Annotated in this window: 50 protein-coding genes and 1 pseudogene (1 of these 51 cut by a window edge); 29 read left to right on the plus strand and 22 right to left on the minus strand. The window is 72.6% G+C overall.

Going from position 1 to position 56,767, the window contains the following annotated elements:
• Positions 1–508 precede the first annotated feature (508 nt).
• The 7 genes from ACWC94_RS37050 to ACWC94_RS37080 all read right to left on the minus strand — a co-directional run bounded on the left by ACWC94_RS37050 (position 509) and on the right by ACWC94_RS37080 (position 4,889).
• A complete protein-coding gene (locus tag ACWC94_RS37050; RefSeq protein WP_450801681.1) occupies positions 509–1,894 on the minus strand; it encodes an 8-oxoguanine deaminase in 1,386 nt (461 codons plus the stop codon).
• Between the two features lie 75 nt (positions 1,895–1,969).
• Positions 1,970–2,233: a hypothetical protein gene (locus ACWC94_RS37055; protein ID WP_450801682.1), complete on the minus strand. Its 264-nt coding sequence runs from the start codon at positions 2,231–2,233 to the stop codon at positions 1,970–1,972.
• Between the two features lie 64 nt (positions 2,234–2,297).
• A complete protein-coding gene (gene pucL / locus ACWC94_RS37060) occupies positions 2,298–3,221 on the minus strand; it encodes a factor-independent urate hydroxylase (RefSeq protein WP_450801683.1) in 924 nt (307 codons plus the stop codon).
• Between the two features lie 3 nt (positions 3,222–3,224).
• Positions 3,225–3,632, minus strand: coding sequence for a hydroxyisourate hydrolase (gene uraH, locus ACWC94_RS37065; RefSeq protein WP_450801684.1), 408 nt, complete (start codon positions 3,630–3,632; stop codon positions 3,225–3,227).
• Positions 3,633–3,636: 4 nt separating this feature from the next.
• On the minus strand, positions 3,637–4,149 hold the full coding sequence (uraD, locus tag ACWC94_RS37070) for a 2-oxo-4-hydroxy-4-carboxy-5-ureidoimidazoline decarboxylase (protein ID WP_450801685.1): 513 nt from the start codon (positions 4,147–4,149) through the stop codon (positions 3,637–3,639).
• A 117-nt stretch (positions 4,150–4,266) separates the two neighbouring features.
• Positions 4,267–4,629, minus strand: coding sequence for a helix-turn-helix domain-containing protein (locus ACWC94_RS37075; RefSeq protein WP_450801686.1), 363 nt, complete (start codon positions 4,627–4,629; stop codon positions 4,267–4,269).
• Positions 4,626–4,889, minus strand: coding sequence for a hypothetical protein (locus ACWC94_RS37080; protein WP_450801687.1), 264 nt, complete (start codon positions 4,887–4,889; stop codon positions 4,626–4,628). The genes ACWC94_RS37075 and ACWC94_RS37080 overlap by 4 nt, the downstream gene beginning before the upstream one ends.
• 207 nt (positions 4,890–5,096) lie before the next feature.
• Here ACWC94_RS37080 and ACWC94_RS37085 point away from each other — a divergent pair, with 207 nt between their 5' ends.
• From ACWC94_RS37085 to ACWC94_RS37165, 17 genes are all read left to right on the plus strand, one after another.
• Positions 5,097–6,140 carry a lytic transglycosylase domain-containing protein gene (locus ACWC94_RS37085; RefSeq protein WP_450801688.1) on the plus strand — a complete coding sequence of 348 codons (1,044 nt, stop codon included), beginning with the start codon at positions 5,097–5,099 and terminating at the stop codon, positions 6,138–6,140.
• 174 nt (positions 6,141–6,314) lie between these two features.
• Positions 6,315–7,301 carry a sigma-70 family RNA polymerase sigma factor gene (locus ACWC94_RS37090; protein WP_450801689.1) on the plus strand — a complete coding sequence of 329 codons (987 nt, stop codon included), beginning with the start codon at positions 6,315–6,317 and terminating at the stop codon, positions 7,299–7,301.
• A 108-nt stretch (positions 7,302–7,409) separates the two neighbouring features.
• Complete coding sequence (locus tag ACWC94_RS37095; protein WP_450801690.1) at positions 7,410–8,339, plus strand: ABC transporter ATP-binding protein; 930 nt, start codon at positions 7,410–7,412, stop codon at positions 8,337–8,339.
• Positions 8,336–9,106 carry an MlaE family ABC transporter permease gene (locus ACWC94_RS37100; RefSeq protein WP_450801691.1) on the plus strand — a complete coding sequence of 257 codons (771 nt, stop codon included), beginning with the start codon at positions 8,336–8,338 and terminating at the stop codon, positions 9,104–9,106. Before ACWC94_RS37095 ends, ACWC94_RS37100 begins: the two co-directional genes overlap by 4 nt.
• A gap of 3 nt (positions 9,107–9,109) precedes the next feature.
• Entirely contained in the window at positions 9,110–9,925 is an 816-nt protein-coding gene (locus ACWC94_RS37105) for an MlaE family ABC transporter permease (RefSeq protein WP_450801692.1), read from the plus strand.
• A gap of 5 nt (positions 9,926–9,930) precedes the next feature.
• The gene (locus ACWC94_RS37110; protein WP_450801693.1) at positions 9,931–11,178 is read left to right on the plus strand and encodes an MCE family protein; all 1,248 of its coding nucleotides are present in this window, start codon (positions 9,931–9,933) and stop codon (positions 11,176–11,178) included.
• On the plus strand, positions 11,175–12,215 hold the full coding sequence (locus ACWC94_RS37115; RefSeq protein WP_450801694.1) for an MCE family protein: 1,041 nt from the start codon (positions 11,175–11,177) through the stop codon (positions 12,213–12,215). Before ACWC94_RS37110 ends, ACWC94_RS37115 begins: the two co-directional genes overlap by 4 nt.
• 230 nt (positions 12,216–12,445) lie before the next feature.
• Positions 12,446–13,456 carry an MCE family protein gene (locus ACWC94_RS37120; RefSeq protein ID WP_450801736.1) on the plus strand — a complete coding sequence of 337 codons (1,011 nt, stop codon included), beginning with the start codon at positions 12,446–12,448 and terminating at the stop codon, positions 13,454–13,456.
• Positions 13,453–14,562, plus strand: coding sequence for an MCE family protein (locus tag ACWC94_RS37125; RefSeq protein ID WP_450801695.1), 1,110 nt, complete (start codon positions 13,453–13,455; stop codon positions 14,560–14,562). Before ACWC94_RS37120 ends, ACWC94_RS37125 begins: the two co-directional genes overlap by 4 nt.
• On the plus strand, positions 14,559–15,833 hold the full coding sequence (locus tag ACWC94_RS37130) for an MCE family protein (RefSeq protein ID WP_450801696.1): 1,275 nt from the start codon (positions 14,559–14,561) through the stop codon (positions 15,831–15,833). The genes ACWC94_RS37125 and ACWC94_RS37130 overlap by 4 nt, the downstream gene beginning before the upstream one ends.
• Positions 15,830–17,104, plus strand: coding sequence for an MCE family protein (locus ACWC94_RS37135; RefSeq protein WP_450801697.1), 1,275 nt, complete (start codon positions 15,830–15,832; stop codon positions 17,102–17,104). Before ACWC94_RS37130 ends, ACWC94_RS37135 begins: the two co-directional genes overlap by 4 nt.
• Positions 17,101–17,589, plus strand: a complete 489-nt coding sequence (locus tag ACWC94_RS37140) for a hypothetical protein (protein ID WP_450801698.1) — start codon at positions 17,101–17,103, stop codon at positions 17,587–17,589. Before ACWC94_RS37135 ends, ACWC94_RS37140 begins: the two co-directional genes overlap by 4 nt.
• 59 nt (positions 17,590–17,648) lie before the next feature.
• Positions 17,649–18,446 carry a hypothetical protein gene (locus tag ACWC94_RS37145; protein WP_450801699.1) on the plus strand — a complete coding sequence of 266 codons (798 nt, stop codon included), beginning with the start codon at positions 17,649–17,651 and terminating at the stop codon, positions 18,444–18,446.
• 148 nt (positions 18,447–18,594) lie between these two features.
• On the plus strand, positions 18,595–19,434 hold the full coding sequence (locus ACWC94_RS37150; RefSeq protein WP_450801700.1) for a TIM barrel protein: 840 nt from the start codon (positions 18,595–18,597) through the stop codon (positions 19,432–19,434).
• 40 nt (positions 19,435–19,474) lie between these two features.
• Positions 19,475–20,365 (plus strand): 2-hydroxy-3-oxopropionate reductase, encoded by an 891-nt coding sequence (locus ACWC94_RS37155; protein WP_450801701.1) that lies wholly within the window; start codon positions 19,475–19,477, stop codon positions 20,363–20,365.
• Between the two features lie 183 nt (positions 20,366–20,548).
• Positions 20,549–22,012, plus strand: a complete 1,464-nt coding sequence (locus ACWC94_RS37160; RefSeq protein ID WP_450801702.1) for a catalase — start codon at positions 20,549–20,551, stop codon at positions 22,010–22,012.
• 410 nt (positions 22,013–22,422) lie between these two features.
• Complete coding sequence (locus tag ACWC94_RS37165) at positions 22,423–22,653, plus strand: hypothetical protein (RefSeq protein ID WP_450801703.1); 231 nt, start codon at positions 22,423–22,425, stop codon at positions 22,651–22,653.
• A 231-nt stretch (positions 22,654–22,884) separates the two neighbouring features.
• On the opposite strand, the gene gcl is transcribed toward ACWC94_RS37165, so the two are convergent.
• Complete coding sequence (gene gcl / locus ACWC94_RS37170; protein WP_450801704.1) at positions 22,885–24,672, minus strand: glyoxylate carboligase; 1,788 nt, start codon at positions 24,670–24,672, stop codon at positions 22,885–22,887.
• 205 nt (positions 24,673–24,877) lie between these two features.
• On the opposite strand from gcl, the gene ACWC94_RS37175 reads away from it, so the two are divergent.
• Positions 24,878–25,945 carry a hypothetical protein gene (locus ACWC94_RS37175; RefSeq protein ID WP_450801705.1) on the plus strand — a complete coding sequence of 356 codons (1,068 nt, stop codon included), beginning with the start codon at positions 24,878–24,880 and terminating at the stop codon, positions 25,943–25,945.
• A gap of 144 nt (positions 25,946–26,089) precedes the next feature.
• Here the strand turns inward: ACWC94_RS37175 and ACWC94_RS37180 are convergent, their stop codons facing one another.
• Together ACWC94_RS37180 and ACWC94_RS37185 are read right to left on the minus strand one after the other, a co-directional pair.
• Positions 26,090–27,682, minus strand: coding sequence for an AMP-binding protein (locus ACWC94_RS37180; protein WP_450801706.1), 1,593 nt, complete (start codon positions 27,680–27,682; stop codon positions 26,090–26,092).
• Positions 27,679–29,352, minus strand: coding sequence for an AMP-binding protein (locus ACWC94_RS37185; RefSeq protein WP_450801707.1), 1,674 nt, complete (start codon positions 29,350–29,352; stop codon positions 27,679–27,681). The genes ACWC94_RS37180 and ACWC94_RS37185 overlap by 4 nt, the downstream gene beginning before the upstream one ends.
• Before the next feature lie 175 nt (positions 29,353–29,527).
• Between ACWC94_RS37185 and ACWC94_RS37190 the strand changes: the two genes are divergently transcribed.
• The 3 genes from ACWC94_RS37190 (at position 29,528) to ACWC94_RS37200 (ending at position 34,413) form a co-directional block, all read left to right on the plus strand.
• Positions 29,528–30,298 carry a response regulator transcription factor gene (locus ACWC94_RS37190; RefSeq protein ID WP_450801737.1) on the plus strand — a complete coding sequence of 257 codons (771 nt, stop codon included), beginning with the start codon at positions 29,528–29,530 and terminating at the stop codon, positions 30,296–30,298.
• 152 nt (positions 30,299–30,450) lie between these two features.
• On the plus strand, positions 30,451–33,402 hold the full coding sequence (locus ACWC94_RS37195; protein ID WP_450801708.1) for a helix-turn-helix transcriptional regulator: 2,952 nt from the start codon (positions 30,451–30,453) through the stop codon (positions 33,400–33,402).
• Between the two features lie 219 nt (positions 33,403–33,621).
• Positions 33,622–34,413, plus strand: a complete 792-nt coding sequence (locus ACWC94_RS37200; protein WP_450801709.1) for a S1 family peptidase — start codon at positions 33,622–33,624, stop codon at positions 34,411–34,413.
• Positions 34,414–34,525: 112 nt separating this feature from the next.
• On the opposite strand, the gene dmpI is transcribed toward ACWC94_RS37200, so the two are convergent.
• Complete coding sequence (dmpI, locus tag ACWC94_RS37205; protein WP_450801710.1) at positions 34,526–34,708, minus strand: 4-oxalocrotonate tautomerase DmpI; 183 nt, start codon at positions 34,706–34,708, stop codon at positions 34,526–34,528.
• 92 nt (positions 34,709–34,800) lie between these two features.
• Positions 34,801–35,667 (minus strand): LysR substrate-binding domain-containing protein, encoded by an 867-nt coding sequence (locus ACWC94_RS37210; RefSeq protein WP_450801711.1) that lies wholly within the window; start codon positions 35,665–35,667, stop codon positions 34,801–34,803.
• A gap of 262 nt (positions 35,668–35,929) precedes the next feature.
• On the opposite strand from ACWC94_RS37210, the gene ACWC94_RS37215 reads away from it, so the two are divergent.
• Positions 35,930–37,078, plus strand: a complete 1,149-nt coding sequence (locus ACWC94_RS37215; RefSeq protein ID WP_450801712.1) for a magnesium and cobalt transport protein CorA — start codon at positions 35,930–35,932, stop codon at positions 37,076–37,078.
• A 116-nt stretch (positions 37,079–37,194) separates the two neighbouring features.
• Here ACWC94_RS37215 and ACWC94_RS37220 read toward each other — a convergent pair whose 3' ends face one another.
• Positions 37,195–37,836, minus strand: a complete 642-nt coding sequence (locus tag ACWC94_RS37220) for a phosphoribosyltransferase (RefSeq protein ID WP_450801713.1) — start codon at positions 37,834–37,836, stop codon at positions 37,195–37,197.
• Positions 37,837–38,014: 178 nt separating this feature from the next.
• Here ACWC94_RS37220 and ACWC94_RS37225 point away from each other — a divergent pair, with 178 nt between their 5' ends.
• A complete protein-coding gene (locus ACWC94_RS37225; RefSeq protein WP_450801738.1) occupies positions 38,015–38,782 on the plus strand; it encodes a polysaccharide deacetylase family protein in 768 nt (255 codons plus the stop codon).
• Positions 38,783–38,848: 66 nt separating this feature from the next.
• Entirely contained in the window at positions 38,849–39,289 is a 441-nt protein-coding gene (locus tag ACWC94_RS37230; protein ID WP_450801714.1) for an SRPBCC family protein, read from the plus strand.
• A gap of 110 nt (positions 39,290–39,399) precedes the next feature.
• On the opposite strand, the gene ACWC94_RS37235 is transcribed toward ACWC94_RS37230, so the two are convergent.
• The 5 genes from ACWC94_RS37235 to ACWC94_RS37255 form a co-directional block, all read right to left on the minus strand.
• Positions 39,400–40,551 (minus strand): XdhC family protein, encoded by a 1,152-nt coding sequence (locus ACWC94_RS37235; RefSeq protein ID WP_450801715.1) that lies wholly within the window; start codon positions 40,549–40,551, stop codon positions 39,400–39,402.
• A 121-nt stretch (positions 40,552–40,672) separates the two neighbouring features.
• Entirely contained in the window at positions 40,673–42,127 is a 1,455-nt protein-coding gene (locus ACWC94_RS37240; protein ID WP_450801716.1) for an NCS2 family permease, read from the minus strand.
• 209 nt (positions 42,128–42,336) lie between these two features.
• Positions 42,337–44,757 (minus strand): xanthine dehydrogenase family protein molybdopterin-binding subunit, encoded by a 2,421-nt coding sequence (locus ACWC94_RS37245; protein WP_450801717.1) that lies wholly within the window; start codon positions 44,755–44,757, stop codon positions 42,337–42,339.
• A 1-nt stretch (position 44,758) separates the two neighbouring features.
• Complete coding sequence (locus ACWC94_RS37250) at positions 44,759–45,346, minus strand: (2Fe-2S)-binding protein (RefSeq protein WP_450801718.1); 588 nt, start codon at positions 45,344–45,346, stop codon at positions 44,759–44,761.
• Positions 45,346–46,239, minus strand: coding sequence for an FAD binding domain-containing protein (locus tag ACWC94_RS37255; RefSeq protein WP_450801719.1), 894 nt, complete (start codon positions 46,237–46,239; stop codon positions 45,346–45,348). Before ACWC94_RS37255 ends, ACWC94_RS37250 begins: the two co-directional genes overlap by 1 nt.
• Before the next feature lie 342 nt (positions 46,240–46,581).
• Here ACWC94_RS37255 and ACWC94_RS37260 point away from each other — a divergent pair, with 342 nt between their 5' ends.
• Together ACWC94_RS37260 and ACWC94_RS37265 are read left to right on the plus strand one after the other, a co-directional pair.
• Positions 46,582–48,255: a PucR family transcriptional regulator gene (locus ACWC94_RS37260; RefSeq protein ID WP_450801720.1), complete on the plus strand. Its 1,674-nt coding sequence runs from the start codon at positions 46,582–46,584 to the stop codon at positions 48,253–48,255.
• Between the two features lie 176 nt (positions 48,256–48,431).
• Positions 48,432–49,199, plus strand: a complete 768-nt coding sequence (locus tag ACWC94_RS37265; protein WP_450801721.1) for a hypothetical protein — start codon at positions 48,432–48,434, stop codon at positions 49,197–49,199.
• 181 nt (positions 49,200–49,380) lie between these two features.
• On the opposite strand, the gene ACWC94_RS37270 is transcribed toward ACWC94_RS37265, so the two are convergent.
• Positions 49,381–50,181, minus strand: coding sequence for a GntR family transcriptional regulator (locus ACWC94_RS37270; RefSeq protein WP_450801722.1), 801 nt, complete (start codon positions 50,179–50,181; stop codon positions 49,381–49,383).
• A 376-nt stretch (positions 50,182–50,557) separates the two neighbouring features.
• Between ACWC94_RS37270 and ACWC94_RS37275 the strand changes: the two genes are divergently transcribed.
• Entirely contained in the window at positions 50,558–51,601 is a 1,044-nt protein-coding gene (locus ACWC94_RS37275) for a DUF2637 domain-containing protein (protein ID WP_450801723.1), read from the plus strand.
• Positions 51,602–51,780: 179 nt separating this feature from the next.
• Here ACWC94_RS37275 and ACWC94_RS37280 read toward each other — a convergent pair whose 3' ends face one another.
• Together ACWC94_RS37280 and ACWC94_RS37285 are read right to left on the minus strand one after the other, a co-directional pair.
• Entirely contained in the window at positions 51,781–52,254 is a 474-nt protein-coding gene (locus tag ACWC94_RS37280; protein ID WP_450801724.1) for an ATP-binding protein, read from the minus strand.
• 460 nt (positions 52,255–52,714) lie between these two features.
• Positions 52,715–54,685, minus strand: a complete 1,971-nt coding sequence (locus ACWC94_RS37285; RefSeq protein ID WP_450801725.1) for a protein phosphatase 2C domain-containing protein — start codon at positions 54,683–54,685, stop codon at positions 52,715–52,717.
• 289 nt (positions 54,686–54,974) lie between these two features.
• Between ACWC94_RS37285 and ACWC94_RS37290 the strand changes: the two are divergent.
• Together ACWC94_RS37290 and ACWC94_RS37295 are read left to right on the plus strand one after the other, a co-directional pair.
• Positions 54,975–55,380: pseudogene (locus tag ACWC94_RS37290) on the plus strand (helix-turn-helix transcriptional regulator); the annotation flags it as partial.
• Between the two features lie 64 nt (positions 55,381–55,444).
• Entirely contained in the window at positions 55,445–55,927 is a 483-nt protein-coding gene (locus ACWC94_RS37295) for a DUF456 domain-containing protein (RefSeq protein ID WP_450801726.1), read from the plus strand.
• A 245-nt stretch (positions 55,928–56,172) separates the two neighbouring features.
• Here the strand turns inward: ACWC94_RS37295 and ACWC94_RS37300 are convergent, their stop codons facing one another.
• A protein-coding gene (locus ACWC94_RS37300; protein ID WP_450801727.1) for an SGNH/GDSL hydrolase family protein crosses the window boundary here: on the minus strand, positions 56,173–56,767 show its 3' portion. It continues 593 nt past the right edge of the window; 595 of the gene's 1,188 nt are visible here — the last part of the coding sequence; the start codon falls outside the window, past its right edge — the gene reads right to left on this strand; the stop codon is at positions 56,173–56,175.

Consider the following 56,767-nt stretch of genomic DNA (forward strand, 5'->3'; position numbering starts at 1 on the left):
GACCCACCTCTCCGGTGGGCGGCCCCTCATCACGGGCCGTCAATTCCGGGCCGGGGGGGCGGCGCGGGGCGGGGGGCGCCCGCCCCCCCGGAACGGCTGCCGTGGACCCCGCTCGGGTCCACGGACCCCGGCCGGGAGCCGTCCCTCCCGTCCGGAGCCTTCCGACAGGCCGGCCACATGAGCCGGCCCGCCGAGACCTCCGGCGGACCGGCCACACGAACCGGCCCGCCAAGTCCTCCCGGCCGGCCGCCCTTACGGGGCGACCGCCGAGCCTTCCGACGAGCCACCCGCCAGGGGTGACCGCCAAGTCCTCCGGCAGGCCGCCGCACGAGCGACTCTGCCGAGATCTCCGGCGAACCGCCCGTACGGGGCGACCGCCAAGTCTGTCCGCGGGCCACCCGTACGGGGCGACCGCCAAGTTTGTCGGCGGGCCACCTGTGCGCGGTGGCCCACGAGTTCGTCCGGTGGGCCGGCCGTGGGACGGCCGGCTGCCGGAGCGCGTGGGGGATCAGGCCTGGGCGGCGATCCGGGCGAGGCGCTGGGCCTCCTCGCGGGTGCTGCGGGCGACGGCGTCCTCGTCGACGGTGAGCAGGCGGCCGTTCTCCACGATCTGCCTGCCGTTGACGAAGGAGGCCGACACAGGGGCCGCGGCGCCGAAGACCAGCGCGGTCACCGGGTCCGCGATGGACGCGTGGGCGAGGGTGTCCATCTTCCACAGGACCACGTCGGCCAGCTTGCCCGGCTCCAGCGAGCCGATCTGCTCGGCGCGGCCGAGGACCTGGGCACCTCCGTAGGTGCCGAGCCGCAGCGCCTGGCGGGCGTTCAGCGCGGCCTCGCGGTGCGCGCCGAGCCGGTTGATCAGCAGGGCGTTGCGCAGTTCGGTGTGCAGTTCGCCGGACTCGTTGGAGGCGGTGCCGTCGACGCCGAGGCCGACCGGGACGCCGGACTTCAGCATGTCGGGGACACGGGCGATACCGGCGGCGAGGCGGGCGTTGGACGACGGACAGTGGGCCACGCCCGTCTTCGTGCGGGCGAACGCGGCGATGTCGGAGTCGGTCATGTGGACGCAGTGCGCCATCCACACGTCCTCGCCGAGCCAGCCCGTGGACTCGAAGTAGTCGGTCGGGCCCATGCCGAACAGCTCGTGGCAGAACCTCTCCTCCTCCACGGTCTCCGAGCCGTGGGTGTGCAGCCGTACGCCGAGGCGGCGGGCCAGCTGGGCGCCCTCACGCATGAGTTCGGTGGAGACGGAGAAGGGGGAGCAGGGGGCCACGGCCACCTGGGTCATGGCGTCGAAGGAGGCGTCGTGGTGCTCCTTGACGGTCGCCTCGGTCGCCGCGAGCGCGCCCTCCAGCGTCTCGACGGCGAAGTCCGGCGGCAGTCCGCCGTCCTTCTCGCTGCGGTCCATCGAGCCGCGGGCCAGCGTGAAGCGGACGCCCGTCTCGGCGGCGGCCCGGATGATCGAGCCGGACAGGTCGCCGGAGCCGTGCGGGAAGACGTAGTGGTGGTCCATGGCGGTGGTGACACCGCCGCGGGCCATCATCGCGAGGGACCCCTGCGCGGCCGCGTAGGTCATCCGCTCGTCGATGCGCGCCCAGGTGGGGTAGAGCGCGACGAGCCAGTTGAACAGGTTGTGGTCGGTGGCCAGACCCCGGGTGATCCACTGGTAGAAGTGGTGGTGGGTGTTGACCAGACCGGGGGTGGCCAGGTGGCCGCTCGCGTCGATCCGGAGCACCACGTTCTCCAGACCCTCGGGGGCCTGACCGGCGCCGACCGACTCGATCCGGTTGCCGGCGAGGACGAGGTACCCGGAGGCGTACTCCGTGTCGCCCGCGTCCACGGTCGCGATCGCGCAGTTCTCGATGATGACGCGCTGGGCTGCCGATGGTGCCATCGTGCTTCCTTGTCTTTGAGTGGCGGGCCCGTGGACAGGGGAGGGGGAGGGTCCACGGGAGGGCACGGCAGGACCCTAGGAGGATTTGAGTGCCGGAGCCGGTTGGCGGCTCCGGGTGCCGAGGTGAGAGAAGAACAGGTGGGGCGGGACCGGGACGACGGGGGAGTTGTCGGCGATCAGCCGGGTGCGGGACGTGGTGGTGCGCCGGTGCGCGGCGGGGACGAGCCGCGGGACAGGAGGCTTCTCGTCCACCGGGTGCACGGACGCCGCGGCGTCCTCGCTGTGCACCGGCGGGGTGGAACAGGGGGCTTCGGCAAACCCCTGCGCACGCTGTGCCATGGTGTTCCCTCCGGTGTGGCGTGTCCCCGGCCCGGGCGGGCGGGACCGGGGCACGCGTCCCGCGTCAGAGGTTGGTCATGTCCACCGGGATCTTCGGCTCGCAGCCGTCCCGGAGGATGGTCGCCTCGATCAGGCCGTAGGGCCGGTCGGCGGCGAAGTAGACCTCGTTGTCGTTCTTGAGCCCGAAGGGCTCCAGGTCGACCAGGAAGTGGTGCTTGTTCGGCAGCGAGAAGCGGACCTCGTCGATCTCGCTGCGGTTGTTGATGATGCGCGCACCCATCTGGTACAGCGTCTGCTGCAGGGAGAGGGAGTAGGTCTCGGCGAAGGCCTGGAGCATGTGCTTCTTGACCTGCTCGTAGGACTTCTCCCAGTGGGGCATCTTCTGCTCGTCGTCGGTCCAGTTGAACCGCCAGCGGCCGGAGACCTGGGTGGCCAGGATGCGGTCGTACGCCTCCTGCAGGGTCGTGTACTTGTCCTTGACGTAACCCCAGAACTCCGAGTTCGTCGAGTTCATCACGACCAGGTCCTTCAGGCCGGAGACGACCTCCCACTTCTGCCCGTCGTAGGTGACCTGGGTGACGCGGATCTCCTGGCCCTTGCGGACGAAGGAGTGCTTGACCTCGTCGGCGCCGATGAACTTGGAGTTGGCGTCGGAGGTCTCGATCCGCTCCCAGGCGTACTCCTCGATGCGGATCCGGGCGCGGTGGATCGGCTCCTGCGAGGTGACGAAGTGCCGGGCGAGGTGGATGCCGAACTGCTCGGCCGACTCGATGCCGTACTCCTTGGCGAACGCGTACACCGTGTTCTTGGTGGTGTCGGTCGGCAGGCAGTTGGCGTTGGAGCCGGAGTAGTGGACCTCCTCCATGTCGCCGCTCAGCGCGACGGAGACGTTGAGGTCCTTGATGTGGTGGGTGGCGCCGTCCCGCGTGATCTTTACGACTCGGTTCTCGGCCTTGCCGTACTGGTTCTGTCCCAGGATGGTCGGCATTAGCTAGCTCCCTCGGTAAACGGAGTAGCCGAACGGGTTGAGCAGCAGCGGTACGTGGTAGTGCTCGCCCGGTACGACGGCGAACGTGATCGCCACCTCCGGGAAGAACACCGCCGGTCCGCTGTCCCGATTCGCGGGGGCGTCCTGCTGCGCATCGGCTTGCTTCTTCGCAGTTTTCTCTTCGAAATACGCCTCGACGGCGAAGTCGAGCCGTACGTGTGTGGTCCCCTCCGGCAGGGCCGGCAGGTCCTTGCACCGGCCGTCGGCGTCGGTCGCGGAGCCGCCGAGCGTCTGCCAGTCCGCCGCGCGCCCGGAGCGGGCGGAGAGCTGGACGGCGACCCCCTCGGCGGGGCGGCCGGCCGAGGTGTCCAGGATGTGTGTGGACACGGAGGCGGTGGTGCTGGTGCTCATGGTGTCAGGCGTCCTCTTCGACGAGTCGGGCCAGTCGGATTCGGTTGATCTTGCCCAGCTCGGCGCGGACGATCTCCCGCTCCTGCTCCGGCGTGTTCCCGATCCGCTCCTTGACCGCGTCGCGCATCTGCTCGCCGGTCCGGCCGGTGGCGCAGATGAGGAAGACATGGCCGAACTTCTCCTGGTAGGCCAGGTTCAGTTCGAGCAGCTCGGCCTTGAGCTCCTCGGAGGCGCCGGCCATGCCGCGCTGCTCGCGGGCGGAGGTCGGGTCGCCGGGCCTGGGCCGCCCGATCGGCGGATGCCCGGCCATCGCCTCCTCCAGGTCCGCGGTGCTCAGCTCGGCCATGGCGGCGTCGCCGGCGGCGTAGAGCGCGTCCGCGGTGGCGTAGGGGCGGGCGGCGAGCAGTCGCCGGACCCACTCGGTGGAGGCGCACGCCTCGTGGAGGGCGGCGAGGGCCGCGCGCTCCTCCAGGGCGTTGAACCGGGCCAGGCCCGGGGGCGTGGAAGTGGAAGTCACGGGAGCCTCCGTGGCCGGATTCGGCCTTCGTGCTGAACGGGCTGCCTGTAGCTAACGCTCTCCGAAACACCGCGTCAACACTTTGTTGAAAATTCGGGACGGCATCCCGAATGGCGGTCAGCCCTCTTTCACACGGTTGAGATAGTTGTAGACCGTGAAGCGGCTCACGCCGAGCGCGCTCGCCACGGTCTCCACGCCGTGGCGCACCGCGAAGGCGCCACGCGCCTCCAGTATCCGTACGATCTCCTGTTTGGACTTGCGGTCCAGGTCGGCCAGCGGCTTGCCGCGCCTGCGCTCCATGGCGGCCAGGATGTGGTCGAGGGAGTCGGCCAGCTGGGGCAGGCGTACGGCGACGACGTCGGCACCCTCCCAGGACAGGACGACATCCTCGGGTCCGGCCTCGTCCGGCGGGAGCATCTCCCCGCCCATGGCGTCGACCAGCGGCTTCACCGCCGCGATGAAGGGCTCGTCCCCGGTCATCCGTCGGTCTCCCCTCTCGCGTCCCCGATCACGTTGACCTGGAGCGAGACCCGGGTGGCGCCGGCCGCCAGCGACTTGCGCAGCAGGGCGTCCACGGCCGTGAGGACCGCGTCGGCACCGCCCTCCGCGGTGTTGCCGAACGGGCCGACGTCCACCGCGTCGAGCGTCGCCGCCTCGATGACCTCGCGGGCGACCAGCGCGTGCGCGGGCGCCTCGTCGAGGTCGAAAGGCTCGGTCGTGAACTCCACTCTCAGTCGCACTGTGCCCCCATGGCAGCTGTTCCGGCCCGCTGCGTTCCGGCGGGCCGGCGATCGGGGTCGGTGACCGCCCCGACCGCTTGGTGAGACCTTAACGGACACAGGTGCCGGTCCCGCTCCCGAAGAAGTCCGCTCCCCGATCCGTGCGACGGACCTGCCGTGCGGCCCCGTAGAACGGACGACGGATTCACCCGGGGAGGGGACTGCACAGTGACAGCGCGTGCACGCAACGGGGCACTGAGGGGTGTGCGGGGTACGGCGGTCGCGGCCGCGGCGATGGCCGCGATGACCGCGTCGCAGGCGCCGGGACCGGTCTCGGCCGAGGCCGCGGAGCCCCCGCCGACGGCGGCACCCGCCGGGCACGGACCGAGCGTGTCCGGCGACACCCCCTACCGCCCCGGACTTCCGCCGCTGCGGACGCGTGGGAGGGGCCCGGCACAGCGCACGACGGGCGGCGCCCTGCCGGCGAGCGTGTTCGCCGCGTACCGGCGAGCCGAGGAGCGGCTGGCGCACAGCGCGCCCGGCTGCCGGCTGCGCTGGCAGCTGCTGGCCGCGATCGGCCAGGTGGAGTCCGGGCAGGCGCGGGGCGGCCGGGTGACCGAGGACGGTACGGCCGTGCCGCCCGTCCTCGGTCCCCGGCTGGCCGGCGGCGCCTTCGCCGTCGTGGCGGACACCGACGGCGGCGTGTACGACGGGGACGCGGTGTACGACCGCGCGGTCGGCCCGCTGCAGTTCATCCCGTCGACCTGGGCCCGCTGGGGCGCGGACGGCAACGGCGACGGGCGGGCGGACCCGGAGAACGTCTTCGACGCGGCGCTCGCCGCCGGCCGCTACCTGTGCGCGGGCGGCCGGGACCTGTCGGACCCCGCCGGCCTGGACCGGGCGATCCTGGGCTACAACCACTCGGACGCCTATCTGCGCACGGTCAAGGCCTGGTTCGCGTACTACCTGACCGGACACCGCGTGGTGCCGGACGCGCCCGCGGGGTCCGGCGCCGAGTCCCCGGACCGGCCGAAGCCGTCCCGCCCGAAGGCCCCGACGCCCTCGCCGAGGCCGTCAAAGGACCGCGGGCCGGGCCCCGGGCCTTCGCACAAGCCGCCGGCGCCGCCCGCCCCGCCCTCGCCCGCCCCGTCCCGTACGGCCGCCGTCCCGCAGGAGTCCGGGGCGCCGCCCCTCCCGGTCCCCCGGCCCGCCCTCACGCTGCCCGGCGGCGGTGTGCTGCCCGACGCGGGGCCTGTGACCGGCGACGGCTAGGCCCTCTCGTTCGGACGCCGGGATGATCCAAACGAGAGGGCCCAGGTGCGGCAACGGCTGGAACACGATGGGCGCCGCCCCCTCCACAACCGCGGATACCCGGCGGTAATGTCGCCACCCGCCGGGAGCACAGGACCGGCGGGTGAGCGCGAAGGGGCCCTCATGGCGACGGACATGCCTGCGGACGCAGTGGCCGCCGACGAGCGGTGGCGGCACATGTGGAGCCACCGCGAGCAGTTGCTCAAGGTGGCCCGGCGGCGGTCGATGAGCCAGGAGGACGCCGAGGACGCCGTGCACGAGGCGATGCTGCGGGCCGCGGAGCGCCCGGACCTCGACGACGAGCGGCTGGGGGCCTGGCTGACGACGGTGACCATGCGGCTGTGCGTCGACCGGTACCGGCAGGTCAGCCGCGAGGCCGAGGTGGGCAGCCGTCCCACGCTCGTCGCGCCGGGCCCGGTCCCCGTCGAGGAGGCGGTGTGCGACCGGGCCGAGGCCAGGTGGCTCGCCGTGCGCAGCGGGGAGCTGCCCGCCCGGCAGGCGGAGGCGCTGCGGCTGAAGTCCGAGGACCTGGACGTGGGCCAGGTCGCGGTGCGGATGGGGCTCAGCTACCGGACCGTGGAGTCGCTGCTCGCCCGGGCCCGGCGGACACTGCGCGCCTCGCTCGCCGGGACGCTCGGCCTCGTCCTGTTCCTGGTCGGCCGCGGGCGTCCGCGCGGCGGCGGCAAGGTGCAGGCCGTGGCGGTCACCTCGACGGCGGCGACCCTGGCGGTGGCGGGGTTCGTGCTGCCGTACGCGCTCGGCGGGGGCGGCGGCGCGGCGGCGCGGGCGCCACAGCCGGCACGGTCCCGTGGGGTGGCGCAGGTGGTCAGGAACGACAGCGCCGGGCCGGCACACGCTCCGCGGACGGGCAGGACGCCGACGGCCCGGGGCCGTGCCACGGTCCGGCCGTCCACCGGCGGGTCCGCCGCCCCGCTGCCCGTGCCGCTCCTGCCGAAGGTCTCGACGCCCGGACTTCCGCGGCTGCCGGTGAAGTCCGCGGTGCCGTCGGTGCCGTCGCTCCCCTCGGTTCCCTCGGTGCGGGCGACGCCCGCGGCGCCCGCGCTCCCGTCCCCTTCCCGTCCCGCGACCGCCCCGAGCGTGCCTTCCGTGACGCTGCCGTAGCACGCCGCGAACGCGTCCGAAAAAATTTCCCGGTCGCCGCGACGGACGTCCCGCCCCTCCCCGTAGAGCAGGTGTCGAAGCTGCTCCACGGGCGAAGGGCGGGACCGGATGGGTGTGGAGATCTGTGTGGAAGGGCTGACCAAGTCCTTCGGCCACCAGGTCATCTGGCAGGACGTCTCGCTGACGCTGCCCGCCGGGGAGGTCTCGGTACTGCTCGGCCCCTCGGGGACGGGCAAGTCGGTGTTCCTCAAGACGCTCGTCGGGCTGCTGAAGCCGGAGCGCGGCTCGGTGACGGTCGCGGGCCGCGACATCACCCGCCTGCGCGAGCGCGACCTGTACGAGGTGCGGAAGTTGTTCGGCGTGCTGTTCCAGGACGGCGCGCTGTTCGGCTCCATGAACCTGTACGACAACATCGCCTTCCCGCTGCGCGAGCACACCCGCAGGTCCGAGAGCGAGATCCGGCGCGTCGTGCTGGAGAAGATGGACATGGTCGGGCTGATCGGCGCCGAGGACAAGCTGCCCGGCGAGATCTCCGGCGGTATGCGCAAGCGGGCCGGGCTCGCCCGCGCCCTGGTCCTCGACCCGGAGATCATCCTGTTCGACGAACCGGACTCGGGCCTGGACCCGGTCCGCGTGGCCTACCTCAACCAGCTCATCGTCGACCTCAACGCACAGATCGACGCGACCTTCCTGATCGTCACCCACGACATCGCCTCGGCCCGCCAGGTGCCCGACAACATCGGGCTGCTGTTCCGGCGCGAGCTGGTGCTGTTCGGGCCCCGCGAGGAGCTGCTCACCAGTGAGGAGCCCGTGGTGCGGCAGTTCCTGAACGGCCGGATGCAGGGGCCGATCGGCATGGCGGAGGAGAAGGACGCGGCCCAGGTCGAGCAGGAGCTGGCCCAGATCCACGAGGGCGGCCCGGCCGACGTGCTGACACCCCGCCTGCTGCCCGGCCCCGGCATCACCCGCCCGCCCCGCTGGGAGGCCATCGCGCGACGGGAGGCCCGGCTGCACGGGACGGCGGTGAGCGGCGCATGAGGCTGTCCCCGACGGGCGCGCTGCGGCACTCGGGCAACCTGTTCGCGATGGCGCTGGACGTCGTGCGGACCCTGCCCCGACGGCCCTTCCAGGCACGGGAGTTCATCCAGCAGGCGTGGTTCGTCGCGAGTGTCACGATCCTGCCGACGGCCCTGGTCTCGATCCCCTTCGGGGCGGTCATCGCGCTGCAGATCGGCAGCCTGACCCGGCAGCTCGGCGCGCAGTCCTTCTCCGGTGCCGCGTCCGTGCTCGCCGTGCTGCGCGAGGCCTCACCGATCGTCACCGCCCTGCTGATCGCGGGCGCCGGCGGCACGGCGATCTGCGCGGACCTCGGGGCACGGAAGATCCGGGACGAGATCGACGCGATGCAGGTGCTGGGCATCGACCCGGTCCACCGGCTCGTCGTACCGCGCGTGCTGGCCTCGATGACCGTGGCCGTCCTCCTCAACGGCCTCGTCTCGGTGGTCGGCGTGGCGGGCGGCTATTTCTTCAACGTCGTCCTCCAGAACGGCACGCCCGGCGCCTACCTGGCGTCCTTCACCACCCTCGCCCAGCTGTCCGACCTGTGGGCGGCCGAGATCAAGGCCCTGGTGTTCGGGGCGATCGCCGCGATCGTCGCCTCGTACAAGGGGCTGACGGCGCGGGGCGGCCCGAAGGGCGTGGGCGATGCCGTCAACCAGTCCGTGGTGATCACCTTCATGTTGCTGTTCGTGACCAACTTCGTGATGACCGCGGTGTACTTCCAGGTCGTCCCGCAGAGGGGTTAGCCGATGAGACTTCTCGACCGCCCCGTGCGCTCACTCGAGGAGCTGGGCACGCAGCTCTCCTTCTACGGCCGTTCGCTCGCGTGGACGGGCCGTACCCTGCGCCGCTACAAGAAGGAGGTCCTGCGGCTGCTCGCCGAGGTGAGCTTCGGCCGCGGGGCGCTCGCCGTCGTCGGCGGCACGGTCGGCGTGATCGCCTTCCTGTCCTTCTTCACCGGTACCGAGGTCGGCCTCCAGGGCTACGCGGCCCTCAACCAGCTCGGCACCTCCAACTTCGTGGCGTTCCTGTCGGCGTACTTCAACACCCGGGAGATCGCCCCGCTGGTGGCCGGCCTCGCCCTGTCCGCGACGGTCGGCGCCGGGTTCACCGCGCAGCTCGGCGCGATGCGGATCAGCGAGGAGACGGACGCGCTGGAGGTCATGGGCGTCCCGTCACTGCCGTTCCTGGTGACAACCCGGATGATCGCCGGCTTCGTCGCGGTGATCCCGCTGTACGTGATCGGGCTGCTCTCCTCGTACCTCGCCGCCCGCACCATCACCACCGGCTACTACGGGCAGTCGACGGGCACGTACGACCACTACTTCCACCAGTACCTGCCACCCGTCGACGTGTTCTGGTCCTTCGGCAAGGTGATCGTCTTCGCCGTGCTGATCATCCTGGTGCACTGCTACTACGGCTACCACGCGAGCGGCGGCCCGGCGGGCGTCGGCGTCGCGGTGGGCCGCGCGGTGCGGACCTCGATCGTCGCCGTCAACGTCCTGGACTTCTTCCTGAGCCTCGCGATCTGGGGCGCCACCACGACCGTACGGATCGCGGGGTGACAGCGGTGCGCACATGGAGACTCAGGCTGTACGGCATCGCGTTCTGTGCCGTGCTCGCACTGCTGCTGTCGCTCGCGGTGGCCGTCTACCAGCAGGCGTTCACCTCCGTCGTGCCCATCACCCTGGAGGCCGGCGCCCTCGGCAACCAGCTCGACCCGCGCGCCGACGTCAAGCTGCGCGGACTGCTGGTCGGCGAGGTGCGCGAGGTGCACGCCGACGGCACGAAGGCGACCCTCGACATCGCGCTCAAGCCCCGGTACGTCCCGTACATCCCCTCGGACGTGCACGCGCGGCTGCTGCCCAAGACGCTGTTCGGCGAGAAGTACGTCGACCTCGAGGCGCCCGCGCGTTCCTCGGCCCGGCCGATCCGCGCCGGGGACGTCATCACCCAGGACCGTACGAAGGCCGGCATCGAGGTGCAGCAGCTGATGAACGACCTGCTGCCGCTGCTGCGGACCGTCCGGCCGGGTGAACTCGACGCCACCCTCTCGGCGTTCGCCACCGCGCTGGAGGGCCGCGGCGACCGGATCGGCGGCAACCTCACCCGGGTCGAGGGCTATCTGCGCCGGCTCGACCCGCACCTGCCGTCGATCGAGGAGGACATCTCCCGGTTCGCCGACGTCGCCGAGGTGTACGGCGACGCCGCGCCCGACCTGATGCGGATCCTGCGCAACACGGTCACCACCAGCCGCACGATCGTCGAGAAGAAGGACCAGCTGGCCGCCGGGCTGCGCTCGACCACTGCCGTCGCGGGCACGGCGGACGACTTCCTCGCCGCGAACGGCGACCGGATGATCACCCTGGGCCGGGTCTCCCGCCCCACGCTGGAGCTGTTCGCCCGCTACTCCCCCGAGTACCCGTGCCTGTTGCAGGGCCTGGTCCGGCAGGAGCGGGCGTCCGAGGACGCGTTCCGGGGCGGGGAGATGCGGATCACCCTCGAGGTCGTCCGGCCGCAGGGGGCGTACCGGCCCGGTGAGGAACCGGTCTACGGCGAGCGGTCGGGCCCGGACTGCCGTGGGCTGCCGCATCCGCCGGTACCCGGGCCGAAACCCCGTCTCGACGACGGTACGTCCGCCGGATCCTCCGGCGGCGCGCTCCCCGGAGGTGCCGACATGTCCGCCACCCGGGCCGAGCAGCGGGCCGTCGGCTCGCTCGTGGCCCCCGTCATGGGCGTCCCCGCGGACCAGGTGCCGCCCGTCGCGACCCTGCTGTTCGGGCCGCTCGCGCGCGGGACGGCGGTGAGCGTCGCATGAGCAGGGCAGGAGCGCGGCAGACCGCCGCCCCGCTGATCAAGTTCAGCCTCTTCGCGCTCGTCACGATCGCGGCGACGGCCCTGCTCGCCGCCACCGTCGTCAACGTCTCCTTCACCCCGAAGGACACCTACCACGCGGTGTTCACCGATGTGACCGGGCTGGAGACCGGCGACGACATCCGCGTGGCCGGCGTGCGGGTCGGGGACGTCGAGGACATCAGGATCAAGGACCGGACCCTGGCCGAGGTCACGTTCACCGTCACCGCGGACCGGCCGCTGCTCGCCTCCACGCACGCGGTCGTCCGCTACCGCAACCTGGTCGGGCAGCGCTACATCGCGCTGACCGAGGGCACCGGCGACGCCACCGACAAGCTGCGGCCGGGCGGCACCATCCCGCTGCCCCGGACCCAGCCGGCACTGGACCTCAACGCCCTGCTGAACGGCTTCAAGCCGCTGTTCGCCGCGCTCAGCCCGAGCGACGTCAACCAGCTCGCCACCGAGATCATCCAGACCCTGCAGGGCGAGGGCGGCACGGTGCACAGCCTGCTGGCGCACACGGCCTCGCTCACCGGCACCCTCGCCGACCGCGACCAGCTGATCGGCTCGGTGATCGACAACCTCAACACCGTCCTGAAGACGCTCGACAAGCGCGGCTCGCGCTTCTCCGGGCTGCTCACGCAGCTGCGCCGGGTGGTCTCGGGGCTCTCCGCCGACCGCAGACCCATCGGGGAGTCCCTGGTGAGCATCGGCGGTCTCACGGACGTCACGGCGGGGCTGCTGAAGGACGCGCGTCCGCCGCTGAAGGACGACATCGCCGGGCTCGGCGAACTCACCGGAACCCTGAACAAGAACCAGAACACCGTGGAGGGCGTGCTGAAACGGCTGCCGAACAAGCTCGACAAGCTGACCGGGACGGCGTCCTACGGCTCCTGGTTCAACTTCTACCTCTGCGACTTCGACGGCCGGATCGTGCTGCCGAAGACGAAGCAGGTGATCACCCCGGAGCTGCACGTGGCGCGGGCGAGGTGTGGCGGATGAGCGTGCGTGGACCGGGGCGGCGCCCCGAGCCCCTGGTGAAGGTACGGGTCCTGCCGCCGAAGCCGCCGGGACTCCCCCGGCTGCTGCCGAAGCGCGAGGCTCGCCCCGAGCCCCTGGTGAAGGTGCGCGTCCTGCCGCCGCGTCTCCCGCGGCTGCCCCGGCCGCCCCGGCCGCCCCGGCGCACACCCCGCCCCCAGCCCCTGGTGAAGGTGCGCGTCCTGCCGCCGAAACTGCCCACGATCCGGCTGAGGCGCCCGCGCCCGAAGCCGTTCCGTGAGCAGAACCCGGTCGTCGTCGGCGCCGTCGGCCTCACCGTCCTCGCCCTGCTCACGGTCGCCGCGTTCCACGCGGACAGCCTGCCGCTGATCGGCGGCGGCGCCACGTACAGCGCGGCCTTCTCGGAGGCGGGCGGGCTCAAGCCCGGGGACGAGGTACGGATCGCCGGGGTGAAGGTCGGCAAGGTCGAGGACGTCGGCCTGGACGGCGACCACGTCAAGGTCACCTTCGAGGTGAAGGGCCACCCGGCGTTCGGCACCGACACGGGCGCGTCGATCCGGGTCAAGACGATCCTCGGCGCCAAGTACCTGGCCCTGCGCCCCGCCGGTCCCGGTCAGTTGAAGCCGGGCAGCGAGATCCCGCTCGGGCGGACGGTGTCGGCGTACGACGTCGTGCAGGCCTTCAGCGACCTGACGACCACCAGCGAGAAGGTCGACACGGACCGGCTCGCCAAGGCGCTGGACACGATCTCCGTCACCTTCCAGGACTCGCCGGCGGAGGTACGGGCGTCGATCAAGGGGCTGTCGCGGATCTCCCGGACCGTGGCCGCCCGGGACAAGGCGCTGCGCGGGCTCCTCGGCCACGCGAACGGGGTCACCCAGGTGCTGGCCGGTCACACGAAGGACTTCTCCGCGCTGGTGAAGGACGGCGACGCGCTGTTCAAGGAGATCGGCGAGCGGCGCACGGCGATCCACACCCTGCTCAGGAGTTCCGCGCTGCTGGGCATCGAGCTGTCCGGCCTGGTCGACGACAACGGCAAGGAGATCGGACCCGCCCTGAAGAACCTCGACACCTTCGTGAAGATGCTCGGACGCAACCAGGCGAGCCTCGACCGCAGTGTCCGGCTCCTCGCCCCCTACGTGCGCCTCTTCACCAACACCCTCGGCAACGGCCGCTGGTTCGACTCCTACGTGCAGAACCTGGTCGCCGCCCCGGTCATGCCGCGGACGGGAGGCACCCGGTGACCCGCAGACTCCTGGCCCTGTTCACCGCCCTCGCGGTCCTCGCCGGTCTCGCCGTCGTCCTGTGGCCGGGCCCCGCCCCCGTCCGCGTCACGGCGTACTTCCCCCGCACCGTCGGCATCTACCCCGGCTCCGACGTCCGCGTCCTCGGTGTCCGCATCGGCGAGGTCGAGAAGATCACACCGGAGGGCGGCCGGGTGCGGGTGGAGCTGGCGTACGACCGGGGCCGCAAGGTCCCCGCGGGCGCGCGGGCCGCCATCGTCAACTCCTCGGTGGTCAGCGACCGTTACGTGCAGCTGCTGCCGGTGTACCGCAAGGGCGCGGTCATGCGCGACGGCGACGTCATCCCCGAGTCCCGTACGGCCGTCCCCGTCGAGCTGGACCGGATCTTCGACAGCCTGCACACCACCGCCGAGGCGCTCGGCCCCGACGGCGCCAACAAGAAGGGCTCGCTGGCGCGGCTGCTCGGGGTGAGCGCGGACAGCCTCCGGGGACAGGGCAGGAACCTCAACCAGACCGTGGAGGACCTGTCGCGGGCGGTCACCACGCTGTCCGACGGCCGCGGCGACCTGTTCGGGACCGTGCGAAACCTCCAGGTGTTCACGGCCGCGCTGGCCGCGGACGACCAGAGCGTGCGCTCGTTCGACACGGACCTCGCCGGTGTGGCCGCCCAGCTCGCCGGGGAGCGCAAGGATCTCGCGGCCGCGCTGAAGTACCTGGCCGCCGCCCTCACCGACGTGTCGGGCTTCGTGAAGGGCAACAAGAAGGCGCTGACCTCGAACGTGCGGGACCTGGCCCGGGTCACCGAGGTCCTCGTCACCCAACGGGCCGCACTGGAGGAGCTGTTGACCGTCGCCCCCACGGGCCTGTCGAACCTGCAGAACGCGTACAACCCCGCCGCCGGCACCCTCGACACCCGCAACAACGCACAGACCCCGCAGGACCCGGCGTCCCTGCTCTGCTCGATCCTGAGGACGACCGGGGACGACCACGACGGCTGCGCGGGGCTGAAGGGACTCTTCGGCTCCCTGCCCGAGGTGCCGTCCGCTCCGGCGACGACGGGCACGGTCGACCGGACCCTCGGCGGAATCCTGGGGGCACCGGCATGAGCGTGCGACGCACTGCACGGGTGGCCGCCTGGACCGCGGCGGGCTCGCTGCTGCTGACGGGCTGCGAGTTCAACGGCTGGTACGACGTCCCGCTCCCCGGCGGCGCCGCCTCGGACGGCCACGCCTACCACGTCACCGTCGAGTTCCGGGACGTACTGGACCTGGTGCCGCAGTCGGCGGTCAAGGTCGACGACGTCACCGTCGGCACGGTCGAGAAGGTGCGGCTGGAGGGCTGGCACGCGCGCGTGCGGCTCAGGATCGCCGACTCGGTGAAGCTGCCCGGCAACGCGGTCGCCGACCTCAGGCAGACCAGCATGCTCGGCGAGAAGTACGTGGCCCTGTCCCCGCCGGCCGGCACGCGGCCCGTCGGCCGGCTCCGTGACGGCGACCGCATCCCGCTCTCCCGCAGCGGCCGCAACCCGGAGGTCGAGGAGGTGCTGTCGGCCCTGTCCGCGCTGCTCAACGGCGGCGGGGTGGCCCAGCTGAAGACGATCACCGTCGAGCTGAACCAGGCCCTGAACGGCCGCGAGGACCGGGTCAGGTCGCTGCTGAGGCAGCTCGACACCTTCCTCGGCGGCCTCGACGGCCAGCGGGCGCAGATCGTGCGCGCCCTCAAGGGCGTCGACCGGCTCGGCACACGGCTGCGGCGGGAGAAGAAGACGATCGCCCAGGCCGTCGACACCATGCCGCCCGCCCTGAAGGCCCTCGCCGACCAGCACAAGGACCTGACGAAGATGCTCACCGCCCTGTCCAGGCTCGGCACGACCGGCACCAGGGTGGTGAACGCCTCGAGGGACGACACCGTCGCCGACCTCAAGAAGCTCCGGCCCGTCCTGCAGGAGCTGAACAAGGCGGGCGACGACCTGCCCGACTCCCTGGAGATCCTCACCACTTACCCGTTCCCGCGCAACGCCACGGACGCGATCAAGGGTGACTACGTCAACCTGGGGATCACCGCGGACCTGGACCTCGCCGGCCTCTACGGCAACGTCACCCGCAAGCCGGGCAAGAGCGGGAAGCACCCGGCGCCCGGGGCTCCGCGCCTTCCCGGCGTCCCCACTCCCGCACCGCTGCCGTCCCTGCCGGACACCCCCTCCCTGCCCGCCACCCCGTCCGTGCCCCCCGTGCCCTCGAAGCCCTCCGACGGCAGCACCCTGCTGTGCCCGCCGGTGTGCACCGCGGCCTACGGCACCGGGGACGGCCCGCGTCACCCTGCGCCCGGGATCGACCTCGGCCTCGCCGAGCTGATGCTGAAGGGGATGCTGCCGTGATCACACGTACGGTCAGGGCCCAGCTGCTCGCCTTCGCGGCCGTCACCGCCCTCGGGGTGTCCTACGTGGGCGCCCGCTACACGGGCCTGGTGGACGACGTCCTGCACCGCGGATACACCGTGCGTGCCGACTTCGCCGAGTCCGGTGGCGTCTTCCCCGGCGCCGAGGTCACCTACCGCGGGGTGCCGGTGGGCCGCGTGGGCGATCTGCGGCTGACCGGCTCCGGTGTCTCGGTGGCCCTGAAGATCGAGGACGGCGCCCCGAGGATCCCGGCCGACACCCTCGCGGTGGTCGCCGACCGTTCGGCGGTGGGCGAGCAGTACGTCGACCTCCAGCCTCGCCGGTCGGGCGGCCCGTACCTCAGGGACGGCAGCCCCATCCCGCGCGGTCGCACCCGGACCCCGCTGCCGGTCACCGACCTGGTCCTCGGCCTCGACCGGTTGGTCAACTCCGTCGGCAAGGACGATCTGCGGGTCACCGTCGACGAGTTGGGCAAGGCGTTCTCGGGCACGGGCCCGCACCTGACCCGGCTGGTGGACTCCGGCAACGCGCTGGTGGAGTCGGCGTCCGCGTCGCTGCCGGAGACGACCTCGCTGATCGAGGAGTCGCGGAAGGTGCTCAGGACGCAGGCGGAGCAGGGCTCGGCCATCAGGTCGTTCTCCCGGGACCTGGCGAGGCTCAGCGAGCAGCTGAAGTCGAGCGACGGCGATCTGCGCCGGCTGATCGGCGCTGCGGTCCCCGCCACGCGGGAGCTCGACTCCCTGCTGAAGTCCACGCGGCCGCACGTGCCGGTCCTGCTGGCCAACCTCGTCAGCGGCGGGCAGATCACCGTGGCCCGGCTGCCCGGCGTCGAACAGGCCCTGGTCACCCTGCCCCTCACCGTGGCGGGCAGCTACACGGTGATCCCCGGCGACGGCACCACCCACTTCGGGCTGACCGTGAACGCCGACGACCCGCCCGCGTGCACCCAGGGCTACGGCACCCAGCGGCGCGACCCCGCCGACACCGCCACCCGCCCGGCGAACACCCACGCGCGCTGCACCGCACCGCGCGGGAGCGGCACCTCGGTGCGCGGCGCGCAGAACGCCCCCGGCGCGGCCACCGGTTCGGGCGGCGCGCGCCGGGCCGCGTTCGTGGCCCCGTACGACCCGGAGACCGGCACCGTGACCGGCCCGGACGGCACGCCCGTCGAGATCGGCTCGACGGGCGGCGAACAGACCGTGTTCGGAAAGGAGTCGTGGCAATGGCTGCTCGTGGGACCGATGGCATGAGAGGGCGGCGCACGAGGCTGCTGTCGGCGGGGCTCGTCACCTCGACCGTACTGACGACCGTGCTGTGTGTCTGGCTGGGCCTGAAGCTGGCCGACCAGCGCGCGGCGGACCAGCGCCGTCAGGACATCCTGGCGGCGGGCCGCCAGTCGGCGCTGAACTTCACCTCGCTCGACTACCGGCACTACGGCCGGGACAGCCGCACGGTGCTGAAGGGCGCCACCGGCGACTTCAAGAAGCAGTTCGCCGCGCAGACCGCGCAGTTGACGAAGCTCGTCGCGCGCAACAAGTCGGTGTCGCAGGGGCAGGTCCTGGAGGCGGGCATCGTGCGTTCCGACGAGCGTTCGGCCCAGGTCCTGGTCGTCGCCGACAGCAAGGTGACCAACACCGCCGCGCCCGAGGGCCGGGCGCGCACCTACCGGATCCAGCTCGACCTCGTGCGCGTGGCCGGCCGCTGGCTGACCTCCGACGTCGAGTTCGTGGGCTGACCCACGGGCCGCCCCACCAGCGCCGCCCCGAGCCCCGCCCCACCGTAAGGAGAGACACCGTGGCGAACCCGACCTCCCGCACCCGCGGCACCGGCTCCCCGGCCCGCCGCACCCTGACCGCGGCCGCCCGCGCGGCGGCCAAGCGCGCCGGGCGGCCGGCCCGCCCCGGGCGGGGTGCCGGCCCGGAGGAGAAGGCCTCGACCGGGCGCACCCTGCTCGTCGAGCCACCGGCGGACGGCTGGGACGACCCGCCGGAGCCCGCGGCGTCCGAGACGTCCGAGGCTCCTGAGGCCTGCGAGGCGTTTGAGGCCTCCGAGGCGCTTGAACCGGGGGAGAGCGCGCGTCCCCCCGGGGCCGGGCTGCGGGTGGTCACCGCGGTCCTGGGCGTCGTCCTCGTGGTGGCGCTGGTCGTGGCCGCCGTGCTCGGGTGGCAGTACCGGCAGGGACGGCAGGCGGAGCAGGCGCGCGGCGAGGCCCTCGCGGCCGCGCGGAAGGCGGCACCGGTCGTGCTGTCGTACGACCACCGGCACCTCGGCCGGGACTTCACCCGGGCCCGAGCCCTGCTGACCGGGCACTTCCGCGACCAGTACGGCAGGACCACGAAGACGGTGGTCGCGCCGACCGCGACGAAGTACCGGGGTGTGGTGAGGGCGACCGTGGCCACACCCGCCGGTGGCGGCGCCCCGGCGGTCTCCGTCGTGTCGGCCACGCCGGACAGGGCCGTCGTCCTGCTCTTCGTCGACCAGGTCACCGAGAGCACCCAGGTCCCCGAGCCCCGTCTGGACCTGAACCGGGTGCGGATGACGCTCACCCGCACCTCCCACGGCTGGCGGGTGAGCGGCGTCGACGCCCTCTGACCAGGCCTTGGTCAGTGCCCTCGCGCCACAGGCGCGGGGGCACTTTTTCGTGGGCTCTCTTGACAGCCCCACCCCCACACAGGCAGTCTTCCGTTAAGCAGAAATGAACTTCCGCAATGCGGAATACAGGGAAGGGAGCGCGGCCCCCGTGGGATTCGCAGACCAGCGCTTCAACGTCAACCTGTCGATCCTCTTCACGGAACTCCCGCTCCTGGAGCGCCCCGCGGCCGCCGCCGCGGCGGGCTTCACGGCGGTCGAGCTGTGGTGGCCCTGGGTCGACTCCCCCACCCCCGAGCAGTCCGAGCTCGACGCCCTGAGGAAGGCGATCGAGGACGCGGGCGTCCAGCTCACGGGGCTGAACTTCTACGCCGGACAGCTGCCGGGCCCGGACCGCGGCGCCCTGTCGATCCCGGGCGAGGAGTCGGAGAAGTTCCGCGCCAACATCGACGTGGCCGCCGACTTCGCCGCCTCCCTCGGCTGCGGGGCGCTCAACGCGCTGTACGGCAACCGCGTCGAGGGCGTGGACCCGGCCGAGCAGGACGCCCTCGCCCTGGAGAACCTCGCCCTCGCGGCCCGGGCGGCCGACCGCGTCGGCGCGATCCTGCTGATCGAGGCGCTGAACCAGCCCGAGTCGCCGCTGTACCCGCTGGTGAGCGCACCCGCCGCCATCGGGATCGTGGACAAGGTCAACGAGGCGACAGGCCTCGGGAACGCCAAGTTCCTGATGGACCTGTACCACCTGTCCATGAACGGCGAGGACCTGCCGTCGGTCATCGAACGGTACGCGGCGAAGACCGGCCATGTGCAGATCGCCGACAACCCCGGCCGCGGCGCCCCCGGGACGGGTTCGCTCCCGCTCCAGGAGCTGCTCGACCAGCTGAAGAAGGCCGGTTACGACGGCTGGGTCGGCCTGGAGTACAAGGCCGGCGACCGCCCGAGCGCCGAGTCCTTCGAGTGGCTCGCGCGCGCAACGCGCCCGGCACGCTGACCCCCCGACTTTGCAGAGCAGTCAGAGAGGCACCCCAGTCATGAGCACTCTTCCCAAGATCGCATGGATCGGCCTCGGCATCATGGGCTCCCCCATGTCCGAGAACCTGATCAAGGCGGGTTACCAGGTCACCGGCTTCACGCTGGAGCAGGAGAAGCTGGACCGGCTCGCCGCCGCCGGCGGCAGCGCCGCCTCCTCGATCGCCGAGGCCGTCCGCGACGCCGACGTGGTCATCACGATGGTGCCCGCCTCCCCGCAGGTCGAGGCCATCGCCTACGGCCCGGACGGCATCCTGGAGAACGCGAAGCAGGGCGCCCTGCTCATCGACATGTCCTCGATCACCCCGCAGACCTCCGTGGACCTGGCCGCCGCCGCCAAGGACAAGGGCATCCGGGTGCTGGACGCCCCGGTGTCCGGCGGTGAGGCGGGCGCGATCGAGGCCGTACTGTCGATCATGGTCGGCGGCGAGCGGGCCGACTTCGACCAGGCCGAGCCGATCTTCGAGGCGCTGGGCAAGACCATCGTGCTGTGCGGCCCGCACGGCTCCGGCCAGACCGTGAAGGCGGCCAACCAGCTGATCGTCGCCGTGAACATCCAGGCCTGCGCCGAGGCCGTGGTCTTCCTGGAGAAGTCGGGCGTGGACCTGGCGGCCGCACTGGACGTCCTCAACGGCGGCCTCGCGGGCTCGACCGTGCTGACGCGGAAGAAGGACAACTTCCTCAGCCGCGACTTCAAGCCGGGCTTCCGCATCGACCTGCACCACAAGGACATGGGCATCGTCACCGACGCCGCCCGCAACGTCGGCGCCGCCCTGCCGGTCGGCGCCGTGGTCGCCCAGCTGGTCGCCTCGCTGCGCGCCCAGGGCGACGGCGGCCTGGACCACTCGGCCCTGCTGCGGGCCGTGGAGCGCCTCTCCGGCGCCCAGGTCTGAGCCGACTCCCCCAACTTCCGGGCGGCGCCGTCGCTGACACCTGTCCTGTCGCGCCCAGGCGCCGGCGCCGCCCGGAATCAGCATGCAATCAGCTTCAACAAACTGTTGACGTCAGATTGCCCCACTTCTAGGCTCCACAAAGCGGAAACAGGTTTCCGCTGACTCCCGCACGGAAGGTCCACGATGTCGAAGCGCGTGCTCACGACAGAGGCCGGCGCCCCGGTCGCCGACAACCAGAACTCCGCATCCGCCGGCGTCGGCGGCCCGCTCCTGCTCCAGGACCAGCACCTCCTGGAGAAGCTCGCGCGCTTCAACCGCGAGCGCATCCCGGAGCGTGTGGTGCACGCCCGTGGTTCCGGTGCGTACGGCCACTTCGAGGTGACGGACGACGTCACCGGCTTCACCCACGCCGACTTCCTCAGCGAGATCGGCAAGCGCACCGAGGTGTTCGTGCGCTTCTCGACGGTCGCCGACTCCCTCGGCGGCGCCGACGCCGTCCGCGACCCGCGCGGCTTCGCGGTGAAGTTCTACACCGAGGAGGGCAACTACGACCTCGTCGGCAACAACACCCCGGTGTTCTTCATCAAGGACCCGATCAAGTTCCCCGACTTCATCCACTCGCAGAAGCGCGACCCGTTCACGGGCCGCCAGGAGGCGGACAACGTCTGGGACTTCTGGGCACACGCCCCCGAGGCCACGCACCAGGTGACCTGGCTGATGGGCGACCGCGGCATCCCGGCGTCGTACCGCCACATGAACGGCTACGGCTCGCACACCTACCAGTGGACCAACGCCGAGGGCGAGGCCTTCTTCGTCAAGTACCACTTCAAGACCAACCAGGGCATCCGCAGCCTCTCCGCCGACCAGGCCGCCGAGCTCGCGGGCAAGGACCCGAACTCGCACCAGACCGACCTGCTCCAGGCGATCGAGCGCGGCGTGCACCCGTCCTGGACCCTCTACGTCCAGCTCATGCCGGCCTCCGAGGCGGCGGACTACCGCTTCAACCCGTTCGACCTGACCAAGGTGTGGCCGCACAAGGACTACCCGCTGCAGCGCGTGGGCCGCCTGGTGCTGGACCGCAACCCGGACAACGTCTTCGCCGAGGTCGAGCAGGCCGCGTTCTCCCCGAACAACTTCGTGCCCGGTATCGGCCCCTCCCCCGACAAGATGCTCCAGGGCCGCCTGTTCGCCTACGCGGACGCGCACCGCTACCGCCTGGGAGTCAACCACACCCTGCTGGCGGTCAACGCCCCGAAGGCCGTTGCGGGCGGCGCCCAGAACTACGGCCGCGACGGCTTCATGGCGGTCAACGGCCAGGGCCGCGGCGCCAAGAACTACGAGCCGAACTCCTACGACGGCCCGGCGGAGACCGGCCGCCCCCTGTCGGCCCCCCTGCCGGTCTCGGGCCACACGGGCAACCACTCGGCGCCCCTGCACACCAAGGACGACGACTTCTTCCAGGCCGGCGAGCTGTACCGCCTGATGTCGCAGGAGGAGAAGTCCCGCCTGATCGCGAACATCGCCGGCGGCCTCTCGCAGGTCTCCCGCGACGACGTGATCGAGAAGAACCTGGCCCACTTCCACGCCGCCGACCCCGAGTACGGCAGGCGCGTGGAGGAGGCGGTCCGCGCCCTGCGCGAGGACTGAGACCAGTACACCGCAAGCAGCGTACGGAATCTGACGGGAGGTCAGGATCTCCGCACGCGGCCCGCGCGGCACGCCGGACGGCCCGGATGAGGGGTGGCCGTACGGCGGTGGGCGCGGGCAGGGCGAGGACCGTGGCGGCGTGCGAGCCAGTGCGGTGGTGAAGGACCGAGTCCCCTTCTCGACCAGAGGGAAGGGGACCCGGCTCCGTCGCACACCGCCGCGGTCCCACCCAGCCCCCTTCTTCCGGGGGCCACCCGCTCCGTCCGGCGGCGCGAACGACCTGTCGCGCCCAGCCTCGCGCCGTCGGACGGTCACCATACGGACACGAAGCGCTCCCCCGGCCAGGGGGAGCGCTTCGGGCTGTCCGGGCCCGGCGTGCGGGTCCGCCCCGTCCGCCGCACGCTGAACACATGGGCAATACGCAGTACCCGCACATCGTGGTCCACTCCCCGGCCCTGGACGGCTCGCGGCGGGTCACCGAGGGGGAGGTGATCCTGGGGATCGCCTCGCATCTCGACGACGTCGTGGAGATCCTGCGGCTGGCCGACCTGGACCGGATCGAGGTGGAGGAGAGCGATCTGATCGAGTGGCAGGGCGGCGGACCCGACGACTGGCCGGGGCTGTCGGAGCACGAGCTGTAGCGGCCCGCGTACCGCACGGGTCGTAGGCGGACTACGTCATGCTCAAATCAAGCTCTGAACACCGCGGCACAGGCTTCAACCGCCCCCACGTCCGGGCAGATTATGGGCACGGGGGCACGCCGGCACGGGGGCGGCGAGCCCCCCAACGGGGGACGCACGGGGGATGCAACGGGGGACGCGAAAGGGCGGCCCGTCCGAGAGGACGGGCCGCCCTTGGTGTATCCGGTGGTGTCAGACCTTCAGCGGCTTGATCGACGTCGGGGCGTGGCCCGGCTCGGTGGCCAGGTCCTCGAACTCGGTGATGTCGCTGATGTCCATCGTCCTGCTCATCGCGATGTTGGTGACGCGCTCCAGGATCGCCTCGACGACGACCGGCACCTGCAACTCCGCGGCCAGCTTCTTCGCCTGCTCGAACGCCGCACCCAGCTGGTCCGGCTCGGTGACCCGGATCGCCTTGCAGCCCAGGCCCTCGGCGACCTTGACGTGGTCCACGCCGTAGACGCCGATCTCCGGCGTGTTGATGTTCTCGAATTCCAGGTTCACCTGGAAGTTGATGTCCAGACCGGCCTGCGCCTGGCGGATCAGGCCCAGGTAGGCGTTGTTCACCAGCACGTGGACGTAGGGGATCCTGTGCTGGGCGGCGACCGCCAGCTCCTCGATCAGGAACTGGAAGTCGTAGTCGCCGGAGAGCGCGACCACCGGGGAGTCCGGGTCGGCCTTGGCGACGCCGATCGCGGCCGGGATGGTCCAGCCCAGCGGGCCCGCCTGGCCGCAGTTGATCCAGTGGCGCGGCTTGTAGACGTGCAGCATCTGCGCGCCGGCGATCTGGGAGAGACCGATGGTGGTGACGTACCGGGTGTCCGGGCCGAAGGCCTTGTTCATCTCCTCGTACACCCGCTGCGGCTTCATGGGCACGTTGTCGAAGTGCGTACGGCGCAGCAGCGTCGCCTTGCGCTCCTGGGTGGAGGCGACCCAGTCGGCGCGGTCGGGCAGCCTGCCGGCCGCCTTCAGCTCCCTGGCGACCTCGATGAACAGCTCCAGGGCGGCCTTGGCGTCGGAGACGACCCCGTAGTCCGGCGGGAAGATCTTGCCGATCTGGGTGGGCTCGACGTCGACGTGGACGAACTTCCGCTCGCCCCGGTACACGTCGAGCTTGTAGCCGGTGTGGCGGTTGGCCCAGCGGTTGCCGATGCCGAGGACGAAGTCCGACTCCAGGAAGTTGGCGTTGCCGTACCGGTGCGAGGTCTGGACACCGACCATGCCGGCGTTCAGCTCGTGGTCGTCGGGCAGCGCGCCCCAGCCCATCAGGGTCGGGACGACCGGGGTCTGGGTCAGCTCCGCGAACTCCACCAGCAGGTCGGCGGCGTCGGCGCCGAGGATGCCGCCGCCGGCGACGATGACCGGGCGCTCGGAGGCCAGCAGGAAGGAGATCGCCTTCTCGATCTGGGCGCGGGTCGCGGCCGGCTTGTAGACGGGCAGCGGCTCGTACGTCTCCGGGTCGAACTCGATCTCGGTGAGCTGGACGTCGATGGGCAGGTCGATCAGGACGGGGCCGGGACGGCCGGAGCGCATCAGGTGGAAGGCCTGCTGGAAGACGCCGGGGACCTGCGCGGCCTCCAGGACGGTGACCGCCATTTTCGTGACCGGCTTGGCGATCGAGGCGATGTCGACGGCCTGGAAGTCCTCCTTGTGGATCACGCTGGTGGGCGCCTGGCCCGTGATGCACAGGATCGGCACGGAGTCACCGATGGCCGAGTACAGACCGGTGATCATGTCGGTGCCGGCCGGCCCGGAGGTGCCGATGCAGACACCGATGTTGCCCGGCTTGGTGCGGGTGTACCCCTCGGCCATGTGCGAGGCGCCCTCGACGTGGCGGGCGAGGGTGTGGTTGATGCCGCCCCCCTCCTTGAGCGCCTTGTAGAACGGGTTGATCGCCGCGCCCGGCACACCGAAGGCGTCGGTGACGCCCTCGCGCTTGAGGATCTCAACTGCCGCGCGGGCAGCGGTCATACGGGCCATCGAGTACTCCTGCTTCGGCTGTCGGATGCGTACTCCCGTCGCGCCCCGCGGTGAGCACAGTCTCCAGATTGTCAAAATTCCGCATTACGGAACTTAACTTCTACTATCTGGAAGTAATGTAGAAGTGGACGCCCGTGACGTCAAGGGAGCCAAGACAGATGCAAACCGGCCAAGCGCCGGACAAGCGGGGTGGCCGAGGAGGACGATGGGTGCGCTGTCCCGACGCGACGCCTGGGAGTGGGCCATGCCCGAGAGCGTGCCGGTGCGCTGCCCGGCCTGCCGGCGCGCGCACGTCTACACCGCGCCGGTGTATCCGTGCGCCTGCGGCGCCCCCACCGCCCCACGACTGGATCCGGCCACCGAACCGGTCGTGGCAGCGCACCGGGCGTGGGACGACGAGTGGCTCGCCCTGCCGTGCACCGCCTGCGGACGCCGCAACCAGTGGCCGCACCCGGAACTGGGCTGCGCCTGCGGCACGGTTCTGCGCATCCCGGTGGCGACGACACCCCCGGCGGACACCGGCACACTCACCGCACCGGCCGTCACACCGTCGACGGACAACGACATGCGGTCGATGGACAACCGTAGGCCACCCACGGACGACGGTATGCGGTCGACAGACGACCACAGCCCGCCCCCGGACGACGGTATGCAGTCGACAGACGACCACAGCCCATCCCCGGGCGACGGTATGCAGTCGACAGACGACCGCATGCCGTCGACAGACAGCGGTATGCCGCCGACGGACAACCGAGGGCCGTCGCCGGGCAGCGGTATACCGTCGACCGGCGACCGCATGCCGTCCGCGGACAGCGGTGTCCCCTCACCGGCGCGCGAGCCCGACGCCCCCTCCCGGCGTCCCGCCTTCCAGCCGCGCGCCATCCGCACCGCGCGCGACGCCGTCACGGTCGCCGCGCTGTACCTGCGCTGGCTCGGCTACCGGGACATCCGCCGCGCCGACCAGAGGCCTCCGAACGGCATCGGGCTCGCCGCCCACGGGCTGCTCGCCCAGGTGGACCCGACGGTGCGCCCGGCGGCGCCGCGGGATGTGGAGTGCCTGTGGCTGACGGCGATGACGGAGTCCGCGGAGTGTGTGTACTTCTCCCTCGCCGGCTACACCGACGACGCCCGGGCCCGTGCGGACTCCCTGGGCATCCCGCTGTTCGTTCTGGACCTCGCGGGCGTCCCGCAGCCGATGAACGACCCGGCCGACATCCTGAACACCACGGGCGCGCCCGAGCCGGGACCCCGGTCGCGCGACGGTCACGGCTGACGCACGGCGAACCGCTGACGCGCGGCGAATCCCCGGCCGTCCCCACGGCCGTCCCCGACGGACCCCGGCCGAGTGTGCCGCCGACAGCGCGCTCTGGCCGGGGTCCGCCGTCGAGCACTGGACGGATGCTCGCTCGCGGCCGTTTCACACCTGGTACTGCTCCCGCAGCTCGACCTTGCGCACCTTTCCGGACACCGTCATCGGGAAGGCGTCGAGGATCCGGAGCCTGCTGGGGATCTTGTAGTGCGCGAGCCTGCCCTGGCAGAAGGCGCGGAGCTCCTCCAGGGTGATCGGGTCCGCCGTGTCGTGCGGGATGACACAGGCGAGCACCTCCTCGCCGTACGTCTCGTGCGGCACCCCGACGACCTGGACGTCCCTGATCTTGGGGTGGGCGTAGAGGAACTCCTCGATCTCGCGCGGGTAGATGTTCTCGCCGCCCCGGATGATCATGTCCTTGATCCGGCCGACGATCTCGACGTAACCGTCTTCGCGCATCACCGCCAGGTCCCCGGTGTGCATCCAGCGGCCCGCGTCGACGGACTCGGCGGTCTTCTCCGGTTCGTTCCAGTAGCCGAGCATCACGCTGTAGCCGCGGGTGCACAGCTCCCCTGCCGTGCCGCGCGGCCGGGTGACGCCGGTGGCCGGGTCGACGACCTTGACCTCCAGGTGCGGCAGGACGCGGCCGACGGTGCCGGTGCGGTGCTCCAGGTCGTCGTCCCTGCGGGTCTGCAGCGACACCGGCGACGTCTCGGTCATGCCGTAGCAGATCGAGACCTCCTCCATGTGCATCTCGGCGACGACCCGTTTCATCACCTCGACCGGGCAGGGCGAGCCCGCCATGATGCCGGTGCGCAGGGTCGACAGGTCGTACGTCGCGAAGTCGGGGAGGTTCAGCTCGGCGATGAACATCGTCGGCACGCCGTACAGGGACGTGCAGCGCTCCTGCTGCACGGCCTCCAGGGTGGCCTTCGGTTCGAAGGACGGAGCCGGGATCACCATGCAGGCGCCGTGCGAGGTGGCGGCGAGATTACCCATCACCATGCCGAAACAGTGGTAGAAGGGGACGGGGATGCAGACTCTGTCCTGCTCGCTGTAGGCGATCAACTCCCCCACGAAGTAGCCGTTGTTGAGGATGTTGTGGTGGGAGAGGGTGGCGCCCTTGGGGAAGCCGGTGGTCCCGGAGGTGTACTGGATGTTGATCGGGTCGTCGCAGGACAGGTCCTCGTACACGGCGTCACCGGTGCCCCGCCCGAGCAGTGCCTCCCAGCCCGGGTCGCCGATGTACACGGCCTCGCGCAGCTCCGGGCACCTGCCCCGCACCTGCTCGACCATCGCCCGGTAGTCGCTGCTCTTGTGGCTCAGGGAGGCGAACAGCAGGGAGATCCCGGCCTGGCGCAGGACGTACTCGACCTCGTGGGTGCGGTAGGCCGGGTTGATGTTCACCATGATCGCGCCGATGCGGGCGGTGGCGTACTGGACGAGCACCCATTCCGGGCAGTTGACCGCCCAGATGCCGACCCGGTCGCCCTTGGCGACGCCGCTCGCGACGAGTGCCTGGGCCAGCTCCTCGACGGCGGCGCCGAACTGCGCGTACGTCCAGCGCCGCCCCGACGGCACGTCGACCAGGGCCTCGCGGTCGGGCCAGGCGGCCACGGCCCGGTCCAGGTTGGCGCCGATGGTGTCCCCGAGCAGGGCGGTGGAACCGGTTCCGTGGGTGTACGACAGCTCGGTGGTCACCGGAAGTCCTCCTCGCGGTACTCGTCCTGGGAGCCCTGGGCCGTCGCCTCGCGCAGCTCGATCCGGCGGATCTTGCCGGAGACGGTCTTGGGCAGCGCGCCGAACTCCAGCCGGCGGATGCGCTTGTAGGGGGCGAGCACCTGGCGGGAGTGCTCGAAGATGGCCTTCGCGGTGTCGGGGCCGGGCTCGTAGCCCTCGGCGAGGACGACGTAGGCCTTCGGCACGGCGAGCCGCAGTTCGTCGGGCGCGGGCACGACGGCGGCCTCGGCCACCGCCTCGTGCTCCAGGAGCGCGCTCTCCAGCTCGAACGGGCTGATCTTGTAGTCGGAGGCCTTGAAGACGTCGTCCGCGCGGCCGACGTAGGTGAGGTAGCCGTCCTCGTCGCGGACGGCGATGTCCCCGGTGCGGTAGTAGCCGCCCGCCATGGCCTCCGCCGTGCGGTCGGGGTCGCCGTGGTAGCCGGTCATCAGGCCGACCGGCCGCTCGGCCAGGTCGAGGGCGATCTCGCCCTCGGTGGCACCGGGCGCGCCGGAGACCGGGTCGAGGAGTTCCACCCGGTAGCCGGGGCTCGGGCGGCCCATGGAGCCGGTCTTCAGTACCTGGCCGGGACTGTTGGAGACCTGTACGGCGGTCTCGGTCTGCCCGAAGCCGTCCCGGATGGTGACGCCCCAGGCCCGCCGGACCTGTTCGATGACCTCGGGGTTGAGCGGCTCGCCGGCGGCGACGACCTCGCGGGGTGGGGTGCGCAGCTGGCCCAGGTCGGCCTGGATGAGCATGCGCCACACGGTCGGCGGGGCGCAGAAGGTGGTGACCTGGGCCCGGTCCATCTCGGTCATCAGCCGGGCCGCGTCGAAGCGGGTGTAGTTGAACAGGAAGACGGTCGCCTCGGCGTTCCAGGGGGCGAACAGGTTGGACCAGGCGTGCTTGGCCCAGCCGGGCGAGGAGATGTTCAGGTGGACGTCGCCGGGTTTCAGGCCGATCCAGTACATGGTCGCCAGGTGCCCGATCGGGTACGAGGTGTGGGTGTGCTCGACCAGCTTGGGGCGGGCGGTCGTGCCGGAGGTGAAGTAGAGCATCAGCGGGTCGTCGGCGAGGGTGGGGCCGTCGGGGAGGAACTCGGCGGGGGCGGTGCGGGCGTCCTCGTACGGCTCCCAGCCCTCCTCGGGCAGTCCGCCGACGGAGATCCGGGTGTAGGAGCCGGGGACGTCGGCGAACTTGGCGGTGTCCTCGGCCCGCGCGATCACGTGCTTGACCCGGCCCCGGTCCACGCGGTCGCGCAGGTCGGCCGGGCCGAGCAGCGGGGTGGCCGGGATGACCACGGCGCGCAGCTTCATCGCGGCCAGCGCGGTCTCCCACAGTTCGGCCTGGTTGCCGAGCATGACGAGGATCCGGTCCTCGGCGGCGACGCCCCGCTCGTGCAGCCACCGGGCGACCCGGTTCGACCGCTCGGACATCTCCGCGAAGGTCAGCCGGGTCTCGCCGCCGTCCTCCTCGACGATGTGCAGCGCGGTCTTCTGGTTGCCGGCGGCGATCACGTCGAACCAGTCCAGCGCCCAGTTGAAGTGCTGGGGCCGGGGCCAGGCGAAGCCCTCGCAGGCGGTGGTGTAGTCGTCGCGGTGCTCGAGCAGAAAGTCCCGGGCGCTGCGGAACAACTCCGTCGCCGTCGTCATCGTGTCCTCCTCGCGGTGCCGGACCATTGCCGGGCGGCTCTGTGGCATCGTCTAATCCGTGATGCAGGTCTCACTACCCCCGAACGGGGGTGGGGGTGCCGGAAGGAGCGGACCGGTGACGGCAGAGACGGCGGGGACGGTGGAGATCGGCGGCGCGCTGGCGCGGCTGCGGCGGATGACCGGACTGCCCGTCGCCTTCGGCGGCCTCGTCGAGTCCGGCCGGCCGCGGATCCGGATCAGCGAGCTGAGCGGCACGACGACGGGCGCGCTGCGCTCGCTGGTGGTGACCTCCGGCAACGGGCTCGGCGGCAAGGCGGTGGCGCTCGCCCGGCCGTGCGCGGTGACGGACTATTCCGTCTCCCGGCAGATCAGCCACGAGTACGACATCCCGGTCGCCGCGGAGGGTATCCGCTCGGTCGTCGCCGTGCCGGTGGTGGTAAGGCGGCGGGTGCGCGGGGTGCTCTACGGTGCGCTGCGCTCGGCCCAGCCGCTCGGCGACCGCACGCTGGGCGCGGCGATGGCGGTGGCGCGGGACGTGGAGCAGGCGCTGGTGGTGGGGGACGAGGCGCGGGGGCTGCTGGCGGCGGTCCGGCCGGAGCCCGCCGGTGCCGATCGGGGCGCCGGCTGGGAGCAGGTGCGTGAGGCGCACGCGGCGCTGCGCGCGCTCGCGCCCCGGATCGCCGATCCGCAGCTGCGGGCGGAACTGCTGGCCGCGTGCGGGCTGCTGGCCGCGCCGCGGCCGGCCGGGGGCACGAGTCTGGCGCCACGCGAACTGGACGTGTTGTCCTGGGTGGCGGCGGGAGCGACGAACGCCGGCGTGGCCGGGCGGCTGGGTCTGCGTCCGGAGACGGTCAAGGGCTATCTGCGCTCGGCGATGCGGAAGCTGGGCGCGCACACGCGAGGGGAGGCGGTGACGGCGGCGCGCAGGGCGGGGTTGCTGCCGTGAGGTGTGACGGTGAGGAAACCTTTCCATTCAAGCGCAGACGCCTTGAATTTTCTTGTGCTTGACCGTTTGTTATTTCCCTCACCACGGCTTCCGTCCGAATTTCGACGATCGTTGCCTAGAATTTGGCCCGGACACGACACACGAGGGGAGCGGTGACCGTGCGACGGGACTTCCAGGAGCCTGCCAGGTGCCGCCCCGACCTGGTCATCGGCCGCGAGGAACTGTTCGCCGGCGCCCGCGACCAACTCGCCTCGGGCGGCAGTGTGCTGCTCCACGGTCCCGCCGGAATAGGGAAATCCACCGTCCTGCGGGCATTGGCCGAGGAATACGGCGCCACCGCGCGGACCGTGTTGCGCTGCTCGGCCACGGAGTCCGAATCCCACCTCCCCTTCCTCGCCCTCGCCGACCTGTTCGGCCTGGTCCTCGACGACGTCTCCCCCCGGCTGCCGCTGGCCCAGCGCACCGCCCTGGAGTCGGCGCTCACCGGCCGCGGCGAGTCCAGCCTGCAGCGCGACGGTCTCGCCCTGCGCCTCGCGGTGCTCTCCGCGCTGCGCGCGCTGGCCGCGCGGGGCGGTGTCCTCGTCGTCGCCGACGACCTGCAGTGGCTGGACCCGGCCAGCGCCGAGCTGCTCGGCTTCGCCGCCCGGCGTCTGGAGGGCACCCCGGTACAGCTGCTGTGCGCGGTGCGCACCGAGGGCCAGGAGAGCCAGGAGTACGACCGGCATCTGCGTTCCTGCCCGCCGGGCACCCTCGCGGTCCGGCTCGGCCCGCTCTCCCGCGGCCAGGTCGCCGAGCTGCTCGACCACCGCGGCCACGGCGGCCTGCCCCGCTCCACGGTCCGCGAGATCCACCGCACCAGCGGCGGCAACCCGTTGTTCGCCCTGGAACTGGGGCGGGCCCTCGCCGACAGCCCGACCCCGCCCCGGCCGGGCGAGCCGCTGCCGGTGCCGACCAGCCTGCGCGCCCTGGTGCTCAGCCGCCTGGACATGCTCTCCGTCGAGGCCCGCCGCACCCTGCTGGTGGCCAGCGCCGGTGCCCGCCCCACCCCGGCGCTGCTGCACGCGGCCGGCCGGGAGAACGCCGAGGCCGAATGCGCCCAGGCCGCCGAACTCGGGCTGCTGGCCACCGAACCCGACGCCCCGGCCGTACGGTTCGCGCACCCGCTGATATCGGCCGCGCTGTACGCGGAGGCGCCCGCGCACGAGCGGCGCGCCGCGCACGCGGCCCTGTCCACGGCCGCCTCCGACCCGATCGAACGGGCCCGGCACCTGGCGCTCGCCACCACCGGCACCGACCCGGAGGTCGCCGCCCGGCTCGCCGGGGCCGCCGCCCTCGCCCGGGACCGCGGCGCCCCCTCGGTCGCCGCCCACCTGGGGCTGCTCGCCGCCCGGCACACCCCCGCCGACGGGACCCCCGGCCAGGAGGAGCGCCGGCTGCAGGCCGCCGAGGACGCCATCACCGCGGGCGAGATCGACCTGGCCCGGGACATCGCCCGTGAGGTGCTGGCCCGGGCGACCGTGCCGGCCGACCGGGTCCGCGCCTGGATCATCGTCATCGACAGCGCCGGCCACACCATGGCCGAGGTCGACGCCGTCTTCCCGCAGGCCCTCGCCGACGCCGGCGACGACCCCCGGCTGCTGGCCCTGGTGCACTACCAGCTGGCCTGGCGGACGCTGATCGTGGAGGGCGACTTCACCGGGGCCCGTCAGGCCGCCGCGCACGCCGCCGAGCTGGCCGCCCTCGGCAGGGACCGGCGCACCGAACTGCTCTCGCTGGCCTTCCAGGCGCAGACCGAGACCCTGATGGGCCACCCGGAGGCACCCCGGACCATCCAGCGCGCCCTGAGGGAGCCCCAGGACCCGCGGGTGGCCTGGCACCACAACGGGGCGGCCAGCGCCCGGTTCCGCTGGCTGGTCATGGGCGACCAGCTGGCCGAGGCCCGGACGACGGTCACCGCGCTGCTGCGCGAGGTGCGCCGGCGCGGCTCGGTGGAGTCCGAGGTGCACTTCCTGCGCGGCCTCGCCGAGACCGAACTGCGCGCCGGGCACTGCGGGCGCGCCCTGGAGCTGGCCCGCGAGAGCCTGCGCCTGGCCCGGGACTCGGGGATCGGCGAGACCGCCTCGGCGATGCTGACCTCGCTCGCGGAGGCATCCGGCGGCGATGTCGACCGGGCTCTGGCCCTGGCCCGGGAGGCGGTGGCGCACGCCGAGGAGGACGGCGACCAGATGTACCTCTCCCGGGCCCTGGGCGCGCTCGGGTACGCCCAGTTGGTGGCCGGGGACCCGGCGGGCACGGTCCGCTCGCTGCGCCGGGTGCGGACGCTGGAGCTGGGGCTCGGCATCACCGACCCGGCGCGCGGGCGCTGGCAGGGGGATCTCGCCGAGGCGCTGGTCCGGACCGGGGAGGCGGCCGAGGCGCAGGACGTCATCGACACGAGCCGCGAGCACGCCCTCAGGCTCGGCCGGGAGAGCGTCCTCGCCGTCCTGGACCGCTCCGAGGCCCTGGTGCGGGCCGCGCAGGGTGACCTGGAGGCGGCGGTGGCCCAGCTGACGTCCGCTCAGGACCGGCTCGGCAAGCTCGGCTACGGCCTGGAGGAGGCGCGGGCCGCGTTCGCGCTGGCCCGGCTGCGGGGCAGGCGGCGCCCGGCCGAAGGGGGGCGCCTGTGGCCGGAGGCCCTGGGGGGCGCGGAAGCCGCGAACGCCGAGCACGGCCGGGTTCCCGCCCCCGGCTTCGGCGCCCCCAGGGCCCGGGCGGGCACGGGCTCGGCGGCGTACGACGAGGCCACCCGGTTGTTCCGCCGCTGCCGGGCGCTGCCCTGGCTGCGCCAAGTGGACGAATCCCGCACCGCCCCCGAGCCGGAACCGGCCCTTCCCGCGCCGGACGCCCTGGACGCGCTGGCGGTGCTGGCCGCGATGGAGCGTCAGGTGGCCGCGCTGGTGATGGAGGGGGCCACCAACCGGGAGATCGCCGCCCGGTTGTTCATCAGCGTCAAGACGGTGGAGGCGACCCTGACCCGGGTCTACCGCAAGCTGGGGATCCGCTCGCGCGTGGACATCGTCCGATTGGCGGCGGCTCGCGGGCGCGGCGAGCACGGCCCTAGTTAACTGAACCGGACCGAGGGTTTTCCCTCACCCAACCCCCTAGGGGGTTCCCTCATTGGGAGCCGAGGGCTCCGGGTCCTAGCGTAATGGGCGTGCCGCTCGCCCGGGCACACGGGGTCGGTCCCTCCCCCAGCTCTCGGCCACGCCCGAGCAGGGGGTGCCCCCACCCCGTGCTCCACACCCGTGCGACCCCCCACCGGTGCAACCCCACTGAGGAGACTCATGTTCGGGCTCAGACGTGCCAGAAAGACCGCCGCGACCCTGGTGGCCACCGCCGCCGCCGCGGCGACCGCGCTGCTCGCCTCCCCCACGGCGAGTGCCGCACCGCAGCCCATCGTCGGCGGTACGACCACCACGACGACGGCGTACCCGTTTGTCATGCAGATCACCGACGCGTCCGGCAACCAGTTCTGCGGCGGCACGCTCGTGGCCGCCACAAAGGTCGTCACGGCCGCGCACTGCATGGCCGGCGAGTCGGCGGGCAACGTCCGTGTGGTCGGCGGCCGGACCTTCCTCAACGGCACCGACGGCACGGTCGGCAAGGTCAGCAAGATCTGGGTCGACCCGGACTACACCGACGCCACCAAGGGCGACGACGTGGCCGTACTGACCCTGTCGACGTCGATGCCGTACACCCCGGCGTCGTACGTCACCTCCTCCCAGACGAGTGTGTACGCGGCCGGCACCCAGGCCCGCATCCTCGGCTGGGGGACCACGTCGGAGAACGGCAGCTCCTCCAACCAGCTGCGGACCGCGACCGTCCCGGTCGTGTCCGACTCCAGCTGCGGTTCCTCCTACGGTTCGGACTACATCCAGTCCGACATGGTGTGCGCCGGATACAGCTCCGGCGGCGTAGACACCTGCCAGGGCGACAGCGGCGGTCCCCTGCTCATCGGGGGCGTCCTGGCAGGGATCACTTCATGGGGCGAGGGGTGCGCGGAGGCCGGTTACCCGGGTGTGTACACCCGGCTGACCACCTTCTCGGACCTGGTGACCGCGCAGGTCGACGCCTAGCCCCGAAAACCTCCCGAGCACCCCTCGGGTAGATGCCAGGGGGGCGTTGCGAGCCACCACGAGCGGCCCGCAACGCCCCCCTCTCCACGTTCACCCCCGTGGAACGCGGGGCCTACTTGTCGGCGGTGAGCTTCCCGGCCGCGCCCCAGCTGTCCGCCGGGACCTCGTGGATCCACACCTGCACGGTCTCCGCCGGGATCCGGTACGCGTCGACGAAGGCGTCGGTGACCCGCTTGACCAGCTCCCGCTTCAGCTCGGCGTCGCGGGGACCCTGCTGGACGGTGACGATCGGCATGACTGAACTCCCTTGATCGGTCTGTGCGTTCGGTGGGTCCAGTCCATCGCGGCGCACGTCCGGAACCAAGGAGCAGTCCGCGACCGCAGCGATCAGCTCGGGTGATCGTCGCAGGCCAGCAGCAGTTTCTCCAGGTGCGGGGAGGGGTCGGCGGCGGGCACCGCGAGACCGGTGGCCAGGGCCAGTCCGGGGGCGCGGAAGGGGATGTACGCCACTCTGGGCGTGGCCAGCACGCGCGCGTGGGAGGCGTAGACGACCGTCCACAGGGGGCGGGAGCCGATGGTGGCGAGGGTGTCGTGCAGCGTGCCGCCGGCCGGCCCGGGCACCGGCTCGAACCCGGCCGCGTGGCAGGCGCCGACGACCAGGTCGACCAGGGTGGGGTTGTTCCGGCGGGGGGTGAGGGCGAGGGGCAGCGCGGCGAGGTCCGCGAGGTCGATCTCCTCCTGGCGCGCGAGGGGATGCGCGGCCGGCACGGCGGCCACCAGCGGATCGGACCACAGCGGCACCACCCGTACTCCGGCCGGGGGTTCGGCCGAGCGCACGAACGCGGCGTCCAGGCGGCCCGCCGCGACCCGGGCGAACCGTTCGCCGGCCGGCAGGGAGAGCAGCTCCACCGGCACCTCGGGCGCCCGCTCGGCGAACGCGGCCAGCACCCGGTCCAGGTGCGCGCCGAGCCCGGTGCTGGTGCCCAGGCGCAGCCCGCCGGGCGCCGCCACGGCGGCCCGTGCCTTCCGGGCCGCCGCGAGCACCGCCCGCGCCTCGGGGAGCAGCCGCTCGCCCGCCCCGGTCAGCCGTACCCGGCGCGGCGAGCGGTCGAACAGTTCGGCGCCCAGCTCCCGCTCCAGCCGCTGTATCTGCTGGCTGACCGCCGACTGCACGATGTGCAGCCGCTCGGCGGCCCGCCCGAAGTGCAGCTCCTCGGCGACGGCGACGAAATAGCTGAGCTGACGGAGTTCCATGGGCTCGACTGTAGAGCCCGGAACCCGGCCCCCTCAGCGCAAGGCCGGTGCCCGGCCGACTCAGCACACGCCCTCTGTACACGTGTCGCGGCCTCCGCCCCGCGCCCCCGCGCCTGCGCGACGGTGTCGCACGGCGCGTGCGGGGCGCGGGGGCACCGGCCCGGTGGTGCGCGGATATCCTTTTCCTCCTGTCCTGGGTTTCTCCCAAGCCCCATCCCCGGTGAGCGATCAGGCGTACGCAGGCTCGACGGAGAGGCGTCCGATGTCCGAGCGAGAAAACGGCAGGAACGGCGGGCGCAGACCCGTCTGGCGCCGCGCCCTCACCCCGCCCCAGCCCCCCGCCACCGCGACGCCCGCACCCGCCCCGTCCACGGGGGACGGCGCCGAGCCGGCGAGCATCGTCCAGGCGGCGCTGTACCGCGACGGCGTCCGCGTCTCCTCCCCCGCCACGCTCGCCGAGACCTACCGCGAACTGCGCGAGCATTCCCCGGGCATGGCCTGGATCGGCCTGGCCCGCCCCACCGGTGCCGATCTGCGGTCGCTGGCCGCCGAGTTCGGGCTGCACCCCCTCGCGGTGGAGGACGCCATGGAGGCGCACCAGCGGCCCAAGCTGGAGCGGTACGGCGACACCCTGTTCGTCGTCCTGCGCGCCGCGCGCTACCTGGACGCACCGGAGGAGGTCGACTTCGGCGAGCTGCACGTGTTCGTCGGCCCGGACTTCGTCATCACCGTCCGGCACGGCGCGGCCCCGGACCTGTCGGCGGTCCGCCGTCGCATGGAGGACTCCCCCGATCTGCTGAAACTCGGCCCGGAGGCCGTGCTGTACGCGATCCTCGACGCCGTCGTCGACGGCTACGCCCCGGTGGTCTGCGGTGTCCAGAACGACATCGACGAGATCGAGACCGAGGTGTTCCGCGGCGACCCCGAGGTGTCCCGCCGTATCTACGAACTCTCCCGCGAGATGGTCGAGTTCCAGCGCGCCACCCGTCCGCTCGTCGGGATGCTGCACGGGCTGATGGCCGGATTCGCCAAGTACGAGACGGACGAGGAACTCCAGCGCTACCTGCGGGACGTCGCCGACCATGTCACCCACATCAGCGAACGCGTCGACGGTTTCCGCCAGGCCCTCACCGAGATCCTGACGGTCAACGCGACCCTGGTCACGCAGCAGCAGAACGCGGAGATGCGGGCACTGGCGGAGGCGGGTTTCGAGCAGAACGAGGAGGTCAAGAAGATCTCGTCGTGGGCGGCCATCCTGTTCGCCCCGACCCTGGTCGGCACGATCTACGGCATGAACTTCGCGCACATGCCCGAACTGCGCTGGGCGTTCGGTTATCCCTTCGCGATCGGCCTGATGGCCGTGGTCTGCACGGCGCTGTACGTGGTTTTCAAACGGCGGGACTGGCTGTAGGGCGGCGGAAGGGACGGTTCCCGGCCCCTCGCGCGCAGGCCACGTGTCCGCACCCGGCGACGGCGGCACACCCCCGCGGCGCTGGTCCGCGGGGGCCCCTGCGAGGAACCCGGCCGTCAGTGCGCCCGCAGTGCGGCCAGCACCTCCGCGTCCGTCAGCTGCTCGAAGTCCTCGTACCACTGGCCGACGGCGCTGAAGGCGGCCGGCCGGTGCGGGCACAGGATCGTGTCGGCCTCGTCGGCGAGCCGGTCCAGGGAGTCCGGTGCGCCGACGGGGACGGCCAGGACGAGGTGGGCGGGCCGGCGGCGCCGGACGTGGCGCAGGGCCGCGCGGGCGGTGGCTCCGGTGGCGAGCCCGTCGTCGACCAGGATCACGGTGCGGCCCGCCGGGTCCGGCGCCGGGCGGTCGCCGCGGTAGCGCTCCTCACGGCGGCGCAGTTCCTTGCGCTCGCGCTCGACCACCGGCGCCATGGATTCCTCGGTCAGGCCGAGCCGGTCCAGACTCCCGGCGTTGAACAGGGGCGGGTCGTCCCCGACGAGCGCGCCGACGGCGAACTCCTGGTGGTGCGGGGCGCCGATCTTGCGCACGATGAGCACGTCGAGCGGGGCGCCGAGCGCGCGGGCGATGGGCTCGGCGACGGCGATGCCGCCGCGCGGCAGGGCGAGGACGAGGGGGTCGGTGAGGACGCCCTGTTCCCGCAGGTCGCTCAGCAGTCCGGCGAGTTCCCGCCCGGCTTCGGCACGGTCCCGGAAGCGCATGGCTCGTCCTCCTTGGCGGAGCCTCTCCTTCCATGGTGCTCCTGGTCGGGCATCCCGGTCGGACATCCGCGGAGCCGGCCCACGGGATTCACACACACGAGCTATACACCGAGTGTATAGTCCCCGCATGCCTGATTCGACCGACAAGATCCCGACGCCGGTGCACGCGACCAGGAAGATGCGCGCAACCGCCCGGAGGTTCCGTCCGGCCGCGCTCGCCTCGGCCGCCCTCGCGCTGGCGCTCGCCCTGTCCGGCTGCGCCCAGGCCGACACGACCGCACCGAGCACCGTGCGGGCCGAGGCGGCGCACGGGGCGCCGGCGAAGTTCGGGACCGTCGACTGCCGCGAGGCCAAGTGCATCGCGCTCACCTTCGACGCCGGGCCCAGCGAGAACTCGGCGCGGCTGCTCGACATCCTCAAGGAGAAGAAGGTTCCGGCCACCTTCTTCCTGCTCGGCAAGAACCACATGGAGAAGTACCCGGAGCTGGTCGAGCGGATGGCCGCCGAGGGCCACGAGGTCGCGAGCCACACCTGGGACCACAAGATCCTCACGCGGATACCGGACGCGCAGATACGCGAGGAACTGAAGCGGCCGAACGACGCGATCGAGCGGCTGACCGGGCACAGGCCCACGCTGATGCGCCCGCCGCAGGGCCGTACGGACGCCGACGTGCACCGGATCGCCAAGGAGCAGGGCCTGGCGGAGGTGCTGTGGAGCGTGACCGCCAAGGACTACACGACCAACGACTCGGCGCTCATCACCAAGCGCGTCCTCGCCCAGTCGTCCCGCGACGGGATCATCCTGCTGCACGACATCTACCCGGGCACCGTGCCCGCCGTCCCCGGTGTCATCGACGCGCTGAAGGAGCGCGGCTACGCCTTCGTGACGGTGCCTCAGCTGCTGGCACCGGGCAAGGCGGAACCGGGCAAGGTCTACCACCCCTGACCGCTCGGCCGGGTGAGGCGGAGGTGAACGCGCGGGTGCCGGGCGGCCATTGCCTACGATCGTGCCGTGCCGACCTTCACCTTCGCCCGCACGGCCCCGCTTCCGCCCGACGAGGCGTGGCGCCGGCTCACCACCTGGCCCCGTCACGCCGACGCGGTCCCGCTGACCCGCATCCGGGTGCTCACACCGGAGCCCACCGGCGTGGGGACCCGCTTCGTGGCCCGCTCCGGCCTCGGCCCGCTGGCCGTCGACGACGTCATGGAGGTGACGCTCTGGCGCCCGCCCGCCGACGGCGAGGCCGGGCTGTGCCGCCTGGACAAGCGCGGCCGGGTGGTGCGGGGCTGGGCCGAGATCGAGGTGGGGCCGGGGCCCGGGGGCCGCAGCCGGGTGGTGTGGCGGGAGGAGCTGCGGGTGCGCTTCCTGCCGCGCGCCTTCGACGGCGTACTGGAACGCACGGCACGCGCGATGTTCGGCCGGGCGGTCAATCAGCTGCTTCGCCGGGCGTAGCGCGCCGGCGCCCCGAAGGCGTGCGCGGCTGCATCCCTGGACGGCTCCGCCGCACGGTCGCGACCGACCCCGACGAGACCCGCGGACGCCGGACGCCGCCCCGCAACGCCTCAGGCCACCGATCCGATGCTCCGGGCCGGCCACACGACCGTCTCGCGGTGGATGGGGGTGCGCGCGCCGGTGAGGGAGACCCCGCTGCCGCCGCGCCGGTTCGCGACGATCTCGGCGGCGATCGACAGGGCCGTCTCCTCCGGCGTACGGGCCCCGAGGTCGAGCCCGATCGGGGAGCGCAGCCGGGCCAGCTCCAGGTCGCTGACGCCGACCTCGCGCAGCCGCTCGTTGCGGTCCAGGTGGGTGCGGCGGGAGCCCATCGCGCCGACGTAGGCGACCGGCAGCCGCAGGGCCAGCTTCAGCAGGGGGACGTCGAACTTGGCGTCGTGGGTGAGGACGCACAGAACCGTACGGCCGTCGGTCCCGGTGCGCTCCAGGTACGTGTGGGGCCACTCGACGACGATCTCGTCGGCCTCGGGGAAGCGGGTGCGCGTGGCGAACACCGGGCGGGCGTCGCACACGGTGACGTGGTAGCCGAGGAACTTGCCGACGCGGACGAGCGCGGAGGCGAAGTCGATCGCGCCGAAGACGATCATCCGGGGTGCGGGGACGCAGGACTCGACCAGCACCGTGAGCGGGGCGCCGCAGCGCGAGCCCTCCTCGCCGATCTCCAGGGTGCCGGTGCGGCCCGCGTCCAGGAAGGCGCCGGCCTCCGCGGCGACGGTGCGGTCCAGTTCGCGATGGGCGCCGAATCCGCCGTCGTACGCACCGTCGGGGCGCACGAGGAGGGCCCGCCCCCGCAGCCGGGCCGGCCCCTCCACGATCCGCGCGACCGCCGCCGCCTCCCCACGGGCGGCGGCGGCCAGCGCGGCGGCGACCACCGGCCGGGCGGGACCGTCCGCCCGGACCGGCGTGACGAGGATGTCGATGACGCCGCCACAGGTCAGGCCGACGGCGAAGGCGTCCTCGTCGCTGTACCCGAAGCGCTCCAGGACGGTCTCGCCGTCCTCCAGCGCCTGCCGGCACAGCTCGTACACGGCCCCTTCCACGCATCCGCCGGAGACCGAACCGATGGCCGTGCCCTCGGCGTCCACCGCGAGGGCGGCGCCGGGCTGGCGCGGGGCGCTGCCGCCGACGGCCACCACGGTGGCGACGGCGAAGTCACGGCCCTGCTCGACCCACCGGTTCAGCTCCTCGGCGATGTCCAGCATCTGTCGGTCTCCTTGACGGGGTTGGGGCAAGCGCCCCGGAGGGGCGCGGGAACTGCGCGAGCGGTCACGACGGGTCCGCGGACGACCGGCGACCCGTCACGGCTCGCTGCCGGCGGAGCGTCTAGTGCACGCCCAGCCAGGCCTCGATCGGATGAAGGGCGAAGTAGATCAGGAAGACGGCGGTCAGGCCCCACATGAAGGCACCGATCTCGCGTGCCTTGCCCTGGGCGGTCTTGATGGCGGTGTAGGAGATGACACCGGCCGCGACACCGCTGGTGATGGTGTACGTGAACGGCATCAGGACGACGGTGAGGAAGACCGGGATCGCGGTGGCGCGGTCGGCCCAGTCCACGTGCCGGGCGTTCATCAGCATCATGGCGCCGATGACGACCAGGGCGGCGGAGGCGACCTCCTGAGGGACGATCGCGGTCACCGGGGTGAAGAACAGACAGGCCGCGAAGAACAGGCCGGTGACCACGGAGGCGAGACCCGTGCGGGCCCCCTCCCCGACACCGGTGGCGGACTCGATGAAGACCGTCTGCCCCGAGCCGCCCGCCACGCCGCCGATCGCACCGCCGGCGCCGTCGATGAACAGGGCCTTGGACAGGCCCGGCATACGGCCCTTGTCGTCGGCCAGTTCGGCTTCGGTGCCGACGCCGATGATGGTGGCCATCGCGTCGAAGAACCCGGCGAGGACGAGAGTGAAGACGATCATGCCGATCGTCATCGCGCCGACCTTGCCCCAGCCGCCGAACTCCACGTGCCCGAAGAGCGAGAAGTCGGGCATCGAGACCGCGCCGTGCAGTTCGGGGGCGCCGTTGGCCCACTGCTTGGGGGCGATGACGCCGAGGCCGTTGAGGACGGCGGCGACGACGGTGCCGGTGACGATGCCGATCAGGATGGCGCCGGGGATGTTGCGCGCCTGGAGCATGAAGATCAGCAGCAGGGTGCCGGCGAAGAGCAGCACCGGCCAGCCGGCGAGCTGGCCCGCCGGGCCGAGGGTGACCGGGGTGGCCACGCCCTTGTGCACGAATCCGGACTTGTAGAAGCCGATGAGGGCGATGAACAGGCCGATGCCCATGGTGATGCCGTGCTTGAGCGCGAGCGGGATCGCGTTCATGATCATCTCGCGCAGGCCGGTGACGACCAGCAGCATGATCACGACGCCGTACATCACGCACATGCCCATGGCCTGCGGCCACGTCATGTTGGGGGCGACCTGTGAGGACAGGACACCGGAGACGGAGAGACCGGCGGCGAGCGCGAGGGGCACCTTGCCGACGAAGCCCATCAGCAGCGTGGTGGCGGCCGCCGCGAACGCGGTCGCGGTGATCAGGGCCTTCTGGCCGAGCGTGTCGCCCGCCGCGTCCTTGCCGGACAGGATCAGGGGGTTGAGCAGGAGGATGTACGCCATCGCCATGAAGGTGGTGATGCCGCCGCGGACCTCTCGCGAGACCGTGGATCCTCTCTTGGTTATGTGGAAGTACCGGTCGAGCCAGGATCGTCCTGCCGGGACGCGGGTGCCTTCGCCCGCGTCGTCGGCTGCGGTCCTGGGCTCCACTGACTGCTGGGTCATGGTGCCATCTCCCAAGGTTCACAGGGGCACCCGCACCACCGCCCTGCGGTGTGCGGGATTTGGGAATGGACGACCCGGGGGACGGCCCGAGACGAACAAGGGGTGGTACTTCAAGGACCGCGAGCGGAGCGGAACTCAAAGGGGGGTTCCTCCGGGCGGCGCGGCGGAGTGTGTGACGTTCCCTGCGCCGCCCGGAGAGCTTTTCGGTGTTACGCGGTGCCCGTGAGGTGCTCGGGCCGCACCGGCGTGCGGTTGAGCTCCAGCCCGGTCGCGTTCCGGATCGCCGCGAGGACGGCCGGCGTGGACGACAGGGTCGGGGCCTCGCCGATGCCACGGAGCCCGTAGGGGGCGTGGTCGTCGGCGAGTTCGAGCACGTCGACCGGGATGGTCGGCGTGTCGAGGATGGTGGGGATCAGGTAGTCCGTGAAGGAGGGGTTCCTGACCTTCGCGGTCTTCGGGTCGACGATGATCTCCTCCATCACCGCCACGCCCAGGCCCTGGGTCGTACCGCCCTGGATCTGGCCGACGACGGAGAGCGGGTTGAGCGCCTTGCCGACGTCCTGGGCGCAGGCCAGCTCGATGACCTTGACCAGGCCGAGTTCGGTGTCGACCTCGACGACCGCGCGGTGCGCGGCGAAGGAGTACTGGACGTGTCCGTTGCCCTGGCCGGTGCGCAGGTCGAAGGCCTCGGTCGGCCGGTGCCGCCACTCCGCCTCGATCTCGACGGTCTCCCCCTCCAGGACGTCGGCCAGGTCGCCGAGGACCTCGCCGCCGTCGGTGACGACCTTGCCGCCCTCCAGCAGGAGTTCCGCGGTCGCCCAGGCCGGGTGGTAGCTGCCGAACTTGCGCCGGCCGATCTCCAGGACCTTCTCGCGGACGAGTTCGCAGGCGTTCTTCACGGCGCCGCCGGTGACGTACGTCTGCCGGGAGGCCGAGGTGGAGCCGGCGGAGCCGACCTGTGTGTCGGCCGGGTGGATGGTCACCTGGGTGACGCCGAGCTCGGTGCGGGCGATCTGCGCGTGGACGGTGACACCGCCCTGGCCGACCTCCGCCATCGCGGTGTGCACGGTCGCGACCGGCTCACCGCCGATGACCTCCATGCGCACCTTGGCGGTGGAGTAGTCGTCGAAGCCCTCGGAGAAGCCGACGTTCTTGATGCCGACCGCGTAACCGATTCCGCGTACGACGCCTTCGCCGTGCGTGGTGTTGGACAGGCCGCCGGGCAGCTGCCGTACGTCGGCGCCCTCGCTGGACTCCCACTGGCGCTCGGGCGGCAGCGGCATCGCCTTGACGCGGCGCAGGAGTTCGGCGACCGGGGCCGGGGAGTCGACCGGCTGCCCGGTCGGCATGACGGTCCCCTGCTCCATCGCGTTCAGCTGCCGGAACTCCACCGGGTCCATGCCGAGCTTCTTCGCCAGCTTGTCCATCTGCGCCTCGTAGGCGAAGCACGCCTGGACCGCGCCGAAGCCGCGCATGGCGCCGCAGGGCGGGTTGTTGGTGTAGAGGGCGATGGCCTCGATGTCGACGTCGTCGATCACGTACGGGCCGACCGACAGGGAGGAAGCGTTTCCCACGACCGCCGGGGAGGCGGAGGCGTAGGCGCCGCCGTCCAGGACGATCTTGCACTTCATGTGCGTGAGCTTGCCGTCCTTGGTGGCGCCGTGCTCGTAGTACAGCTTCGCCGGGTGCCGGTGGACGTGCCCGAAGAAGGACTCGAACCGGTTGTAGACGATCTTCACCGGCTTGCCGGTGCGCAGCGCCAGCAGGCAGGCGTGGATCTGCATCGACAGGTCCTCGCGGCCGCCGAACGCGCCGCCGACGCCGGCTAGCGTCATGCGCACCTTCTCCTCGGGCAGGCCGAGGACGGGGGCGATCTGGCGCAGGTCGGAGTGGAGCCACTGGGTGGCGATGTAGAGGTGGACGCCGCCGTCCTCCTCCGGTACCGCGAGGCCGGACTCGGGGCCGAGGAAGGCCTGGTCCTGCATGCCGAAGGTGTACTCGCCCTCGACGATCACGTCGGCCCGCCCGCGGGCCTGCTCCACGTCGCCGCGGATGATCGGCTGGCGGTGCACGATGTTCGGGTGCGGGACGTGCCCGATGTGGTGGTCGTCGCGGTTCTCGTGGACGAGGATCGCGTCCGGCGCGGTGGCGGAGGCCTCGTCGGTGACGACGGGCAGTTCCCTGTACTCCACCTTGATCTTGGCGGCGGCGCGGCGGGCCGTCTCCGGGTGGTCGGCGGCGACGAGCGCCACCGGCTCGCCGTGGTGGCGAACCTTGCCGTGGGCCAGGACCGGGGTGTCCTGGATCTCCAGGCCGTAGTGCTTCACCTCGGTGGGCAGGTCGTCGTAGGTCAGGACGGCGTAGACGCCGGGCGTGGCCAGGGCCTCGGAGGTGTCGATCGAGACGATCTCGGCGTGGGCGACGGTGGAGCGCAGGATCTGGCCCCACAGCATGTCCTCGTGCCACATGTCGGACGAGTACGCGAACTCGCCGGTGACCTTGAGGGTGCCGTCCGGGCGGAGCGTGGACTCGCCGATGCCGCCCTTGGTCTGAGAACCCTGCGTGATCTTCGTAGGGGTGCCGGTGGGGGCACCTCCCGCTCGAGCGGAGCCGGGAGTGGGGGACGGCATGTCAGACCTCCTCGGACTGACGGGCGGCCGCCAGGCGGACCGCGTCCATGATCTTCTCGTACCCCGTGCAGCGGCACAGGTTGCCCGACAGCGCCTCGCGGATGTCCGCGTCGGACGGGTTCGGGTTGCGCTCCAGGAGTTCGTCGGAGGCGACGAGCAGACCCGGGGTGCAGAAGCCGCACTGGACGGCGCCGGCGTCGATGAACGCCTGCTGGATCGGGGAGAGTTCCGCGCCCTCGCCGGTCTGGGAGTCGGAGGCGGGCTTGGCCCTCCACTGCTGGGCGTCCTGGAGCGTCGTACCGCAGGCGCCGGTGGCGCAGCCGCCGTGCTCCTCGCGCTGCTTGGCGTAGTCCGCCAGGCCCTCGACGGTCACGACGTCGCGTCCCTCCACCTGGCCGGCCGCGACCAGGCAGGAGCAGACCGGCACGCCGTCCAGGCGCACGGTGCAGGAGCCGCATTCGCCCTGCTCACAGGCGTTCTTCGAACCCGGAAGGCCCAGGCGCTCGCGCAGGACGTACAGCAGGGACTCGCCCTCCCAGACGTCGTCGGCCTCCTGCGGACGTCCGTTGACGGTGAAGTGGACGCGCATCACGCAGCTCCCTCGGTGGTGCGGTGGTTGCCGCGGTACGACTCCCAGGTCCAGGTGAGCGTCCGGCGGGCCATGACGCCGACCGCGTGGCGGCGGTAGCTCGCGGTGCCCCGGACGTCGTCGATCGGGTTGCAGGCGGCCGAGCACAGGGCGGCGAACTGCTTGGCGACCGACGGGGTGATGATCTTTCCGTTGTCCCAGAAACCGCCCTCCTGCAGGGCCGCGTTCAGGAACTGTTCGGCGGCCTTGGCCCGCACGGGGGTGGGCGCGGCCGAGCCGATGCCGGTCCGTACCGTACGGGTCTGGGGGTGCAGGGCGAGACCGAAGGCGCACACGGCGATGACCATGGCGTTGCGGGTGCCGACCTTCGAGTACTGCTGCGGGCCGTCCGCCTTCTTGATGTGCACGGCGCGGATCAGCTCGTCGGGCTGCAGGGCGTTGCGCTTGACGCCGGTGTAGAACGCGTCGATCGGGATCAGGCGGGTGCCGCGGGCCGCCGACTCCGCCTCGACCTCCGCGCCGGCCGCGAGCAGGGCGGGGTGGGCGTCACCGGCGGGCGAGGCCGTGCCGAGGTTGCCGCCGACGCCGCCGCGGTTGCGGATCTGCGGGGAGGCGACCGTGTGCGAGGCGAGCGCGAGGCCCGGCAGCTCGGCACGGAGGTTCTCCATGATCTTGGTGTACGGCACGGAGGCACCCAGCCGTACGCTCTCCTCGCCGACCTCCCACTCGGTGAGGTCGCCGATGCGGTTGAGGTCGAGCAGGTACTCGGGCCGGCGGTGGTCGAAGTTGATCTCGACCATCACATCGGTGCCACCCGCAATCGGCACAGCGGTGGGGTGCTCGGCCTTCGCGGCGAGCGCCTCCTCCCAGCTGGCAGGGCGAAGGAAGTCCATGACCGGCTCTCTTCTTGGTCTCATGGGTCGAACAGATTGAGCCAATCCGTATGCGGCGGGCCCGGCTCGTTCACGTGCTGTTAACGCGGAGTGGACTCAGTACACCGCCCCGTACTCCAACGCGGTCAGTCACCGAAACCATGAAGGAGTTGGCTGGCCACACCGGGCATCTTGTAGATTCGTATGAACGGAGGTCATCGGCAACCTCTCCGATTTCCTGGGGAAACGCAGGAAACACCGCGGAGACCCCGGGAGAGTGCCCTGGCGGCCCGTGCCGGGCCGTTCTCCTGTCACCCTCCAAGATCCATCGTAGGTTTCGAGACAAAGAACGGCGGCGACGAGATGCGGCTGCGCGCACTTCTGGACACCGATGCGCTGGGCCTGCGGCTGCTCGGCGGCGAGGAGGAGCTGGACCGGTCGGTGCGCGGGGTCATGACCACCGACCTGCGGGACCCGAGCCGCTACCTCTCCGGGGGCGAGCTGGTGCTGACCGGCCTCGCCTGGCGCCGGAACGCGAGCGACTCCGAGTCGTTCGTACGGATCCTGGTGCAGGCCGGGGTGGCGGCGCTCGCGGCCGGCGAGGCGGAGCTGGGGGACATCCCGGACGACCTGGTCCTGGCCTGTGCGAGGAACCGGCTGCCGCTGTTCGCGGTGCACGAGTCGGTGGCCTTCGCCACGATCACCGAGCACGTCGTACGGCAGGTCTCCGGCGAGCGCGCCGGGGACCTGGCGGCCGTCGTGGACCGGCACCGGCGGATGATGACCTCGGGCCCGGCGGGCGGCGGCCCGGACGTGGTCCTGGACCTGCTCGGCTCCGACCTGGACCTGCGTGCCTGGGTGCTCTCCCCCACCGGCCGGCTGATCGCCGGTTCCAAGGTGGCGGGCCCGGCGCTGCCCGCGGAGACCTGCGCGAACCTCGCCGCCGAGCACCTGGCGGCCACCCGCACCGGCCGGCGCGGCCCGCACCGGGTCCTGCTGGACGGTACGACGTACTCGCTGTTCCCGATCCGCTCCTCGGGCCGCTCCCCGCAGGCCGCCCGCGACGTGCGCGAGACGGTCCTGTCGGACTGGCTGCTGGCCGTCGACGCGGACGCCGGGGACTGGCCCGAGGAGCGCCTGGACCTGCTGCAGGGCGTGACCCAGCTGATCGCCGTCGAGCGCGACCGCCGGGACGCGGCGCGCACGGTGCGGCGCCGGCTCGCCCAGGAGGTGCTGGAGCTGGTGCAGACGGGAGCCGCGCCGGCCGAGATCGCGGCCCGTCTGCGGGTGGCCGCGCCGGTGCTGCTGCCCGGGCTCGGGGCGGCCCCGCACTGGCAGGTGGTGGTGGCCCGCGTGGAATGGGAGGGCGAGGAGGTCGAGGGCGGCCCGGTCGCCCAGTCGCTGCTGGAGGAGGTGCTGGTCGACCCCCTGGCCACCGGCCCCGAGCCCTCGGACCGGATCGCCGTCGCCCACACGGGCGACGAGGCCATCGCACTCGTCCCGCTCCCCGCGGTCTCCGCCGAGCACGACGGCTCGGAGACCGGTCTGCTGGCCGACGCCCTGCTGCAGTCGGTGCGCGAGACGCTGTCGGCGGGCCTGGACGGCGACGGGCGGCTCACCCTCGGTGTCAGCGCCGCCGTGCACTCGGCGGAGGGCCTGCGCGGCGCCCTGGAGGAGGCCCGGCACGCCCGCCGGGTGGCGGCGGCCCGCCCCGGCCGGGTCTGCGCGGCCGGGCACCAGGAGCTGGCGTCGCACGTCCTGCTGCTCCCGTTCGTCCCGGACGACGTCCGCCGCGCCTTCACGGCCCGCCTCCTGGACCCGCTGACGGACTACGACCGCCGCCACCGGGCCGAGCTGATCCCCACCCTGGAGGCGTTCCTGGACTGCGACGGCTCCTGGACCCGCTGCGCCACCCGGCTCCACCTGCACGTCAACACGCTGCGCTACCGGGTCGGCCGCATCGAGCAGTTGACGGGACGGGACCTGTCGCGGCTGGAGGACAAGCTGGACTTCTTCCTGGCCCTGCGCATGAGCTGAGGTCAGCGGGGGCACGCGGCCGCCGCGGTGGCCAGGACCCGTCACGCGCACGCCCCACGACTTTGTGAAATCTTTCACCCACCCTCTTGGCCCGGCCCGCCGATTGGTGCTGGAATGCCGCCACCACTCAACAGCTCGATGGCGTGCTCGGGGAGGGCAACGTGGCGCATACCGCCATGTCTGGTAACGGAACGACCCCAGGTGACGATCCGCTCCAGACCGCGGTATGGCGGCTGCGCTCGCGGGCCTGCTGGGCGGACGCGGCGGCCCTGCTGCCGCCCGACACCCCCGCCACGGCCCTGCAGCGGGCCGTACTGCTGGTCGAACGGTGTCTGTACACCGAGCGGGGCTGGCAGGAGGCGGAGGACGCCCTGCGGACGGCGGAGGCGCTCGCGCACACCGACGACGAGCGGGGGGCCGCCGCGTGCGAGCGGGGTCAACTCGCCTACACGGCGACGCTGCACGGGGTGCGGGACCGCGCGGACGAGGCGCGCGCGGCACTCGGCCGGGCGGCGGCGCTGATCCCTCCGGGGGCGCCGGGCCGGGCACTGCTGGACTTCCGGCGGGGGCTGATCGCCGAGAACCTGACCCGCTCCGCGCAGGCGGCGCGTGCCGCGTACCGCCGGGCGCACGCGGGCGCCACCGCGCACGCGGACCCCCTGCTGCTGTCCTTCACGTGGCGTCACCTTGCCGGACTCGCCCTGCGCGAGGGCGAGTTGACCGAGGCCCGGCACGGCTTCGCGGAATCCCTCCGGATCCGCGAGGAGCTGGGCTACCTGGTGGGCACGGCCCCTGCGCTGGCCTCTTTGGCCGACGCGGAGTCCGAGCCGGAGGCCTCGCGGCTGCGGGAGGAGGCGCGCCGTCTGTTCCGGCTGCTCGGGGGTGTACCGACCTGGCTGGCACGGCAGTTGTCCCCACCGGCGCCGGGGGCGGCCACGGCGTAGGGGCGGGTGGGGACCGTCCCTCACCGGGTGCGGGCCGGCGGGGGGCTCGTCGCGCGGCTCCCCGTGCCCCTCCGGGACGCCTCGGCCGCAGCCCGCCGGGGGCGCGGGGAACTGCGCGGGCGACCACGACACCCGCGCCCGGGCAGACGGCCCGGACCTCGACGGCGCCCACCGCAGCCGCTCAGCACGCGCCCGCGAAGTGCTCCTCCACCAGCGTCCGCACCACATCCGCGTCCCCGGCGGTCAACGCGTCCAGCAGCGCCATGTGCTCCGCGGCGTCCGCCACGAGAGAGGCCCGGCCGTGCCGGACCGGCGGCCACTGCGACCGCCGGTGCAGATCCGACGCGATACGGACCAGCTGCTCGTTGCCCGACAGGGCGAGCAGCGCCCGGTGGAAGGCCCGGTCGGACTCCGCGTACGCGGCCGGACAGCCGGACGCAGCCGCCCGTACCGTCTCCTGCGCGAGCGGACGCAGCTCGGCCCACCGCTCGCCCGGCACGGTCCCAGCGAGCCGCAGCATCACCGGCACCTCGATGAGCGCCCGCACCTCGGCCAGCTCGGCCAGCTCCCGCGCCCCGCGCTCGACGACCCGGAAGCCTCGGTTGGGCACGACCTCGACGGCGCCCTCCAGGGCGAGCTGCTGCATGGCCTCGCGCACGGGGGTGGCCGAGACACCGAACCGGTCGCCGAGCACCGGCGCCGAGTAGACCTCGCCCGGCTGCAGCTCCCCGGTGACCAGCGCCGTCCGCAGGGCGTCCAGGATCTGCCCGCGCACCGAGGAGCGCCGCACCGCCGGCCGCGGCCCGGGAATCGGCCGCTCACCGTGCGTGTGCTCGCCACGCGCGGCGGGCAGGGCGGTGTCCCGCTCGCGGCAGCCGTCCGGGGTGTCCTCCGCGCGCGCCTGCGCGGGCCCCCGGGCGGCGCCGGGCGTCCGGCGCCGCGGTGTCCCCGCCTCGGCGGAGGCCTGTGCACTCTGCTCCACGGGTCCTCCTGGCGGGCTTGTCGGCACTTGGGCCATTAACGGTGGGTTGTCACTTGTCCGTCAAGCACCTTAGGCGCCCGAGGCGGGAGTTCCAATTCACCCAGGGGGAAATAAGGCAAGGCTTACCTGCGCGCGAATCGGAACGGTTGATTCACACCTTCCCCACCCGCCACGGAAACTTTCCGGGGAACCACGCGTCCGGGTACTCTTATTCGAACTCAACTCCCGCTCGCCGCACGGCAGTTCGAGGAGAAGGCCACCCTGGGCATCCCCTTGCACTTCCTTGGCGGCCTCTTGCCCCGAAACCCCCTGAGGGCCCTCGGGAGTGGGCCACTATGGCGGGCGTTACGCCCTATCCCAATGCAAGGGACCCCTGATGAGACTGACCGACATATCGCTGAACTGGCTGCTTCCGGGCGCCGTACTGCTCCTGGGGATGCTGGCGGCGGTGGCGGTGCTCGCGCGCGGCAAGCGCTCCTCCGGGGAGAACGCCAGCGCGGACGACTCGTGGGAGCGCAGCGAAGAGCGCCGCAGACGCAAGGAGGCCATCTACGGCACGGCCTCGTACGTGCTCCTGTTCTGCTGTGCGGCGGTCGCCGCCGCCCTGTCCTTCCACGGCCTCGTCGGCTTCGGCGAACAGAACCTGGGGCTGACCGACGGCTGGCAGTACCTGGTGCCGTTCGGCCTGGACGGCGCGGCGATGTTCTGCTCCGTCCTCGCGGTGCGCGAGGCCAGCCACGGTGACGCGGCCCTCGGCTCCCGGATCCTCGTGTGGCTGTTCGCCGCCGCCGCGGCGTGGTTCAACTGGGTGCACGCGCCCCGGGGCGCCGGGCACGCGGGCGCCCCGCAGTTCTTCTCCGGTATGTCGCTGTCGGCGGCCGTCCTGTTCGACCGCGCGCTGAAGCAGACCCGACGGGCCGCGCTGCGCGAGCAGGGCCTGGTGCCGCGTCCGCTGCCGCAGATCCGTATCGTCCGCTGGCTGCGGGCCCCCCGCGAGACCTACCGGGCCTGGTCGCTGATGCTCCTGGAGGGCGTGCGCAGCCTGGACGAGGCCGTGGAGGAGGCCCGCGAGGACAGGCGGCAGAAGGAGGAGACGCGGCAGCGCCGGCGCGATCAGCAGCGGATCGAGCGGGCCCAGCTGAAGGCCATCAGCCGGGGCCACCGCGGCTTCGTCGGCCGCGGCGCCCGGCAGGTCGAGGTGCAGGCGGTGGAGCGTGGCCCCGCCCCGGCGACCGCGGAGCCTGCCATATCCACCGCGGAGCAACTGCCCGTACGCGCCCGCCCCTCCCTGCAGCCGGTCCGCAGAGGATCCGCTGAGCAGGTGACCGTCGACCTCACCGCCGAGGACGACACCATGGCCCTGCCCCGCCTGGACTCGCTGGAGCGCAAGCTGAAGGACCTGGAGCAGCAGTTCGGCTAGCCGGGCACTCCGACGTGCCGGGGGCAGGACCACACGGGTCACGCCCCCGGCGCGTTTCCGGGCGGCGGAACCGCGACACCCTGCGGGGCGCGAGGCCGCGGGAGCGACCGGCACCGGCGAACCCGCACCCGCACCCGCACCCGCACCCGCAGAACGGCCTTGTCGCCCGGTGCGCAGCGTCACGCCGCCTCGGCACCCAGTTCGAACCACACCGACTTGCCCACCCCGTGCGGCCGTACGCCCCAGGAGTCCGCGAGGGACTGCACCAGCAGCAGACCGCGCCCGTGGGTGTCCTCGTCCGTGTCCGGGCCTCTGAGATCCGGTCTGCGGGCCACGAAGTCCCGTACCTCCACGCGCACTCCGCCCGGTTCCACCACGGCCGTGAGGACCGCGTCGTCGTCGGTGTGGACGAGCGCGTTGGTGACCAGTTCGCTGGTGAGCAGTTCGGCGATCTCCGAGCGGCCCGGTTTTCCCCAGTGCCGCAGCAGTTCGCGCAACTCCCGGCGGGCCTCGGGCACCGCCCTGAGATCCGCCCGCCCCAGCCTGCGCCGGAGCCGGTGCGCGTGTTCCGTGGTGGTGTCGGCCTCTTCCCCCGTCGTCGCCGAGGAGCCCCCGACGACCGCGGGACCGCCCCCTCGTGCCTGACTCTTCATGACCCCCGCCCGCACGCCGCTGGACCCTGCCCCTCCTGGTCGAACACGTTCACGGAGGATGCTTGCCCAGCACGAACCCGGGCAGTCCTGACAGATGCCCGATGACCGGAGGTTCGGCCACGGCCGTACGGGGCCCGGACCGCCCGCCGGGCCGCGCCGCACCCGCCTCGCCGGCCTCCCGTACGGCGCTGGGCGCCCCGGACGCCCCGCGACGGCGGGGCAGATGCGTCCGGCACCGGCCGTCGGCACACCGTCACACGCCGTGAAAGTGGCCGAAATCCGCTCCTGTCCTGGCGGGTTCAGGGGCGGGGTACGGGGGTGCGGGAGGCGGACAGGGCGAACTGGTGACCCTCTCCGCGCCGATCTCCGGCGTGGGGTTCCGTGCCGGGGGTTGTCCGCGGACGTCCTTGAGCACGCCGGTGAGCGCCCGGGCTTGTCCACCCCGTGTCCCGGGAAGCGGTTACGCCTCCCACACGGCCGCCGCCGTACGGTCGTCGGCGTAGCCCTTCACCCGCACCTGGGCGTCGGCGAGGAACGCGGCGAGGCCCGGCGCGGTAGGTCCGGACCAGCGGCGGGCCAGATAGGCGCAGAGGGCGGCCTCGCCACGCAGCGGGTCGGCGAGACCCGCGGTGCACATCACCAGCGCATCACCCGGGCGGGCCGCCGAGGCTCGGAACCGGAACGGCTCGCGGGGCGGCTCCGGGGCCGGCTCGTACGGGCTGGGCGGGGTCGGGATGCCGAGATCCATGGTGAGCCGGTCGCCCTCGGGCGTCTCGGCACACGTCTTCGCGGGTTTTCCCGGTGGGGAGCCGGGGCCGACGGCGGACGCGCCGCCGCTGTCGTCGGACGTGACGCGCGGCTCGATGTCGTGCCACTGCCCGTCCCGCAGCCGGAACAGACCGCCGTCACCGACGCCGAAGAACACGCGCGTACGGCAGTCGGGATCGGCGGGCAGCAGCAGACAGCGCAGGCTCGGGGTGCACTTCTCCGGGTCGACGCCCCGTTCCGCCGCGCTCACCCGGAGCTTGCCGAGGCTGCGGTCGGTCAGCCGGTGCAGGCCCGCCCTCAGGTCGCCGCACCGGGCGGCCCGGATGTCCGCCACCAGCCGGTGGTGACTGCGGCCCACGGCCCACCCGATCCACCGGCACGCCTCGGCCGCCACGAGATGCGCACCCGGCGTGCCCCGCACCCCGGTCGCCATCGCGACCAGCACCAGTGCCTGCTCCCCCGTCCCGAACCGGGCGGTCAGCAGCGAGTCCCGCCGCGGCTCGCCCCGGTACCGCGCCGAGTCCCCCCGCAACGACACCGCACGCAACGCACACGCCCCGTACCGGGCCCCGTCCAGCACGGTGTCCGCCACCAGCTCCCCCAGCCCCTCGGGATCGGCGGCCGGCAACGCGGTCGGCTCGGGGTCGTAGGTGGGCGGACCGGAGCCGACGTAGTCGAGACAGGAGGGGGCAGGGGGCGGAGTGAGGGGCGAGGACGTGGGTGAGGCGGCCGACGCGGCCGGGGATGCGGACGCGGCGGGCTCGGACGGGTGGGCGCCGGCGCCTGCCGGAGGCTTTTCGGGGGCTTGCGACGACGAGAGGCGCGTCGGCGTGTCCAGCGGCTCGGGGGGCGAGACGGACTCCGGGGGCCCCTGCGTCCGAGCGCACGGGTCGGGCTCGGCCGCATCCCGCCCGGACCAGCCGGCGGGCGAGGCGGAGGACCCCTCCTGCGCGCCGCGGTCGGCCGACGCCGAGGAGGCCACAGGAAGGTCCCGCGACCCCGGGACCGACGCGGGCCCGGAAACATCCCCGGACCAGTCGGCGGGCGGGGCGGGGGACGGGTCCTGCGTGGTGCGTTCACGGGGCGCTGGGAGATCCTGCGGCTGCCAGGGCGCGGCGGGCGCCAACGGCATCCGCGGCTCCATGGGCGAGGGGGGCGCGGACACGTCCCCCTCGGACCGGTGGGTGGACGGCGCGGCGGGGGGCCGCTGCTCCGGTGCGGTGTCCGCGGCGGGCGGGGACGGGTCCTGGGACCGAGGGGGTGGGGTGGTGGGTGCCGACGGGTTCCGCGCCGGGGGTTCCGTCGGGGGTGCGGGGGGCCGGCGGTTGGTCGATGAGGGCGGTTCGCGGTGGGGCGGGGGCGGCTCCCAGGGGGTGCGCTGGGGCGGCAGCGCGGTCCGGCCCGGAGGTGTGCTCCCCGAGGTGTCGCCCCGGTCCGGCGCGTCGGCGCTGCCGGCCGCGTCGGCGGCGGCCCGCGTGCCCGGTCCCGGCTCGCCCGACGGTGCCGTGACCGGCCGGCCCGTCACCGTGCGCTTCGCGGAGGCGAACCGGTCGTCCAGGGAATCCGGCGCGGCCGTGGGTCCGGTGTCCTCGGTGGAGTCGTCGTACAGCTGTCCCCACCAGTCGTCCTCAGGACGGGCGGGCCTTCCCCCCTGCTGGCTCATGCCGCTCATTGTCCACCGCACGGGCGGTATGAAAACGGGTCATCGGGAAAATCCGGCGCACCGACCCCGCCGCACGGCGCGTCGGGTGAGGGACTGAACAGCCGTACGGCAAGCGGGAGATGACGGTGGACGGCCGCCGGGCGGCCCCACCCCCCACGGGAGGGCCACCCGGAGACGCCGCACGTGGCCCGGCCCCCGATCCCCTTCGCGTGGCACGCACACGTCCGGGCCCGGGCCACGGTCCGGACGACCGGGCCGCTGTGCCGGCGCAGCACCCGCTCGGCGTCCGGACGAGGCCGAGGCGCAGGCGGCCGGGCGCGGGGTGCGCCACCGCGTGGTGGTGGAGCGCGCGGTGCTGGACCTGCCGGGCGGGCTGACCGAGCTGACGGCGGCGCTCGGCCGGGACGAGCGGGTGCGGGTCGTGGACCGGGTGCCGACGAAGCTGGTGATCGCCGACCGTGCGCTCGCCATGGTGCCGCTGACCTCACGCACGGCGGAACCGGCCGCGCTGGTGGTGCACGCCGGCGGGCTGCTGGAAACCGCTGTAGGGGCTGACCGACGCGAGCGTCGCCAAGCAGCTGGACCTGGGCCTGAGGACCGTGCAGCGCCGGGTGCGGCGGCTGACGGAGCCGGCCCGGGTGGCGACCGGGCTGCAGCTGGGCTGGCACGCGTACGAGCGGGGCTGGGTGTCCCGCTCCCAGCCTTCCGTGGACGCGCCTTTGACCTGCGGTTTCTTGGCTTCTGGCGCACTCTGGGCAGATGGGAGCGTGGGAACTCCTGCTGGTCGGCGTGGTCATCGTGCTCGGCCTGTGCGGAGTGCTGGTGCCCGGTGTGCCGGGGTCGTGGCTGGTGTGGGCCGCGGTGCTGTGGTGGGCGCTGACGGACCCTCAGCCGTCGGCGTGGGCCGTTTTGGTGGGCGCCACCGGGGTGCTGCTGCCGTCGCTGGCGGTGCGCGCCGCGCTGCCGCCGCGCCGGCTCCGCGAGAGCGGCGCGACGCCGCGGCTGGCGGTGTACGCGGGCGCCGGGTCCTTCCTCGGCTTCGTCCTGCTGCCGGTGCTGGGCGCGCTGCCGGGGTTCGTCGCGGGGATCTATGTGCACGAGCGACTGCGCCTGGGCGGGCACGGCGAGGCGATCGCCTCCCTGCGCACGACGATGCGCTCGGGCGGCTCCAGCGTCCTGACCGAGTGGTTCGCCTGCCTGCTGATCGCGGGGGCGTGGCTGGGCACGGTGCTGTGGGGCTGACCCCGTCACCGCACCCCGGCAGAGCCCGGCCGCACCGGACCGACGACGGCCACCCCGCGCCGGGCCACACCCCGACGCACCGGGCCGGGAACCGCTGTCACCGCGCCGGGGCCCGTCCCCCGCGGCCTGCGCGCACCAGGCCGCCGCCCCGGCACACGGAGCGGGAAAACGGAGCCGGAAACCGGTGTCGCCGCGTCAGGGACCGGCATCCCCGGAAGCCGGCATCGCCGCGCCGGAAACCGTTGTCACCGAGCCACGCCGGCGAGCGCCCGGCGGACCGTGTCCGCGACCGCTGCCATCCCCGTGTCGTTGAAGTGCAGGTGGTCGCCGGGGTCGTAGGCGGGCAGGAGGCGGGTCGGGTCGGCGGGGTCGCGCAGGGCGGCGTCGGCGTCGGCGACCGCGTCGAAGGCGCCGCCGGTGCGGATGAACGCGTTCACCTGCTGCCGTACCGCCTCGCGGGCGTCGGTGTACGCGGAGAAGCCGCGGTACGGGGTGAGGGTGACGCCGACGACCCGGACGCCCCGGCCGTGGGCGCGGGCGACGAGTGTGCGGTAGGCGTCGGCGTACGCGGTGACGTCGTCGGCCGTCGGTGTGCCCTTGATGTCGTTGATGCCCTCCAGGACCACCAGGACCCGTACCCCGGCCCGGTCCAGGGCGTCGGCGTCCAGACGGCTGAGGGCGCTCGGGCCGGTGCCGTCGTGCAGCAGACGGTTTCCGGAGATTCCGGCGTTGAGGACGCCGAACCGGTCCGCGCGCACCTGTTCGGCGAGCCGGTCGGGCCAGCGGTGGTTGGTGTCGGGGGTGGAACCGTTTCCGTCGGTGAGGGAGTCGCCGAACGCG

The sequence above is a fragment of the Streptomyces sp. NPDC001135 genome (assembly GCF_053598395.1).

What these genes read in the sequence shown, in the direction of transcription:
- ACWC94_RS37050 (WP_450801681.1), bottom strand. Translation starts at nt 1,894, where the DNA reads ATGGCACCATCGGCAGCCCAGCGCGTCATCATCGAGAACTGCGCGATC.
- ACWC94_RS37055 (WP_450801682.1), bottom strand. Translation starts at nt 2,233, where the DNA reads ATGGCACAGCGTGCGCAGGGGTTTGCCGAAGCCCCCTGTTCCACCCCG.
- pucL (WP_450801683.1), bottom strand. Translation starts at nt 3,221, where the DNA reads ATGCCGACCATCCTGGGACAGAACCAGTACGGCAAGGCCGAGAACCGA.
- uraH (WP_450801684.1), bottom strand. Translation starts at nt 3,632, where the DNA reads ATGAGCACCAGCACCACCGCCTCCGTGTCCACACACATCCTGGACACC.
- ACWC94_RS37075 (WP_450801686.1), bottom strand. Translation starts at nt 4,629, where the DNA reads ATGACCGGGGACGAGCCCTTCATCGCGGCGGTGAAGCCGCTGGTCGAC.
- ACWC94_RS37090 (WP_450801689.1), top strand. Translation starts at nt 6,315, where the DNA reads ATGCCTGCGGACGCAGTGGCCGCCGACGAGCGGTGGCGGCACATGTGG.
- ACWC94_RS37095 (WP_450801690.1), top strand. Translation starts at nt 7,410, where the DNA reads ATGGGTGTGGAGATCTGTGTGGAAGGGCTGACCAAGTCCTTCGGCCAC.
- ACWC94_RS37100 (WP_450801691.1), top strand. Translation starts at nt 8,336, where the DNA reads ATGAGGCTGTCCCCGACGGGCGCGCTGCGGCACTCGGGCAACCTGTTC.
- ACWC94_RS37105 (WP_450801692.1), top strand. Translation starts at nt 9,110, where the DNA reads ATGAGACTTCTCGACCGCCCCGTGCGCTCACTCGAGGAGCTGGGCACG.
- ACWC94_RS37115 (WP_450801694.1), top strand. Translation starts at nt 11,175, where the DNA reads ATGAGCAGGGCAGGAGCGCGGCAGACCGCCGCCCCGCTGATCAAGTTC.
- ACWC94_RS37130 (WP_450801696.1), top strand. Translation starts at nt 14,559, where the DNA reads ATGAGCGTGCGACGCACTGCACGGGTGGCCGCCTGGACCGCGGCGGGC.
- ACWC94_RS37140 (WP_450801698.1), top strand. Translation starts at nt 17,101, where the DNA reads ATGAGAGGGCGGCGCACGAGGCTGCTGTCGGCGGGGCTCGTCACCTCG.
- ACWC94_RS37155 (WP_450801701.1), top strand. Translation starts at nt 19,475, where the DNA reads ATGAGCACTCTTCCCAAGATCGCATGGATCGGCCTCGGCATCATGGGC.
- ACWC94_RS37160 (WP_450801702.1), top strand. Translation starts at nt 20,549, where the DNA reads ATGTCGAAGCGCGTGCTCACGACAGAGGCCGGCGCCCCGGTCGCCGAC.
- ACWC94_RS37165 (WP_450801703.1), top strand. Translation starts at nt 22,423, where the DNA reads ATGGGCAATACGCAGTACCCGCACATCGTGGTCCACTCCCCGGCCCTG.
- gcl (WP_450801704.1), bottom strand. Translation starts at nt 24,672, where the DNA reads ATGGCCCGTATGACCGCTGCCCGCGCGGCAGTTGAGATCCTCAAGCGC.
- ACWC94_RS37175 (WP_450801705.1), top strand. Translation starts at nt 24,878, where the DNA reads ATGGGTGCGCTGTCCCGACGCGACGCCTGGGAGTGGGCCATGCCCGAG.
- ACWC94_RS37185 (WP_450801707.1), bottom strand. Translation starts at nt 29,352, where the DNA reads ATGACGACGGCGACGGAGTTGTTCCGCAGCGCCCGGGACTTTCTGCTC.
- ACWC94_RS37190 (WP_450801737.1), top strand. Translation starts at nt 29,528, where the DNA reads ATGACCGGACTGCCCGTCGCCTTCGGCGGCCTCGTCGAGTCCGGCCGG.
- ACWC94_RS37200 (WP_450801709.1), top strand. Translation starts at nt 33,622, where the DNA reads ATGTTCGGGCTCAGACGTGCCAGAAAGACCGCCGCGACCCTGGTGGCC.
- dmpI (WP_450801710.1), bottom strand. Translation starts at nt 34,708, where the DNA reads ATGCCGATCGTCACCGTCCAGCAGGGTCCCCGCGACGCCGAGCTGAAG.
- ACWC94_RS37210 (WP_450801711.1), bottom strand. Translation starts at nt 35,667, where the DNA reads ATGGAACTCCGTCAGCTCAGCTATTTCGTCGCCGTCGCCGAGGAGCTG.
- ACWC94_RS37215 (WP_450801712.1), top strand. Translation starts at nt 35,930, where the DNA reads ATGTCCGAGCGAGAAAACGGCAGGAACGGCGGGCGCAGACCCGTCTGG.
- ACWC94_RS37220 (WP_450801713.1), bottom strand. Translation starts at nt 37,836, where the DNA reads ATGCGCTTCCGGGACCGTGCCGAAGCCGGGCGGGAACTCGCCGGACTG.
- ACWC94_RS37225 (WP_450801738.1), top strand. Translation starts at nt 38,015, where the DNA reads ATGCGCGCAACCGCCCGGAGGTTCCGTCCGGCCGCGCTCGCCTCGGCC.
- ACWC94_RS37235 (WP_450801715.1), bottom strand. Translation starts at nt 40,551, where the DNA reads ATGCTGGACATCGCCGAGGAGCTGAACCGGTGGGTCGAGCAGGGCCGT.
- ACWC94_RS37240 (WP_450801716.1), bottom strand. Translation starts at nt 42,127, where the DNA reads ATGACCCAGCAGTCAGTGGAGCCCAGGACCGCAGCCGACGACGCGGGC.
- ACWC94_RS37245 (WP_450801717.1), bottom strand. Translation starts at nt 44,757, where the DNA reads ATGCCGTCCCCCACTCCCGGCTCCGCTCGAGCGGGAGGTGCCCCCACC.
- ACWC94_RS37250 (WP_450801718.1), bottom strand. Translation starts at nt 45,346, where the DNA reads ATGCGCGTCCACTTCACCGTCAACGGACGTCCGCAGGAGGCCGACGAC.
- ACWC94_RS37255 (WP_450801719.1), bottom strand. Translation starts at nt 46,239, where the DNA reads ATGGACTTCCTTCGCCCTGCCAGCTGGGAGGAGGCGCTCGCCGCGAAG.
- ACWC94_RS37260 (WP_450801720.1), top strand. Translation starts at nt 46,582, where the DNA reads ATGCGGCTGCGCGCACTTCTGGACACCGATGCGCTGGGCCTGCGGCTG.
- ACWC94_RS37265 (WP_450801721.1), top strand. Translation starts at nt 48,432, where the DNA reads ATGTCTGGTAACGGAACGACCCCAGGTGACGATCCGCTCCAGACCGCG.
- ACWC94_RS37275 (WP_450801723.1), top strand. Translation starts at nt 50,558, where the DNA reads ATGAGACTGACCGACATATCGCTGAACTGGCTGCTTCCGGGCGCCGTA.
- ACWC94_RS37280 (WP_450801724.1), bottom strand. Translation starts at nt 52,254, where the DNA reads ATGAAGAGTCAGGCACGAGGGGGCGGTCCCGCGGTCGTCGGGGGCTCC.
- ACWC94_RS37285 (WP_450801725.1), bottom strand. Translation starts at nt 54,685, where the DNA reads ATGAGCCAGCAGGGGGGAAGGCCCGCCCGTCCTGAGGACGACTGGTGG.
- ACWC94_RS37295 (WP_450801726.1), top strand. Translation starts at nt 55,445, where the DNA reads ATGGGAGCGTGGGAACTCCTGCTGGTCGGCGTGGTCATCGTGCTCGGC.